The following is a 57671-nucleotide window of genomic DNA, read 5'->3' as shown; positions in this document are numbered from 1 at the left end:
AGGCTAGGAAATATCGAGGAACGCATAAAGATGAAATGGGACGACATCGGTGATCAACCTTGTTCGGTTGCTCGTATGCTATCAGTGATTGGCGATCGATGGACGATGCTAATATTACGTAATGCTTTTATGGGAATACGCCGTTTTGACGATTTTCAAAAGTCATTAGGTGTCACTCGTCATGTCCTTTCGGATCGTTTAAAGCGTTTGGTTGAATATGAAATTTTAGTCAAAGCTCCTTATTTTGATCGTCAGGAACGCTTTGAATATAAATTGACTGATAAAGGTTTTGAACTTTATCCAATTATTTTGTCTATGGCGAATTGGGCAGATAAATGGATGGATCAAGGTTTAGGCAAACCTTTAGAATATCGTCATAAAACTTGTGGTCATAAATTTGAACCAGTCATGGTATGTTCGGTTTGCCGTGAACCTTTACATGCAAAACAAGTTCAGGTTTCAGCTGGGCCGGGTTATTTTGCATATATGCAGCAAAAACAGAAACAAGCTTAATTTTCCTCTCTATAAATTACGAAGACTCTTGTTGAATCGCATCAGCTAGAGTCTTATAAATGTGGTCATGATTTGACTGTGTTACATTAAAGCGTATGAATTGACCAGCATTGGAAGCTTGGCTAAACGCGTTTCCTGGTGCAAGAATAACCTGATGATTAATACAATATTTTGCAATTTCTGAAGCTTCAATTCCCTTTGGCAAATGACACCAAACAAAAATTCCCGCTTGAGGCTTAATCCATGGTTTTATACCCAAAGGTTCTAACTGAGTAATGGTATCGTGCATTGCTTTTGCTAAACGGACCTTTAATAATTCTATATGTTTACGATAAGAACCATCTGTTAAAGCACTTAATAAAACTTCAGCTGATACACCATTGTGAGAAAAGCTTGTGGCAATTTTCAGGTCGGTGAGCTGATCAATCCATTCTGGTTTAGCAATAATATAGCCACAACGAATAGATGCTGATAACGTTTTAGAAAAACTTCCAATAAAGATTACACGAGAAAGATTATCCAAAGCAGCAAGCCGAGCAGCAGGGCTATATTCAAAGTCTGAGAAAATATCATCCTCAACAACAATCAAATTTGATTGTTCAATAAGTTTTAATAATTGATGCGCCGTAGAAAGAGAAAGTACTGCGCCAGTTGGATTATGAATTCCTGAGTTGGTGATATAAAGACGTGGATTATAAGTTTCAATTGCTTCTTTAAATGCCTCTAAGTCAGGACCTGTTGGTGTGTAGGGAACACCAATAACCTTGACTTGGTGAACCTTAAGTAATGCATGAAAGTTAAAATAACAAGGATCATCAATGAGAACGACATCATCAGGCTTTAGTAAAAATCGGCAAACCAAATCAATCGCTTGTGTTCCTGAGTCTGTTAAAAGTACCTGATTAAGATTTGCATTGATACCTTTTGCTTGAGCGCGTCTTGCCAGTAATTCACGTAGAGCTGGTAATCCTAATGGCGTTGAATAACCCATCAAACAATCATCTGGGCTTCTTGCGGCCGACCTTAATGCTTTACGGATACTGTCTAATGGCATCCAGTCATCGGGTAACCAACCGCAGCCTGGTTTAAAAACATCTGCTTTCGCCTCCAAAGATTGGCGTGAAATCCATAATGGATCGACTGAGCGATCTAATTTGGGACCTAATTCGCTTAAAGAAAGAGGGGCAAGCGGACCAACAATATAAAAACCAGACCCAGTTCTTGATTCGATTTTGCCTAGAGCAATTAATCTTTCATAGGCTTCTACGACGGTTGAAACCGAAAAGCCAAGATCATTCGCTAATTTGCGTACAGATGGTAAGCGTGCTCCAGGCATTAAAGACCGATTTTTTATTTGTTGCTCAATCTCTGAAATGACAATTTCAATTTTGGTTTTGTTCTGTTTCACTGGCTTACAATCCGAACTGTACTGGTTATTAATGCATTACAGTTCTTTTGAATTGTACTGCTTTGTATCTGGTTTATTCACCTTAGCACAGCTTAAATTCTTCGTATAGTGACGGAGAAAATTATGAATAGGTTTATGAATGGCTGGGTGAATGGTTTTATTGGCGTGGCTATTTTTGCGGGATCACTACCAGCAACACGCGTAGCCGTAATGGGGTTCGAACCGGGTTTTCTAACTGCGGCACGTGCGGCAATTGCAGGTATTTTAGGCCTTATTCTTATTTTGGTTTTAAAACAAAAAAAACCAGCCAAGCAAGATTGGTGGCCTCTTGCCATCGTCTCTTTAGGCGTGGTGATAGGTTTTCCTCTATTTACAGCGCTTGCTCTCCAATACATGAATGCGGCTCATTCAATCGTTTTTGTTAGCCTTTTACCTCTCGCAACTGCAATATTTGCTGTACTGAGAGGCGGAGAAAAACCCAATCAATTTTTCTGGATATTTGCAGTATTGGGGAGTGCGGTTGTTTTTGCCTATATGTTCTTCCTTTCTGGTGATACATCACTTGGAATAGGGGACTTTTATATGTTAATGGCAATTATTTTCTGTGGCTTTGGCTATGCAGAAGGCGGTGTACTTTCAAGAAAAATAGGTGGGTGGCAGGTCATTTGTTGGGCACTTATTTTGTCTTTACCTTTTATGTTGTTGCTTACTATTTTCTATATGCCAGCTTCATTCCAAAGTGTGTCTCCATCTGCTTTAGTTGGTCTTATTTATGTGTCTTTGTTTAGTATGCTCATTGGTTTTTTCTTTTGGTACAAAGGACTGGCACAAGGCGGTATTGCTGCCATAAGCCAACTACAACTTTTACAGCCTTTAATGGGGCTCGGTATTGCAGCGGTTTTATTACACGAACATGTGAGCTGGTCAATGTTAGTGGTCACAGCAACAACTATTTTATGTGTCGCTGCTGCCAAAAAGTTTACTTAACTTTATAAACAATTTGCTGGTTTAGGAACACCTGCCAAACGGCTTAAATGACGGGCAACTAAACCAGTATTAAATTGTTGCTGTAAAACTGCATTATTAATCTCTGGACTTACCGTTTTCATTAAAAATTTAATGAGCGGGCGAGTTGCTGGAGAATGTCCAAACTGTTGATAAAACTGACGTACAGCTGCTAAAACTTCAAAATGCCAATCGGTGAGTTCAAGATCAAGCGATTTGGCAAGTTCTTGCGCAACTTCAGGATTCCAGATTGTGTAATCAACCAAATGACCATCTTGGTCTAATTCTAAATTCATGAAACCAGCCTAAATATATTATTTAAGAGAAATACAGCGATTAAACGTTAAAACCAGATCAGCAAATTGATCGTAATCTAATACCTTCACCTGAAATAAAGTATCTGTATCAAGTAAGTCTTTTTCGATGCTTAAGCATGAAACAGATTCGAATGGTTGAATCATTTCAGCAGAAAGGTGTGCAACAGAATCACCCATAAAAACAACTTGATCACCTACCCGAAAAAGATTGCGTAATTCCTCAATAATCTTCGGCATAGAATGGTAAGAAGATTGCACAAGATAAAGTGTTGACGGATTCATTAAACTTACACCTTTATCTACCAATATAGAACATGATCAAAAGATTGAATAAATTCAGCATTCAACTGAACGAATTCAATTTCTTGTTCGGTTTTTTGTACAAGAGGATGCTGCTGATTTTTACATTCAATCAGAATAGGGCTCAAGTCGTAGAACTCAAAACTTTCGACCATATTTGAGGCCACTTTGAAAGCCTGACGAAACTGATCAAAGCTCAAATCATTTTGCAAAAGACTAAGAGCAGCATCTTTCAATAATACTTTGACTGGTGAGCCAAAGGTTGCTAAAACCATAGTAGCAGAAAGGCTTTCATTGATTTGAAGACTGGTTAAATTGGCTTGGCTTAAAATGACGAGTACAGATTTCACACAATATACCTTTTAAAAGCAACAATCTAAGCAAACAAAGTAACTTAAAATTGAATAAGACGAGATGCTGACTGTACTGCATCAGCAAGTTCACCTAACCCGACAAGTTCAAAGTCTTTGGCAAGGTTGTGATGAGTAAGGTGATGGCGACTGGCATTTTCTGCATCTGTAATACCACGAGCGAGGGCAGCACTCACACAAACAGGAAGACGAATCGCAAGCTTTTGCCATTCATGCGTTAAATTACGCTGGTCGTCAGGAACCCATTGAAAATCATTAGCAACCTGCACGCCATCTTGGTAAAAGAATACACGGAAGTCTTCATTTTTACTTTTGAGTGCCTGAGCAAGTCCTAACGCATGCCAAGCATGAATGGAAGTAGGAGCAGAGGTAATTAGTAGTAATGTACTCATTGAGAATTCACTATGGTCATACGTCTAAATGGGCGTAGATACATTAAGAGAAAGGTAAGTATACAATGATTTTAGTGACAGGTGGTTTAGGCTTTATCGGTTCACACATTGCGTTGAGTCTAATGGCTCAAGGGCAAGAGGTGGTAATCGTCGATAATTTGGCTAATTCAACCTTGCAAACTTTGGAACGGCTAGAGTTTATTTCTGGTATGTACGTTCCATTTGTCAAACTTGATGTACGCAATACACCAGCGCTGAATAAGGTGTTTGAGCAATATTCAATTGATGCAGTTATTCATACTGCCGGATTCAAATCAATTGAAGAATCTAACCTTAAACCTCTTGAATATTATAATGATAATGTTAGTTGTATCATGAGCTTGCTTCGTGCCATGCAACGTACGGGTGTTCGTCACTTCATTCATCTGTCTAGCCTTGCAGCTTATGGGAAATCTGGCTTGCAATTGAGTGAAACAGAAGAATTTAATTATGCTTATCCTAATCCCTACATTAAGTCTCAACAGATGATTGAAGAAATTATCCGTGATACTTATAAAATTGACCATGAGTGGAAAATTGCGATCTTACGATTGTCTAATATCGTAGGTGCATTTGAACATGGGGTACTCGGAGAGTATGTCGCTCAGCTCCCTAAAAATATTGTTCCGCTTGCGATGCAAGTCGCAGCAATGCAACGTGATTTAATTGAATTACAAGATCAAGCTGAAACGTCAGATCATACGACTGAACGTAGTTTTTTACATGTTTTAGATTTATGTGAAGCCGTCATTGCGAGCTTACATTGGCTGCGTGAACAAACGCATTGTTGTGAAGCATTTAATATTGCACATGACCAAGTTCATTCAATTCGTCAATTACTCGATGAAATTTCACAAATCACTCAAGCTGAGATTCCAACACAAACAGCAATTTATAAGCATGTTGAGTTGGATCAAGTTGGAGCTAATATTGAAAAAGCCAAAACATTACTGCAATGGGCACCAAAACGCCCGTTAAAACAAATGATCGAAGATGAATGGCGCTTCTATCAAAATACTTTAAATGGAAGATGAGATAATGATTCTTATTTACAATACTGGTATGCTTGAGTACGATATTCAAAATTAACTAGCCAGAGCAAACACTTGCTTCAGCCCGTGAGTTCTTTATTGAGATAACCGAGGTTTCTATGCAAACACGAATTGAACATGACACTATGGGTGAGATTGAAGTTCCAAATGAAGCATTGTGGGGGGCACAGACTCAACGCAGCTTACAGAACTTTAAAATCGGGCAGGAACGATTACCCCGTGCCATGATTCGAGCGATGGGTTTGGTAAAAAAGGCTGCTGCAATAACCAATGCTGAACTTGAACAACTACCACAAGATTTGAGTCAATATATTGTGGGTGCTGCTGAAGAGGTAATTGATGGCAAGTGGGATTCCCAATTTCCTTTAGTTGTCTGGCAGACAGGTTCTGGTACGCAAAGTAACATGAACTGCAATGAAGTGATTGCCAATATTGCAAACCAGAAATTAGGACAAGCCTTAGGTGCCCAAAAACCAGTACATCCAAATGATCACGTTAATCGTGCTCAATCAACAAACGACTCCTTTCCAACGGCCATTCACGTGGCAGCAAGTTTGCAAATTAATGAATTACTCATCCCTGCTGTAGAGCAGCTCAAAGCGACTTTGCAAAAAAAGTCAGATGAGTTTCAGGATATTGTCAAAATTGGCCGTACCCATTTGCAAGATGCTACTCCATTAACCTTAGGTCAAGAATTTAGTGGCTATGTATCACAGCTTGAGCATGGATTGGTTCGACTACAACAAGCTTTGAGTGGTTTATATGAGTTGCCATTAGGTGGCACAGCGGTAGGTACAGGATTAAATGCACATCCTGACTATGCAGTAAAAGCAGCAGCTCAGCTTGCATTACTCACAGGTTTACCTTTTGTAACCGCGCCTAATAAATTTGAAGCACTAGCAGGACGGGACGCCGCTGTTTTTGCATCAGGTGCATTAAAAACTTTGGCTGTAAGCTTAAACAAAATTGCGAATGATATTCGTTGGCTGGCAAGTGGACCTCGTTGTGGTTTTGGTGAAATCCGTATTCCAGAAAATGAGCCTGGTTCAAGCATTATGCCTGGGAAAGTAAACCCAACACAAAGTGAAGCAATGACCATGGTTGTTGCGCAAGTGCTTGGAAATGATACGACCATTAACGTAGCAGGTGCTTCAGGTAACTTTGAATTAAACGTCTTTATGCCAGTGATTGCTTATAACTTATTGCAATCTATTCAGTTACTTGGTGATGCATGTAATAGCTTTAATGATCACTGCGCGGTGGGAATTGAGCCTAATCGCGATAAGATTGATCACTTCTTGCATAATTCTCTGATGCTAGTTACAGCTTTAAATCCAGTAATCGGCTATGAAAATTCTGCAAAAGTTGCAAAGACTGCTTATAAAGAAAATAAAACGTTGAAGCAGGTCGCTGTTGAGCTTGGTTTGGTTACAGCGGAACAATTTGACGAAGTAGTTAAACCTGAAAAGATGGTTTCACCAAATAGTAAGTAATCTATGTAAAAATAACCATATTTTTAGAAACTCAATCAATAAAAAGGCACTTTTGAGCTATTTCAAAAGTGCTTTTTATTTTAGTAATTCGAAATACTTAACTCCTATGAAAACTTACTTTTTAATAATCGTATAATTCAGAATAAAATATCAATCGTTCTCATAGTGTAAAAAAATTGAGAAATATAGTGAGAGGAAGCTATGTTTAGAAATCTTTGGAACATTTTCGGCTTCTCGTATTTCTTTTGAATATTTTTTAACTCAGCTCAATTTATTACTTTTGTGTTAAAAAGTGCTTTTAATCATAAAATTTGCCTTAAAATCCATGGTTTTACTAATTACATTCTGGTTTTTCTATGGGAAATTTAACAATTTTAGGTGAGGCATTAGAAAGTGCAGAAATCTTGAAAAACGTTCAATATCATATTAAAGACAACAGATTACCTATATCATTAAAAGATGATTTGAATAAGCAAATTATTGAAGTTGAAAAATATTTTGGAGAAGATGATTTTGAAAAACTAGAAGTTAAGAAAAATAAAATCAATATATGGACAGGAGTTCTTGCGGTTCCAATATTGATTTATTGTATTGCATTATTCTTAAGTCGATATGTACATAACTTTGGTATCAATATTGATGTAGATGTCTTAAATCATATGTTGTTCGATAATATATTTAAATATATTTGGATTGTCATAATTTATGCAGTCATATTCTTTGGATTGATTGGATACTTTTATATACTTAATAACCAAAGCAAAAAATTAATTGAAAAGAATGTGAATAAACTTCTTAGCTAAATATGTTTAAAATCTTTAAGCATACAATATGCTGTGCACTCTATTATCTGTATATACAGATAAATCATTAATAAAAGTGTACGCGCTAATATTTATATAAAAGCCCTCAAATGAGGGCTCTTTTGGGGTGGAAGGATTTAGCTTGTATCTTGAAATTGGAAAATATCAAAGTAAGCCGTCTATGTATTCCCAATCATGAGATTTCATAGCTTCAAACTTCTTTTTTAGCTCTTCTTTTTCGTACTCATGTATATCGCGTGCTAAAAGAACATGATATGAGTTAGATTCTGGTTCTATAGTCACTTCAATAATCTCTACTGGTTCAATCACTCCACTCTCAGTTAAACCAGAGTCTATAAAACACATTCCTTTTACAGGAATAACAGTACAATCATATTCCTTAGAAATAAAATAATTATTTGCTGAAGCGGAATACGTACGTGATGCTCTAACTTTCATGTGTATCTCCTTCAAGCATAAAAGGGAATGTTTTAGTCTGGCGTGCTTCCACAGTTATTTCTGTTTAATTTATATAGTGATTTTATTTTTTACTTCAATATTCTAATTATAGATTTTTTATTAGCATAAAATACTGTTAGCTATAATTTACAAGTAAGGTATTAAAAAACTTATGAATCAAAAGCCAATTTCAGTTGTTTTAATTCCTGGTTATATGCTTGATGAATCTCTCTGGAATGAACTCATAGATGAAATGCCTAAAGAGTGGAATATATCTCGAGCTACTTTAAAACAAGGGCAAACAATCAAAGAAATTGCTCAAAATATTGTTGAACATGCGCCAGAAAGCTTTGTACTGATTGGATTCTCACTTGGAGGATATATCGCTAGATCTATAGTGGAGCAATTTCCTGAAAAAGTTAAGGCACTTATTTTAATAGCGTCTTCACTACGCTCAGATACAGAAGAACAGAAGAGTCAAAAGTTAACGGCGATTAAACTTAACTCTGGGAAAAATTTCCATGGGCTAAGCTCAATATCGATTGAAAAAACACTTCATCCATCAAATGTGCAGAATCGTACTCTTGTAAAAAGAATCCAAGAGATGGGGAAAGCTTTGGGTTATGAAGAATTCGTTAAACAATCTATGTTAGATAGAAGCTCTTATGATATGAGTAAAATCACATGTCTAACTTTAATCATTTCTGGTGCAGAGGACCAGCTGCGCTCTAAGGAAGAAGCTATAGAATTATTAGATCAGTTACCCCATGCAAAGCTTGAGATAATTAATAATACTGGTCATATGATTCCGATGGAACAGCCGAAAGCATTGGTTTCAGTGATTTTAACTTGGTTAAGTACTTATCTTTCATGAGGGCCTAACTTTCGTTTTCTTCGTCAGAATCTTTATAATCCTGAAAACTTGATTGTCGAGTTTGATCTTTTGATGAATAGTTGCATGATCAAGCTGATCCCATAACTCAAATGGAAAAAACTCTGAACTATGATCAAATATCCATAACCATTGGTAGCTATTGTTAAGGGTATTCTTATCAAAACGAACATCTTGAACTTTAATAATCTTAAACTGTTTATGATGTTCGTCTTGAAGAATAACTTCATGATTCTCCATTAGACATCCATACATTAAAGATAATTTTCAATTGTACTAAAATTAATAGTGTCTAATTAGCTTGTTAGGTTGGCATTAATTTACAAAAGATTTCGGGTTGTTAAAGTTTGTCATTTTCAAAAAGAAAATAATCTTTACTTTTGAAATACAAGGTTTTAAATAGCTTACATTGTAAGAAGAGAGGGTAGATGTCAGAATGGACATTAAAATCTATCTTCGAGTATCGCTATGAGTTTAATAGGCTTTATGTATGCAAGTAAAACCAATAGTGAACATAGTCAAATAAAACAAGATTTAATTGATATTCTCACCGAAGCTGTCAAATTCAATTCACATAATGATATTACAGGAGTGCTTTACTATGGTAATGGATACTTCTTGCAGTATTTGGAAGGAGAGAAAGAACAGGTCGAATCGCTATTTTATAAATTAATTTTGAAAGATTCGAGACATCAGAACTGTGAAATCATCTTTTCAGAACCATCCGAACAACGGCTATTTAAACATTGGAGTATGAAATTTGCTCCCATTAACACGAAAATAAAAGAGTTCTTTCATCATCATCATGTTGATGAATTTAATCCTTATCTGCTTAACACTACATCTATTCCGACTTTTATTGAACTGCTTGTAGATCAGCCAAATTATAAAGTTGATCAATATCAAGGTTAATCGAAACCAAGAATTACAACGGATTTTTGATGTTCTATTTAAAGTTAAGCTCTCTTCGGAGAGCTTTTTATCACAAAGGCTGAAACTTTCACTAATTAATGGCGAATTGGCGTTGAATAAGCCGTCATAATTGTTAAAATGCCCACCTTGTCCTGTTTTTATATTGTTTTTTGTTTTGCATTTATTTCGCAAAGTTAGAGATAAAATTATTAAAAACAGCTGCTTAGTTAAGGATTTTTGAATGCTCTCTATTTATTTGACAGATACCCAACAACATGTGCAATTTAATGATTATCCTAGTGATCAGCCGGTTAAGTTTCTGTTAAATCTTAAAAAGATTTTCCCAAGTACAGCGGATTTATTATTACCAGTTTTACCTGAAGATAATGATCTAGAAAACGTAACGTGGGAATCAACCTCAAAAGATTTTGAAATCTTTAAAAAGCTATTAGCGGGATGGGGTGTTATTGAGCTTCGTTTAAATGCAATTACTGCTTATAAAGATAAAAACTTTGCAAATGATCTAGTGAAACAAGCACAGCTAAAACGTAAGAAAACAGCGCAAAAAAATCATCAGCTTTCTTTAGTTACTCTAGATTATATTTTTATGCACGAAGTTCATGCATTGATTGATGCTGAACTGGTCACTATTGGTGAAAAATTCTACTTACCCACCTTGCGTGAGCAATGGAAAGGTACGGTTTCAGACCAAGTGCTCAACGGAAAACTCTAATTTAAGTGTAAAAGGTGAATTTATAAAAATTCACCTTTTTTATTTTCTAATTAAATCAGTGTCTTATAATTTTAAGATTGCTTATACAAAAGTTTACAAGAAAAGAATGCGTTTTTTTCAATGTGGCAGATACATTGCTTATATAAATACAAAATTATTGCGGGAGAGAGGTTCTTTAAGAACCCGCCGAAGGAGCAACAAGCCCGGAAACTCTCAGGCAAAAGGACTGTAATAATTAAAAAATCTGGAGAGAAGCTTAGATTTATAAGAATGGAAAACAATAACTTATAAATTATAAACTCACCGAAGGGGAAGATCTAAACGTTAAAAGGTAACGTTGGGGTCGAAACTCTCAGGTACCAATGACAGATGGGCTGTACTGATGAAATGTTTTTGCATTTCTGAGGAGTCTGTTATGCCACATGTTATTGTGATAGGTGCGGGAATCACAGGGGTTACCTCTGCTTATGAATTATCGCAACTGGGTTATCAAGTCACAGTGATTGATCGACATTTATATCCTGCAATGGAAACATCATTTGCCAATGGAGGGCAATTATCGGCTTGTAACGCCGAAGTATGGAACCAAAAAGCCACCGTCATTAAAGGCTTTAAATGGATGAGACAAAAAGATGCTCCTCTACTGTTGAACCCTTCATTTAGTTTGCATAAATATAGTTGGTTAGTTGAATTTCTATCACATATTAAAAACTATGAAGCGAATACGATTGAGACGGTTCGTTTGGCATTGCTGGCTCGTAAGCGTTTGTTTGAAGTTGCTGAAAAAGAGCAGCTTGAGTTTGATTTGGAGAAACGTGGAATCCTCCATATGTATCACAGTAAGGCTGACTACGAGATTGCTAAACAAGTTAATAACGTATTGAACAAAGGTACATTGGAACGCTATTCGGTTTCACCTGATGAAATGAAAACAATAGAACCATCTTTGACGGGTGACTATTTCGGTGGCTATTACACACCAAGTGATGCGACGGGTGATATTCATAAATATTCAACCTCTTTGGCTGAGAAGACTAAAGAATATGGCGTTCAATATAAGTTCGGCCTAGAAGTTATGGATATTAAGTGCAGCGCAGACAAAGTAGTTGTAACTTGTCAACCAAGTGCTGAGCATCCTTATCTGGTTGAGTCTGATAACATTCAGCTTGAAGGTGATGTACTTGTTGTTTGTGGTGGTGTAGGGAGCTATCAACTTGCCGATATGATTGGTGAGCGAGTAAATGTGTACCCAGTAAAAGGTTATTCAATTACCGTGCAATTAAAAGATGAGCACAGCGTAAAGAATGCTCCTTGGGTGAGTTTACTAGATGAAAGTGCAAAAATTGTGACTTCTCGTTTAGGTAAAGATCGACTGCGTGTGGCAGGGACTGCTGAGTTTAATGGCTATAACCGCGACATACGGGCTGATCGTATTCAACCATTAGTGAATTGGGTTAATCGTAACTTTGATATTTCAACTGAGCATGTGGTGCCTTGGGCAGGGTTAAGACCAATGATGCCGAATATGCTGCCTGTTGTTAAGCAATCTAAACAACCTCGTGTTTTTTATAATACAGGGCATGGGCATTTAGGTTGGACTTTGTCTGCGGCAACCGCAGTTTTAGTCGGTCAGGATATTGCTCAAAAATATCCAGCGTAGAAAGTAAAAAGCCAGTGTTCAAACACTGGCTTTTATTTTAAGCGTTAATCATATAGGCGGTAGATTCCGCTAAAACGTTCACAGCCTTTTTGCTGAGTTTTCACATTAAGTAAAGCTTTTTGAAAATTAAACTGATATTTACAGTTGTGCTCATTGTCTAAAATTTCACTTTTTTGTTCAGGTGAACTATAGGCCATCAATGAGATCGTTTGAGTTTCTTTGCGGTTATTTGGATTGCGGTATGCTATCCCTTCAATCTTAATTTTATCTTTCGCGAGCTGATGGACTTGAATGTGTACAGGCTGAGCTGCTATATGTCCATTTTCAAACTTAAGATAATGCTGGGTAAGCGTTTGCTTAAGTGAAGCATAAAAATTTAAGTCATCAGTACGTAAATCAAACTGTTGTTGAATACATGTATTACTCTTGCATTGCTGAGTATGTTTAGACCATAACTTTTGCGTATCCTGTAAAAGCTGTAAGGGGGCATCAGTAACTAAATATGCAGAAAGATATTTATTATTGAGTTGCTTTCTCGATTCACTAAATGTTTTTGAACAGATTTTAAGCTCAGCTCCAGTATTGGAGCAGTCTATTGATTCTGCAAAGACAAAAGGTGAACATAAACAACTCAGTGTCACGACAAAACTTAATCTTTTCAATTGATTCATATCAGTATTAGACAGCATGATCGTTTATACTTTCAGTCTACTTTGCTAGGTGTACTATAGCGAAACAGAACGGCTGAATACAAGATTTCTTAAGTTTTTATGGAAGGTAATAATTTATATGGTTGCTCAGATTCGTATTGGACAAGGAATGGATGTACATGCCTTTGAAGAGGGGAACTTCGTTACATTGGCGGGTATACAAATTCCACATACACATGGTTTGAAAGCGCACTCTGACGGTGACGTTGTACTTCATGCGCTATGTGATGCTTTATTAGGTGCTTTAGCGCTTGGAGATATTGGACAACATTTTCCTGATACTGACCCAGAATACAAAGGCGCAGATAGCCGAGTATTGTTAAAGCATGTTTATCAATTAATCTTAGACCGTGGTTATCAGTTAAATAATGCCGATATTACGGTGGCTTGCGAGCGCCCAAAATTAGCTAAGCATAATCTTGAAATGCGTCAAAGCATTGCTGATGTTCTAAATGTAGATATTAATCAAATTAGTATTAAAGCAACGACAACCGAAAAACTTGGGTTTACCGGTCGTCAAGAAGGTATTTTGGCTACAGCGACTGTTTTAGTCTCTCATCACACCAAGTGATCGGCCTGCTGCAAAGACTGTTGAAGTTCTAAAGTTGCCTTACGGCCTTGTAGCTGTAAGGTAATACTATGGATGAGTCCAGTCCAAGTCTCATTAGGTTCCCAAATTTCGTGTAATAAATCCTGAGAAGTCGGCATATCCATATTCATATAAAACTGTCTATAGACATACATAAGGCAACTTACGCGTTTATTTTTGGCGCAATGTATCCAAACAATTTCATTTTGCACTAAATGATCAATCAAATCTAAAACTAATAAGCACTGTTCAGCAGAAGGCATCTCCCAATCAATTGGAATATGAATATAATTTAAACCAAGGTCTAAACAAATACGGTCTTCATTCTCAAGATGATTTGAAGCATTAGTTAAAGCAAGGTTAATGACTGTGCTACAACCAAACTCTTTAATCAATTTTAGTTGTTCAGCAGAAGGCTGGGCCGAGCTAAATAAATGTTCATGAATAATCGAAAATGCGGGAATTTGAGATAATGATTGTTCAAGGGTTGTCATGATCGCACTCTACAAGAGTAGGCTTAGCTTATTGTGTAGAATGTTATACACGATTCTAGAGAATAGTTGAAATACAGCCTGCTTATATATTCGGCAACGTTATCAAATTTTTAAAAATAATTAACTGGAAAAGTACAAGTCTTATAAAATAAAAAACAGCATCATAAAGATGCTGTTTTTTTAAACTCAAAATTTAAGCTTTCTTTAAATTTTCATTTAATAAAAATTCGACTAAAGCTTTTTGAGCATGGAGACGGTTTTCTGCTTCATCCCATACGACTGCATTTTTATAATCGAGCATGGTTTCAGAAATTTCTTCGCCGCGATGAGCAGGTAAGCAGTGCATGAATAAACAATCTGGGTGAGCAAGGCTCATTAATTTTTCGTTAACTTGAAAATCAGCAAAGGCTTTTTCACGAAGTTTTTGCTCTTCTTCTTGGCCCATACTTGCCCATACATCAGTCACGATGAGGTCAGCATTTACTGCTGCATCTTCCGCATTATCATAAAGCTCAACGCAATGACCAAACTCCGCTAAAAATTCAGGTTTAGGTTCATATCCTTTTGGCGATGCAATTTTGAGTTTGAAACCCATCATGTGCGCAGCTTCAATATATGAATTACACATATTATTGCCATCACCAATCCAAGCAACGGTTTTGCCTTCAATGCTGCCGCGATGTTCAATATAAGTTTGTAAGTCAGCAAGTAACTGGCATGGATGATGATCATCAGTTAGGCCGTTAATTACAGGAACTTTTGAATAAGATGCAAAACGTTCAACAATGTCATGACCAAAAGTACGAATCATCACAATATCAAGCATACTTGAAATTACACGTGCTGAATCTTCGATTGGTTCACCACGGCCTAATTGTGTGTCACGAGGCGATAAAAAAATCGCACTACCGCCAAATTGGTTAATACCTGCTTCAAAAGAGATACGTGTACGCGTACTTGATTTCTCAAAAATCATTCCCAATACTTTACCAACAAAAGGCTGGTAGACCTTATTGTCATGTTGCATTTTTTTAAGCTCGCTTGCGCGTTCTAAAATGCGATTAAGTTCTAGAGTGGATAGATCACGTAAAGTCAGGAAATGTCTTAGAGCCATGTAGCTACTCCATAATAATTGTTTTGAAATATAACAATTATCTGTTGTTGGCTGGGTGGATGTGGGAAAAAAGAAGTCTACTATACTATAAGCATTTTAAAATGCAAAAGAATTAGACTTTATGATGGCCTTTTAAAAAAATATCTACACAATATTCAATATAATCAAAAGCTTCTTTCTCATCTGGAAGGGCTGGCATACCCATAATCATACGCCATTCAATATCTCGTAAAATCCCAAAATACATGAGTGAAGAATAATACGGAGAATTACATGTAATTTCGCCTGATTTATCCGCAAACTCTAATGCTTGAGTAAGTGTGTTTTGTAAATTATGTACCCATTTGTCATATAAGTATTGTATGAGGACAGTGTTACATTCGGTCTGTTCAATAATAAGTCTTAAAAATGCAACATGTTCGGGCTGAATAATATGAACATATACACGATTAAGTGTTTGAATCAGATATTCTCTTAAAGTGCTTTTCTCAGGTTGGAATGGAATGCAAATATCTTTAAAAAACATTTCACGTTTATGATCACAAATAGCAGTAAAAAGTCCTTCCTTATTGCCAAAATATTTATAAATAGAAGCCTTGGAGCCACCAGCATGATTAACAATATCATCGAGAGATACGGCATCATATCCTTTCTCTAGGAACAGCTCGGTCGCGCTTAACAATAGAGCTAAACGACGTTCAATACCGCGGCGTGTTTGAGGCTTCTCACATGCAAGGTGATGTGAATCCAGGACTGAATCATGCATAAAATTTAATAACAACAACTGACTTTGCTTATCTAGTATAGCAAAACTATCTTTAGTGATGGCCATAACCATTTTTTTAGATCATATGCTGAACAGTAAGTGACTAATTCAAAAAATAAACTAATACAAAATATAAGCTTAGAGTTGGTTGTAGAAGGGTTTGATGATGTAACCTTGTGTTTACATTATATTTTAAGAAAAATCTGATTTAAAAATAAAGCGGCTAAGAATGACTTAACCGCTCTGAAGTTAAATAATGAGATTTCTAGGCTTCAGTTTGAGTCACCTTGTGCTCATCTTCTTCGTCATCATCTGCAGAATCCATTCCAAGTTCTTTTAACTTGCGTGTTAAGGTATTGCGACCCCAGCCCAATAATTCCGCTGCGTGACGTTTGCGTCCACGTGTTTGTTGCAAAGCTGCGTTAATCAACGTGCGTTCAAACATTGGTGTGGCAATATCCAAAATTTTCATTTCACCATTTTTAAGCTTTTGAATAGCCCATTGATTTAGTAGTTCATCCCAATGATGTAGAGAAATACGCTCAAATGAAGGTGCCGGTTGACTAGAATCACTATTCTTTTGCAATGGAACTTGTTTGAGCTCAGAAGGTAAATCTTCTGGATAAACTTCGCGGCCAGTAATCATTACAGTTAGCCAGCGGCAAGTATTTTCAAGTTGTCGTACATTACCCGGCCATGGTAACTGTTGCATGTAGTCCGTTGTTTCAGTGCGTAGGATTTTTGGACTTACGCCAAGCTCTTTACCTGCACGCGCAAGGAAATGCTGCGCAAGCATTGGAATATCTTCACTACGGTGGGCAAGCTTAGGAATGTGAATACGAATCACATTTAAGCGGTGATATAAGTCTTCACGGAAGCGACCTTCATTTACTAGCTTTTCTAAATCCTGATGCGTTGCCGCAACAATTCGAACATCTACTTTAACGGGAATGTGTCCGCCTACACGATAGAACTCACCGTCAGCGAGTACGCGAAGCAATCGAGTCTGAGTTTCAAATGGCATATCACCAATTTCATCAAGGAACAGTGTTCCGCCATTTGCCTGTTCAAAGCGGCCTTGATGCTGAGTATTTGCCCCTGTGAAAGCGCCTTTTTCATGACCAAATAACTCGGTTTCAATCAAGTCTTTTGGTATCGCAGCCATATTTAAAGCAATAAAAGGCTTGGCACGGCGTGGGGAGTGCTTGTGTAAAGCATGAGCAACTAATTCTTTACCCGTACCCGATTCACCATTAATTAAAACAGTAATATGAGATTGCGATAAACGGCCGATAGCACGGAAAACCTCCTGCATTGCCGGAGATTCACCAATAATTTCTGTTGATTGAAGAGGTGAGGCTGTTTTTGTAGCTTCTTGCTGTTGTAGTTTATTAATATGCAGGATTGCGCGATTGACTAAAGCTAAAGCTTCATCAATATCAAAAGGCTTTGGTAAATATTCAAACGCGCCTGTTTGATAGCTTGATACGGCAGACTCTAAGTCAGAATGTGCTGTCATAATAATGACAGGTAAATCTGGATGAGTGTTTTTGACTTTAGATAAAAAAGTTAAACCATCAATTCCAGGCATGCGGATGTCAGTTAAGATGACATCGGGAGCATCATGGTGCAAACGTTCAAGCGCAGTTTGAGCTTCTTCAAAATTGGTAACATCAAAACCTTCCTCTTTAAAGGTCTTTTCCAATACCCATCGCATGGCGCGATCATCATCAATAACCCATATTTTATTTCGCGACACGGTCTGACTCCCAAGGTAAATATAAGCTAAAAATTGTTTTTCCAGGAACAGATTGGCATTCAATCATTCCGTTATGTTGATGCATAATATTCTGTGCAATACTCAGGCCAAGCCCAGTACCTTTTGCTCGTCCAGTAACCAATGGATAGAATACTGACTCCAAAATACTTTCAGGAATGCCTGGTCCATTGTCCTCTATATCGACTCGCACTGTAGATCGATTTAGTACACCGTTAATTGTGACAAGACGTTGTATACGTGTACGTAGAATTAACTCCGGTTCGTGATCTATAAAAAATGCTTTGTTTTCTGTTATAGCTTGAATTGCGTTTACACTAATGTTGAGCATGACCTGTATTAACTGATCACGATCGGCATTAACATCCGGTAAAGACAAATCATAATCTCGTATAATTTTAATTTTCTTCTTTGTCTGGTTGGCGATAAGTGAACGCACTCGCTCCAAAGGCTCGTGTACGTTAACATTTTCATAACTTGGGAGTTGTCTAGAACCCAACATGGTATCTGCCAAGTTCGTTAAGCGATCTACTTCATTAATAATGACATCTGTAAATTCAGCATAACTTTTATCATTCAAACTGCGTGCGAGTAATTGAGTTGCACCACGAATACCTGCCAGTGGGTTCTTAATTTCGTGCGCAACGCCACGCACAAGCTGCCTAGCCACCTGATGTTGTTGTACCAGATTTTCTTCTTTAGAAATCTTTAACATACGATCAATCGGATTGAGCTCAATTAAGAGTAATGGGTGATAACTTTTACCTGCATTTAATTGAGACACTGTATAATCAACATGAAGGTCTTTAAAGTTGACATTAATAACCGCTTCTCGACGAGTATAAGGTTGACCCGTTTTAATAGTGTTTAATAACGCTTCATGTGTATTAAAAGTATCATCAGGCGCATGAAGTAGATTCAAAACCGGCTGTCCTGAAGCTCGAAGCAAACTAATGTCAAATAGTGCTTCGCAGGCAGAATTTAAGTAAAAAATATTCAAGTTACTATCGATCAATAAAATCGCAGTAGTTAAGTTGTCTACCAATAGGCGATAGTCGATAGGGTTGTGTTGATCCATTAGCGAATCGTTCCTGTCTTAAAATAGCGCAATGGCATCTTCATTGGTTATCGGATTTTCACCGTTATAGAACATGAACGATGCAAAATATACGCCAACTTTGTTTATGGGTTATTTTAAAGTTTTAAAGTATTTAAAAACGCGCTGAAATCGGTCTTTATATCGGTTGATCAAAACTGATGGCTTGAATATAGATAATAACATGATCCAACTTGGTGCAAAGGTGAGTTTTGGTGCAAATGTTGGTCGTATTTTGGTGCATTACACAAAGAGTAGGCTTTCCACCTATGCTTGAGACAAGAAAAGACATACAATACGCGCATTCAAGTGGAGCGCAGATTCATGAAGACCCCCAAAGTCGGTTTTGTTTCTTTAGGTTGTCCTAAGGCATTGGTAGATTCTGAACGAATTTTAACTCAGTTAAAGACTGAAGGTTATCAAGTTGCATCAGATTATGATGGTGCTGATTTAGTTGTTGTTAATACCTGTGGTTTTATCGAATCTGCGGTACAAGAGTCGCTAGATGCAATTGGCGAGGCCATGAGTGAAAATGGTCGAGTAATCGTTACTGGATGCTTAGGTAAAGACGAAGACAAAATTCGTCAAATGCATCCAAATGTTTTAAAGGTTACTGGTGCAGCAGCTTATCAAGATGTAATGGAAGCTGTACATGAATATGTCCCAGCACCACCTAAACACAACCCGTTTGTTGATTTAGTTCCTGAACAAGGAATTCGCTTAACACCAAAACATTATGCCTATTTAAAAATATCTGAAGGATGTAACCACCGTTGTACCTTCTGTATTATCCCAAGTATGCGTGGCGATCTAGTATCGCGTCCAGTTGGAAGTGTACTCGAAGAAGCCGCTGCGCTTAAAAGAGCAGGTGTTAAAGAAATCTTGGTTATTTCCCAAGATACATCAGCTTATGGTGTAGATACCAAGTACAAACTTGATTTCTGGAATGGCCAGCCTGTTAAAACAAAATTCTTTGATATGTGTGAAGCACTAGGTCAACTTGGCATCTGGGTGCGCTTACATTATGTTTATCCATACCCACATGTTGATGCGGTTATTGATTTAATGGCACAAGGTAAAATCCTGCCATATCTTGATATTCCATTCCAACATGCAAGCCCGCGCATTCTTAAGTTAATGAAGCGTCCGGCTCACAGTGAAAATACACTCGAAAAAATTAAATTGTGGCGTGAAAAATGCCCGGATCTTGTGATTCGTTCTACATTTGTAGTGGGTTTCCCAGGCGAAACTGAAGAAGATTTTCAAATATTGCTCGATTGGTTGGTTGAAGCTGAACTTGATCGTGTTGGCTGCTTTACCTACTCACCAGTAGAAGGCGCTACGGCAAATGATTTACCCAATCATGTGCCTGAAGAAATTAAGCAAGAGCGTTACGAGCGCTTTATGCAAGTGCAGCAACAAATTTCTGCTGCTAAGTTGCAAAAACGTATTGGTCAAACGATGACTGTATTAGTCGATAGTTTGGAAGATGAATATCCTGTTGCTGTTGCACGTTCTTATGCCGATGCTCCGGAAATTGACGGTAATGTCTTTGTAGAAGATATCGATAAGAGCACGATTCAACCAGGCGATATGTTAGAAGTCGAAATCACCGATGCGGATGAATACGACTTATTTGCAAAGTTAATTAAAATTAAGTCGGTTTAATCGATAACGATTCAAAAAAGCATTCAGTTTAAGAGGTTTTGGAGCAAACTCATGGCGGAAACAATTAGCCCCCGTTATTCACGCATTTTATTAAAACTATCTGGTGAAGCATTATCAGGTAACAAAGACATGGGTATTGATGCTCAAGTCCTTGATCAAATGTCCCTTTCAATTGCTCACTTAGTTGGCTTGGGTGTGCAAGTGGGTATCGTTGTTGGTGGCGGTAACTTGTATCGTGGTAGTCAGTTGCAAAAGGATGGCTTGGTTGGTCGTGTAACAGGCGATCAAATGGGTATGCTTGCAACTGTAATGAATGGCTTGGCTATGCGTGATGCATTGGTTCGCCGTAATATCAGAACTCGCCTTATGTCTGCATTACCAATTGGTACAGTAGTAGAGTCTTATTCAAGTCGTGATGCTATCCGTCACTTGAGTCAAGGTGAAGTTTGTGTTTTTGTTGCTGGTACAGGAAATCCATTTTTTACGACTGATACGGCAGCTTGCTTACGCGGAATTGAAATTGAAGCAAATTTAATTCTAAAAGCGACCAAAGTAGATGGCGTATATAATAAAGATCCAAGTAAATACGAAGATGCGGTTAAATATGATCATTTAACCTTTGATCAGGTATTGGACGAAAAACTTGGTGTTATGGATTTGACAGCTATTTGTTTATGTCGTGACCATAATGTGCCATTACAAGTTTTTGATATGAATAAATCAGGCGCGCTATTGTCAGTAGTCATGGGCGAAAAAGAAGGTACACGCGTTACTAAATAATGTACGTGTTGACGAAAGCTCTTTATACTAGCGCTAAATTAAATTTGTTAAAACATCCTTGAATAAATAAGTAAGGTAGATCATATGATTAACGATCTGAAAAAAGACAGCGAACAGCGTATGTTGAAAACTCTTGAGTCTTTGGAACTAGGGTTTGCTAAAGTTCGTACCGGCCGTGCACACCCATCAATCTTAAATGGGGTAATGGTTCCTTACTACGGTTCTGATGTGCCTTTAAATCAAGTGGCAAACGTTGGTGTTGAAGATTCTCGTACACTTCTTGTTCAGCCATTTGAACGTACAATGGTTTCAGCTATTGATAAGGCAATTCGTGAGAGTGATCTTGGTTTAAACCCGATTACTGCGGATGCAATTCGTGTACCTTTACCTGCATTAACTGAAGAAACACGTCGTGATATGCAAAAAATTGCGCGTAGCGAAGCTGAAAATGCAAAAGTTGCAATTCGTAATATTCGTCGTGATGTATTAGGTGATATCAAAGCATTATTAAAAGAGAAAGAAATCTCTGAAGATGATGAGCGCCGTGCAGGTGACGATATCCAGAAAATCACTGACAAATATGTTGCAGAAGTAGACAAGCGTCTTGCAGCGAAAGAAGCAGAATTGATGAAGGTCTAATTTTATGACCGATTCAGAAGAGTATCATCTTCCTAAGCATGTTGCCATCATCATGGATGGCAACAACCGCTTTGCAAAAAAAAATCAAATGCAAAAAGGTGATGGACATCGAGAGGGTAAAAATGTTCTTGATCCTATCGTTGAACATTGTAAAAAAACAGGTATTCGTGCTTTAACGGTTTTTGCATTTTCAAGCGAAAACTGGAATCGACCACAATTTGAAGTCGATCTGCTTATGAAGCTTCTTGAAGAAACTATTCATGAGCAAATACCTCGCATGAAGAAATTTAATATTGCTTTGCGTTTCATAGGTGATCGTTCCAGATTACCGTCACACCTAGTTGCCTTAATGGAAGATGCAGAGCAACAGACAGCACACCATAACACTATGACCTTAACTATTGCTGTGAGCTATGGTGGGATGTGGGATATTGCAAATGCAGCAAAACAAGTTGCTGAAGCGGTTTCCCGTGGTGAATTTGGTGCTGATCAAATAAATGTTGATTTGTTCGAAAAATATGTCAGTCTAAACGATCTGCCTGCTGTGGACTTATTGATCCGTACAGGTGGAGATTATCGCATATCTAATTTCTTGTTATGGCAAGCAGCATATGCTGAACTGTATTTTACTGATACTTTATGGCCAGAATTTACAGTACAAGAATTCGATCATGCATTGAATGTTTTTTCGGGACGTGAACGTCGTTTTGGCAAAACATCTGAACAAATTCAGCAAGAGAAAATAGAGAACTTATAATGTTAGAGCGGATTGTTACCGCATTGGTACTTGTCGCAGTTGTTTTAGGCTGTATGTTTGCTACGCAATCACATTATCCAATGTTGGTTCTTATGATTGTAGCAGCAGGAGTAGCGGGGTATGAATGGTATAAATTAATGCCTCATGAAACTGTAAATGCTGTAAAGCCAAAAGCTTGGTGCTACGGTCTGCTTGTTGCATTTGTTTCAGGCGTTGCTCTATTTTTCCATGATATTGCATTACTTTTATGGTCAGCTTCAATTTTGACTTGGCTTGTAAGTGTTTATTGGGTCAAATCTTTTCCTGAATTTGATGGGTGGTATAACGCTACTCTATATGTAATTGGCATTATTTTAGTTTGTGCTGCGGTAACTTCAATTTTTGTTGTTTGGCAAAGTTCGCCATGGTGGTTAATGTATCTGTTCTTGCTCGTGTGGGGTGCAGATAGTGGTGCTTACTTTGTTGGCCGTAAATTTGGTAAAAGAAAACTAGCACCAACGGTAAGTCCGAACAAATCAGTAGAAGGTTTATATGGTGGTGTTATCACGACCATACTGGTAATGTTGGTTGTGCAATACCAGTATCTAAATTTAACTTTAATTCAGCAAATCCTGTTTCTTATATTGTCACTGATTACAGTATTCGGTTCAGTTTTAGGTGATTTATTTGAGTCGATGATTAAACGTCGTGCTGGTATTAAAGATTCTGGACGTGTACTACCTGGTCATGGTGGTGTTTTAGATCGTATTGATTCTTTACTTGCTGCAGCCCCGATCTTTGCAACGGGAATGTATATATTAAAACTTATTGGTGTAGATTTATAAATGACACAATCTGTTTGCATATTGGGTGTAACCGGTTCCATTGGGCAAAGTACCTTAAAAATTTTAAATCAACATCCTGATAAGTATTCAGTATTTGCAATTTCAGCTCATAGTCGAATTTCTGAATTGGTTGATATATGTAAACAATTTCAACCAAAAGTTGTAGTTGTTCCAAAGCAAAAAGTTGACGAATTAGCAGCTTTATTTGTAAAGAGTGAATTACAAAATATTGAAATTTTGACTGATCAGGAAGGGCTGGTAAGTATCGCATCTCACCCTGATGTTGATGTAGTTATGGCTGCAATTGTTGGAGCAGCTGGTTTATTACCAACATTAGCGGCTGTAAAAGCTGGTAAACGCGTATTGCTTGCTAATAAAGAAGCCTTGGTCATGTCTGGTGAAATCATGATGCAAGCAGCACGTGATCATCAGGCATTATTATTACCGGTAGATTCTGAACACAACGCTATTTTTCAGTCTTTACCTCATAACTATTTAGACGCTGAAAGAAATGGACAACCGCAACAGGGTGTATCAAGAATCTTATTGACCGCTTCAGGTGGACCATTTTTAAACCATTCGTTAGAACAATTAGAAAAAGTTACTCCTGCCCAGGCTTGTAAGCATCCCAACTGGTCTATGGGACAGAAAATCTCAGTTGACTCAGCTACTCTTATGAATAAAGGGTTGGAGTTGATCGAGGCGTGTCATTTGTTTTCAATATCTGAACATTTTGTTACAGTTGTTGTTCATCCACAAAGTATTATTCATTCTATGGTGCAATATGTTGACGGTTCAACATTGGCTCAAATGGGTAATCCAGACATGTGTACACCGATTGCCCATGCATTAGCATGGCCAGAACGTTTACAGACTAATGTTCCTGCTTTAGATTTATTTGAGTATTCTCAGCTTAATTTTCAAGCACCGGATATCCAGAAATTTCCAGCACTTGATTTAGCTCGTCAGGCAATGCGTGCGGGAGGGTTGGCACCTACTATTTTAAATGCTGCAAATGAGGTTGCCGTTGCTGCATTTTTAAAGGAACAGATTGGATTTACAAATATCCCACAAGTGGTAGAGCATACTTTGCAAAAATTGGAAAACTCAGTTGCTGATAATATCGAGTCTATTTTGAATAAAGACGAAGTAGCACGACATGTAGCACAGCAGTATATATCAAGTATAGGAGGCTGAAATGAGCGCATTATTTATGATTGCAGCAGCAGCTCTCTTGCTCGGTCCATTAATTGCAATTCATGAGTTCGGTCATTATTGGGTGGCACGAAAACTTGGTGTTAAGGTTCTAGTCTATTCCATCGGTTTTGGTCCGACATTACTTAAATGGACATCAAAAAAATCTGGAATTAAGTACCAACTTTCAGCTTTGCCTCTAGGTGGTTATGTAAAAATGCTCGATGAGCGTGAAGGTAATGTTGCAGAGCAAGATTTACCTTATGCATTTAACCGTCAAAAACCATGGAAGCGTATAGCAATTGTTGCGGCTGGACCTTTAATTAACTTGATTTTTGCTGTTTTACTTTTCTGGATTTTATTTTTACCAGCACAGGAACAACTAAATACAAGAGTGGGTAAAGTTATACCCAACTCGCCAGCAGCAACAGCTCAACTACAAGTAGGTGACAAGATTATTGCTGTTGACGGAAAGGAAACTCAAACTTGGGAAAAACTTAACTTTGCTTTGATTGATCGTGTAGGTGAAACTGGTAACTTGAATATCGATGTAGATCGTGCAGGTACTGAAAAAAATATTGTTTTACCAATTAAAGATTTTTTAAAAAATCAAAATGAATCAGCTTTAGATGTATTAGGTTTTTTACCTTATCGTCCCGTTATTCCCGCTGTTGTAACTGAGTTGACTGCAGATGGGGCAGCAATTCGTCAAGGAATGAAAGTCGGTGATCGTATTGTTTCAATTAATGGTCAAGTAATGAAAGACTGGTTTGATGTTGTGGAAATTGTGCAACATTCACCAGAAAAATTACTTGGTATTGATGTGTTACGTAATGGTCAGCTCGTTCATTTGCAAGTTATGCCCCAAGGAAAGCGTGACAATATGGGGCAAGTGAGTGGGGTTTTAGGCGTAAAAAGCGATGCAGGAAAAATTACAATTCCTGACGAATATAAGCAAACAATTCAATATACTCCATTACAAGCTTTCCAGATGTCGCTAGATAAGACTAGCCAAATCTCTAGCATGATATTGAGTTCAATAGTAAAAATGGTTAAAGGATTGATTGGTCTAGAGAATCTTTCTGGACCAATTACAATCGCGAAAGTAGCGGGACAAAGTGCAGAAATGGGATGGCAGACTTTTATCTCATTTATGGCTTTAATGAGTGTAAGTCTTGGAATTTTAAATTTATTACCAATTCCAATGCTTGATGGTGGGCACCTCGTTTATTACATTATTGAAGCTATTCGTGGGAAGCCTGTTTCTGAACAAATACAAATGTTTGGTCTAAAAATTGGTATGGTACTGCTCGGTAGTATGATGCTTTTAGCTTTATTTAACGATTTTATGCGTTTGTAAACGTATATGGATTTATAACTTACTGGAAAAACTGGCATGCGGCACACACATTTTTTAATGCCTTTGGCACTTGTTAGCGCTATGGCAGCGGTACAACAAGCATATGCAGCTGATGATTTCGTTGTTCGAGATATTCGTGTAGATGGTTTGGTCCGTCTTACTCCTGCAAATGTTTCTACCATGTTGCCAATCAACAGTGGCGATCGCGTTAATGAACCGATGATCGCAGAAGCAATTCGAACATTGTATGCCACTGGACTTTTTGACGATATTAAAGCATCAAGAGATAACGATACTTTAGTTTTTAATGTCGTAGAGCGCCCAATTATTTCAAAACTTGAATTTAAGGGTAACAAACTTATTCCTAAAGAGGCTTTAGAGCAAGGCCTCAAAAAAATGGGCATTGCTGAAGGCGAAGTTTTTAAGAAGTCAGCTTTACAAACAATTGAAACTGAATTAGAGCAGCAATATACTCAGCAAGGCCGTTATGATGCTGATGTAACTGTTGATACGATAGCTCGCCCAAATAACCGTGTTGAACTTAAATTAAATTTTAATGAAGGTACGGCAGCTAAAGTTTTTAATATCAATATTATTGGTAATACTGTTTTTAAAGACAGTGAAATTAAACAAGCTTTCGCAGTTAAAGAAAGTGGTTGGGCTTCAGTTGTAACTCGTAATGACCGTTATGCTAGAGAAAAAATGGCAGCGAGCCTTGAAGCTTTGCGTGCTATGTATCTGAATAAAGGTTATATCAATTTTCATATCAATAACTCACAGCTTAATATTAGTGAAGATAAAAAGAATATCTTTATTGAAGTTGCAGTAGAGGAAGGTAGTCAGTTCAAATTTGGTCAAACCAAATTTTTAGGTGACGCACTTTATAAACCTGAAGAACTGCAAGCTTTAAAAATCTATAAAGATGGCGATACCTATTCTCAAGAAAAGGTAAATGCTGTTAAGCAATTGTTATTGCGTAAATATGGTAATGCTGGTTATTACTTTGCAGATGTAAATGTTGTTCCGCAAATTAATAACGAAACGGGTGTTGTTGACTTAAACTATTATGTAAACCCAGGTCAGCAAGTAACCGTACGTCGTATTAACTTTACAGGTAATAGTAAAACTGCCGATGAAGTATTGCGTCGTGAAATGCGTCAAATGGAAGGCGCTTTAGCGAGTAATGAAAAAATTGATTTGTCTAAGGTTCGTTTAGAGCGTACTGGATTCTTCAAAACAGTTGATATTAAACCAGCTCGTATTCCAAATTCACCAGATCAGGTGGACTTAAACGTAAATGTTGAAGAACAGCATTCGGGAACTACGACGTTAGCGGTAGGTTACTCGCAAAGTGGTGGTATCACTTTCCAAGCAGGTTTGAGTCAAACTAACTTTATGGGAACGGGTAATCGTGTTTCGATCGATTTATCTCGTTCTGAAACTCAAGACTACTATAACTTAAGTGTTACCGACCCTTACTTCACGATTGATGGGGTAAGCCGCGGTTATAACGTTTATTATCGTAAAACAAAGCTAAATGATGACTACAACGTTAATAACTATGTTACCGATAGTTTTGGTGGTAGTTTAAGTTTTGGTTACCCAATTGATGAAAACCAAAGCCTAAGTGCTTCTGTCGGTGTTGATAATACTAAAGTAACAACTGGTCCTTATGTCTCTACTTATGTACGTGACTACTTAAAGGCAAATGGTGGGAAAACCACTTCAACAAGTACTTACTGCCTCGTTGACCTTGAGAAAGATCCAACAACAGGATTGTATAAGTGTCCAGATGGCAAAACTTCTGAGCCTTATGGAAGTGCATTTGAGGGTGAGTTCTTTACTTATAATTTGAATTTAGGTTGGTCATATAACACATTAAACCGTCCAATTTTCCCAACTTCAGGTATGTCTCATCGAGTAGGACTTGAAATTGGTTTGCCGGGTAGTGATGTCGATTACCAAAAAGTAACTTATGATACACAAGCATTTTTACCAATCGGTAATTCAGGTTTTGTATTGCGTGGTTATGGTAAGCTTGGTTATGGTAATGATTTGCCATTCTATAAAAACTTCTATGCGGGTGGTTATGGTTCTGTTCGTGGTTATGACAACAGTACCTTGGGGCCGAAATATTCAAGCGTGAATTTACAAGAGGAAGGTAAAAATGACTCTTCTCCAGAAGAAGTGGGTGGTAATGCTTTAGTTCAGTTTGGTACTGAATTAGCTTTACCGTTACCTTTCAAAGGGGACTGGACTCGCCAAGTACGTCCAGTTTTATTTGCTGAAGGCGGTCAGGTATTCGATACCAAGTGTGACGTTGGGTCTTATTCTATGATTATGAATGGTCAGCAAATCGCAGATGCTAAAAAATACTGTGAAGATAACTATGGCTTCGACTTAGGTAATATGCGTTATAGCGTAGGTGTTGGCTTCACATGGATCACTATGATTGGGCCATTATCTCTTAGCTATGCATTCCCTCTAAATGATAAGCCTGGTGATGAAACTAAAGAGATCCAGTTTGAAATCGGTCGTACTTTCTAAGTACGACTTGACTAAACATGCAATAAGGACACAAATTTAAATGAAAAAATTAAATATATTAATGTTAGGATTGGGCCTTACAGTTTCTGCTATGACTAATGCAGCTGGTTATGGCGTTATTGATCTTGCTAAAGTTGTTGAAAGTAGTACTTATTTAAAACAACAAAATGCAAGTTTAAATCAATCTGTTAAACCAACAACAACTCGTCTTGAGCAGTTGGGTAAAGAGTTAGAAGGTCTTCAACGTCAAGCCCAAACCCAAGGGCAAAAAATGAAAGAAGATGATATTAAAAAGCTTCAGACCCAATATCAGTCAAAATTAAATGAATTTAATTCAACTCAACAAGGCTTGCAATCTAAAGTTCAAACTAGTTTGCAAGGAATGAACTCAACTTTTGAGACACGTGTGAAGCAAGCAGCTGAACAATTACGAAAAGAAAATAATCTTGACTTCATTTTGAATAAAAATTCGACCGTTGCCTATGACGCTAAATATGATTTAACTGATAAAATGATACAAAAGGTTAATTCAATGAAATAAATTAATGAAAGTACAACATTATCGTTTAGATGAACTAGCTCACCTAGTGAATGGTGAGTTAGTCGGTGCGGGTAGTCTTCAATTTATAAACCTAGCAAGTTTAGAAAATGCTGAACCTTCTCATATTACTTTCGTAAATGGCGAAAAGTATATTGATCAAGCAAAGGCTAGCCGTGCGGGTGCGTACATTGTTACAAGCTCTATTAAAGAACAGCTTACTGATAAACAAAATTTTATTATTGTTGATAATCCATATTTAGCTTTTGCCATACTTACGCATGCTTTTGATAAAAAGATCACATCAATAGGTATTGAAAGTACTGCTCAAATTCATCCTTCAGCAATTATTTCTGAAAAAGCATATATTGGCCATTACGTTGTAATTGGTGAAAATTGTGTAGTAGGTGAGAACACGATTATTCAGTCTCATACTCGTTTGGATGATAATGTAGAAATTGGCAAGGATTGTTTTATTGATTCACATGTCACCATTACTGGCGGTTCTAAATTACTTGATCGTGTTCGAGTTCATGCAAGTACTGTAATTGGTAGTGAAGGCTTTGGCTTTGCACCATATCAGGGTAAATGGCATCGTATTGCTCAATTAGGTTCAGTTATCATTGGTAATGATGTCCGCATTGGATCAAATTGTAGTATTGATCGAGGGGCACTAGATAATACGATTTTGGAAGATGGGGTAATTATTGATAATCTTGTGCAAATCGCACATAACGTCCATATTGGTTCCAATACAGCTATTGCTGCTAAATGTGGAATTGCTGGAAGCACTAATATTGGCAAAAACTGTATTCTTGCAGGAGCCTGCGGTGTGTCTGGTCACCTTTCAATCACTGATAACGTGACTTTAACAGGAATGTCAATGGTCACAAAAAATATTTCTGAAGCTGGTACCTATTCTTCAGGAATTGGATTATTTGAAAATAGCCATTGGAAAAAGACAATTGTACGCTTGCGACAATTAGCAGATGTGCCATTGACCCAGATCACTAAACGACTTGATCATATACAAGCTCAAATAGAGTCTCTTGAATCAACTTTTAATTTGCGTAAATAGAATATTATGACCGAGTCAACTACACCTAAATTTGCCATCCCTGAATTACCAATGCAGATTCAAACGATTCGTCAATATTTGCCGCATCGTTATCCTTTCTTATTGGTTGATCGTGTGACTGAAGTTACTGACAATAGTATTGTTGGTTATAAAAATGTTTCTATCAATGAAGAGTTCCTACAAGGACATTTTCCAGAATATCCAATTATGCCGGGTGTTCTAATTGTAGAAGCATTAGCTCAAGTTTCGGGCGTTCTAGGTTTTATTATGAACAATGAGACGCCAAAACCAGGTTCTTTATTCCTCTTTGCTGGTGCAGAAAAGGTAAGATTTAAAAAACAAGTAGTTGCTGGCGACCAACTTGTATTAAAATCTGAATTAGTAATGCAAAAACGCGGTATCTACAAATATAACTGTACGGCTACCGTTGACGGTATTGTAGCAACAACCGCTGAAATTATGATTTCACACCAAAAAACAGAGCAGGCATGAGCAATCACGATTTAATTCATTCTACGGCCATTATTGATCCATCTGCAGTGATTGCCCCGGATGTCCAGATAGGACCTTATTGTATTATTGGTCCAAATGTGACGATTGGCGCTGGTACTAAATTACATTCACATGTTGTAGTTGGTGGTTTTACCAAAATTGGTCAAAATAATGAGATTTTCCAGTTTGCAAGTGTTGGTGAAGTTTGCCAAGACTTGAAATATCAAGGTGAAGAAACTTGGTTAGAGATTGGAGATCATAATTTAATTCGTGAGCATTGCAGTTTACATAGAGGAACTGTACAAGATAATGCTTTAACTAAAATAGGTAGTCATAACTTATTGATGGTTAATACGCATATTGCACATGACTGTATTGTTGGTGATCATAATATTTTCGCAAATAATGTTGGTGTTGCTGGACACGTCCATATTGGTGATCATGTCATTATTGGTGGTAATTCGGGAATTCATCAATTCTGTAAAATCGATTCTTACAGTATGGTTGGTGGAGCATCTTTAATTTTAAAAGATGTGCCAGCTTATGTTATGGCATCTGGTAATCCAGCACATGCGTTTGGTATTAATATAGAAGGTATGCGCCGAAAGGGTTGGTCTAAGGATACAATTCAAGGTCTTAGAGAAGCTTATAAATTGATTTTTAAATCAGGCCTGACTTCTGTTCAAGCTGTTGAGCAGATTAAAAATGATATTCTTCCGAATGTTCCAGAAGCTCAATTATTAATTGACTCTGTTGAGCAATCAGAACGTGGTATTGTGCGTTAAGCCGAGATATTCAAAAAAAGACACCGCAATCTGCGGTGTCTTTTTTTCTTAAAAACTTTTATTTGTTAAAAAATTTGGCTTCTTCAGATTTTGGATACTGACTTAAAATTTTAGCTTTATATTGGTTTGCTGATATAGTGTTTTTATCAACATCTTTGGCAATACTGTAGAGTTGATAAAGCGCGCGAGGAGCTTTACTAGAATTTGGGTATTGCGTAGCGACTACATTATAGTTCTTTTTAGCTTCATTATAATTTACTGGATCAGTTGCTAAATTAAACTCAGCTAACCAAAAATAGGCATTCCCTGTATAAACGCTATTAGGATGATTTTTGATAAAGTTTTGCATTGGAGCAATCGCTTTTTTCGCTCCACCTTGTTTGTAGGCATCTAAAGCGACAGTATAAGCTGCTTTTTCAAGTTCTACAGGGTTCGATTGATTTTGCGTAGCAGGCGATGAAGCTGGTTGTGTTACTTGCGTTTGTGAGGGGGAAGTAACTTGACTTGCAGCAGTTGTAGTAGTACTAGCTGCTTTATTGTCGGTAGGAGGAGCTTCTGAGCTTCCGGTAGCTGTAGCATCACTATTTGCTGTATTGTCTGGTGCTGCACTTTCTGGATCTACTTTTTGATTTAGTAATTCCAAACGCTGGTCTAAATCAGTATAGCGATTAGATAAATCTTTTTTCAGTTGTTCAATATCATTCGATTGTTCTTCTAACTGTCCGCGTAAGGTGCGTATATCATTTTCTAATTGTTGGCTTTTTTGCATCAATTCCCAATTTAAATTACTAGGGACTGAAGCGTTATTCGATGAAGTGTTAGTTGAACTACCACCACTTTGACTTAAACCGCGCGATTCAATTGGAATATTGGCATAGAGAGAAGTAGTGCTCATTAAGGCAATAAATAATAAAGAATGCTTCATTAATCGCATGAGTATAGGTCCATAATTTTATGTAAAAGCTAACTTGAGAAGGGAATATGTAAACTATTCACATTAGCTATCTAAGGTTTTAATTGATCATTGCAATTAAAACAGCTAACAATATAAATGCAAGAATAGTTTACAATCTTCAAGCATATTTTATTCAAAATAAGTATCAAGAAAGAATATAAGATAAGAGATTCTAGGAATTTATATGTTTTTGACGATGAATTAATCAATTGAAACATAAACTTGCTTAAAATTGAGAAGAAGGCTTGCAACTCTTTTAAAAATCTCTATACTCTGTTTTGCAATGGTAGCCCCGCTGGTGGCTTCGCAATTGTACTCTGTGAACCCCGCCAGGACCGGAAGGTAGCAACGGTAGCAGATCTATGATGTGCCGAAGTTTTGCTAGTGGGGTTACCACCATCTTCTAATCCGATCTTCGTTGGATTGCCTTCATAATTACATCTAAATCAAATCCTCTATATTGTAAAAACCTCATCTGTTTTGCTTTAAGTTTAGGATCTTTTTCTACTTCTTCACCAAACTTTTTCACTTTAAGTTGATAAGCCTGTTCCACCCAATCAATATTATGAATTTCATCTGCAATTAAATCATTTTCGATTTGTTTAGTTTTTAAAGCTTGTTTAATACGTTTTGGCCCTTTACCTTTACGAATTTGGCTAGCTAATGTTAGTTCTGCAACGCGTTGGTCACTTTGATAATTTTGCTCAGATAACTCTTCAACAAGTTGCTTAACCTCTTCAGGGTTTTGTGCGTAACGATTCAATTTCTCGATCAGTTCTGCTTTCGAATAATCTCGACGAGTCAATAATGCAAAAGCATATGAGCGCAAACGTTGCCCTGTTAGCAAAGCGCGTTGCTGGGGCTGTTCTTGTGTTCTTTTGAACATATTTAATATTTCCTTGTAAAAAACGCCCCGAAGGGCGTTTTAAGACTTATAAGCGGTAATTAAGACTCTAATAGAAGATCTTCTTCTTCATCTTCCACTTGTACAGCACCATTAGTACCCGTAGTTAGCAGTTGTTCACGGATAATCTTTTCAATTTCTCCAGCCATTTGAGGGTTCTCTTCAAAGTGGCGGATAACGTTGTTTTTACCTTGACCAATTTTATTGCCTTGATACGAATACCAAGCACCTGCTTTTTGCACGATATCTTGTTGTACAGCTAAATCTACAAGTTCGCCAAGCTGGTTTGTACCTTTACCATATAGGATTTGGAAAATAGCTTCTTTGAAAGGAGGAGCCATTTTGTTTTTAACAACTTTAACTCGAGTTTCAGAGCCGATGATTTCATCACCTTCTTTGACTTGACCAATACGGCGGATATCTAAACGTACAGAAGCATAGAACTTCAATGCGTTACCACCAGTCGTAGTCTCAGGGCTACCAAACATTACACCAATTTTCATACGGATCTGGTTAATGAAAATAACCATACAGTTCGAGCGTTTAGCGTTACCCGTAATTTTACGTAATGCCTGACTCATTAAGCGAGCTTGTAAGCCCATGTGAGAGTCACCCATTTCGCCTTCAATTTCTGCTTTAGGAGTAAGAGCAGCAACTGAGTCGACAACTATTAAATCAATTGCACCAGAACGAACTAGCATGTCTGCAATCTCGAGTGCTTGTTCACCGTTATCTGGTTGCGATACAAGTAGATTATCAATGTCCACGCCCAGCTTACGTGCATATTGTGGATCTAATGCGTGTTCTGCATCGATAAATGCACAAGTACCACCAGCTTTTTGACATTGTGCAATCGCTTGGAGAGTCATTGTGGTTTTACCAGAAGATTCTGGACCATAAATCTCAACGATACGACCTTTCGGTAAACCGCCAATCCCCAATGCAATATCTAAAGTCAAAGAACCTGTAGATACAGCTTCAACTGCTTGAACAGTGTTGTCACCGAGACGCATCACCGTATTTTTGCCAAATTGTTTCTCAATTTGACTTAGCGCGGCTTGTAATGCTTTGCTTTTATTCTCATCCATCTCAAAAACCTCAATACTCTAAGTTCATCACGTTTAACCCAAGTGGATGCATTGAATCTCAACTTGTTTCACAGGGCTAATAGTGACAGATTTTTTCTATAGCTTCTATGTGTTGTCTGTGTGTGTGCGACACAACTCGACGTTTTTATTCATCACCATACGACCAGTGTTGATCATTGTCCTGTTTAAACCGATTAATCTGTCTACGATCCTTTTTACTCGGTCTATGATCAGGTCGAGCAAGATTATGCAATTTTCGTTGGGATGCAATCAACTCCCGTCTAGCAATACTTACTTCTGTTTCTTCATAAAGTTGCTGGGCAACTGGTGCTGGACCACGTGTATTCGAAAGCGCTTTTACGACAACGGTTTTTTTATCAAAACCTTGTTGAATAATCAGTTCCATTCCAACACGAATTTCTTTGGAAACTTTTACACGCTCATTATTGTGATGTACTTTACCTCCTTCGATTGCTGCTTTAGCAATTGAACGAGTTTTAAAAAAACGAGCAGCCCATAGCCATTTGTCGATACGCATGGTCTCTACAGCATCGTTTTCAAGCGATTTTGACATCATTATCCTTTCTATCAATTTGATTCAATATAGACAGCAATTCTGTAAGTCGATCTAGTGCTTTATATTCTAAATCTTCATGCTTTCTTACATCCTTTAGACTTGAGGGCTGCAAGATAGTAAACAAGTGCTTGATACCAAATTTTTCAGCTGTTTTTAGTACAGGAGCTGTATCATCAATAAAAATGGTTGCTTCTGGGTCGAAATGGTGTAATTTTTGGAGCTCTTGCCAAAAATGAATATCTTCTTTTGCATAACCAATTTGTTCACTCGATACGGTTACGTCAAAGAAGTGTTCAATTGCAACATTATCGAGCTTTAACCGTAAGCTTGCACGATCGGCATTTGTAACTAACCAACAACTATATCCTTGCTTTTTCAGTTCCTGTAGAAGCTCAATACAACCAGACCGAGCTTGAATTTTTGTCTGAAATTCTTGCTGTAATTTGAGTACATCAATGCCTACAGTTTTGGTCCAATAAGCTGATGAATACCAAACAAGCGTATGTCTATGTGATTGATAAAACTGATATAGTGTTTTTTGGCTTTGGTCGAGTGGAAGTTGATGTATCTCTGCATGTCGCTTAGGAAGACATTCATTCCAGATGAAATCATCAAAAGCGAGATCTAATAGCGTACCATCCATGTCAAACATTACGATTTTAGACATATCTAAATATCTCCAAAATCATTTAAAGCAAAATTTTTAAGACACATCTACCATATATCCTTTTTAAAATCATTAATTAAAGAAACTTCGAGATATAAAATTAATTTAAAACTCCACCCATTAATTCTTTCAAAAGGTGTTTTGATTAATGTGATGGGTAGGGAGGATAAATGATTTGAAAATTATAGCGTGTAATTTTGAAAAACAAAAAACAATAATAAATGCTTTTTAATAGAAAACTTTTTCTGTGTTTAAAGTAAAAATAGGTAGTCAAAGTTTTGCAATTAAGAAATCTTAAAAGCCATCTATATTTATGGTTAATTTTGCTTACATAGGATACGTATTGACATACATTTTATAAATTGAAGGATACTTGTTTAAAGTTATATTTAAAATTAACCCTAATAAGAATTTAGAGAAAGCAATGAAAATTGGATTTATTGGCGGAGCCAATGACGGTATTGTAATCAATGCTGCTGATGGCCTTGATACTTATAAGCTTGAATGGCATTACAAAGCAGAAAAGCACTGTGAATCACAGCCAACATTAGGTCTTAATGGGCCTGAGTATGATTACTACAACCTCTTAATACTAAGAAAAAATAAAGAGGCTAAACTCTTTTATGTACTCACTACAATGGGAAAAGATGATATCGCAAGTAAAATCCATGAGTATTGGGAATACTCTACATCTGTTGGTTATGATTTCGATGATTAAGAAAATTTTTATTAATAATTTAAAATTTTGACTTTAATCAAAAATTAAATGAAGAGCTCGTAATTTCATATAATACATGTGCTTTTAGGTGGTGATGGAGAGGAACCTTGGGATGATCAAAGTTTTTAACTTTCTGCATTCCAAGTCTTTCCATGACGGCTTGAGAGGGTGTATTTATGTTAGCGGTAAATGAAACGATCTTATTTAAATTCAGTATATTAAAACCATAGTCTAAAGCCGCTTTTGCTCCTTCAGTTGCATAACCTTGTTTCCAGAAGTCTTTTGCAAGTCGCCACCCAATTTCCACACAAGGAGAAAAGTCAAATTGTTCAGGTTGGCTATGTAAACCAATAAACCCGATAAATTGATGGGTTTCTTTTAATTCTACTGCCCAGAAGCCCCAACCATTTTTATTAATGAGAGATGAAATTTTTTGAATTAAATTAAGGCTTTCTTGGGGTGTTAATAGATTTGGGAAAAATTGCATAACATGTTGATCTAAGCCCATTGTTATAAAAGGCTCAACATCACTTTCTTTCCACTGTCTTAAAATTAAACGCTGAGTTTCGATCATGAGATGGCTCTATAATTAAAAATGATGGGTCAAAGTGGCTTTTGCACAATCTTCTGTAAAATGATCTTGGAATTGATGCTCACTACACCTTTTATTTTATTTAAGGTATTAATGACGAAATGAGAAAAAGAGCTCAAATCTTTGGTCGCAACGTGTAAAACATAATTAGATTCGCCAGTAATAATATATGCATTAATGACTTCATCAAATTTTTTGATCTGACTTAAAAAGAAGTTGTGATCATTTTCTGTGAGTTGGGCAAGCTTTATTTCGACAATTGCCTCAATTTTTATACCTAGTTTTTCATAATTAACTTTCGCTTGATATTTTTCAATTACACCATTGCTTTCTAAAATTTTAACTCGCCGATGACAAGCTGAAGCCGAAAGGTTAACGAGATCGGCCAGTTCTTGGTTACTTAACCGAGCGTTATCTTGTAAATGTTTTAAAATTTTAAGATCAATTGCATCTACATTCATTTTCGAATTTCATCCATGTTTTTTAATTTTAATTCGAATTTTATACGAAAATAGCAAATTTTAATCAAATATTATCGAATAAATCGAAAGAATTGGCGTGATAAAATTCAAATACAAAGGAAATGTTGAAAATAGGTGAAATAACAAATGATTACTCACGAACAATGCTGCTATTGGGATCAGGAAGATGAACTCAAAAAGTTTAAAGATGAATTTGCACTGCCAGAAAATATCATTTATTTAGACGGGAATTCTTTAGGCGCAAGACCAAAAAAATCATTAGAGGTTGCTCAGCATATTATTGCAAAAGAGTGGGGTGAGGACCTCATTAATAGTTGGAATAAAGCCGATTGGTGGGGACTACCGACTAGACTCGGAGATAAAGTCGCGCAGCTTATCGGTGCTGAAAAAGGTGAAGTGGTTATTTCAGACTCAACGACCCTAAATCTATTCAAAGTTTTATCAGCAGCGGTAAAAATTCAAGCTGAAAAATTTCCGGAACGTAAAATTATTGTTGCAGAAAAAGATGCCTTTCCAACCGATATTTATATTATTGAAGGCTTTATCGATTTGATTCATCAGGGTTATCAAGTTGAATTGATTGATGGCACCGATGATTTATCTCGTGTTTTAGCAAAAGATGTGGCGGTTGTTGTTCTTTCTCATGTGAATTATCGGACTGGATATTTCTATGATATGGAGTCTATTAATCAACAAATTCACGCTAAAGATGCTTTGATTATTTGGGATTTATGTCACTCGGTTGGTGCAGTGCCTATGGATCTTAATCAGAGCAATAGTGATTTTGCGATTGGTTGTACTTATAAATATTTAAATGGTGGCCCAGGTTCTCCAGCGTTGTTATGGGTAAATCGAAAGCATCGTGATCAATTTTGGCAACCTCTCTCAGGCTGGTGGAGCCACAAGAAACCTTTTGATATGGCTCAGAACTATGAACCAGCTAACAGTATCCGTCGTTACTTGTGCGGAACTCAACCCATCATTTCTATGAGCCTAATTGAATGTGGTATCGATATTTTCTTACAAGCTGATATGCAACAAATACGCGAGAAATCACTCAAATTAACTGATTTGTTTATTCAACTTATTCAACAAGAATGTGCTCAGTTTGGCTTTGAACTCATTACCCCTTTAAACCATAAATATCGTGGCAGTCATGTCAGTTACAGACATGAGTTTGGCTATGAAATTATTCAGGCGCTTATTGCGCGTGGGGTAATTGGGGATTATCGAGAGCCGGAAGTATTACGTTTTGGAATTACACCTTTATATCTAGGATTTGAAGATATTTGGAATGCCGTACAACAACTTAAGCAAATTATGCTGAATAGTGAATGGAAAAATGAGCGTTATCTGGTGCGCAGTGAAGTGACCTGATCGTTAGAGATCAATATCAGAAAAATGGCTAGGAGGGCCTATGAGCAGTTTTGATGAAATACAAAATCGAGAAGCGGGTTTACATAAAAAATTATCCGCAAAACAGATGGGAATGATTGCAATTGGTGGAGCGATTGGTACAGGGCTGTTCATGGGAAGCAAGTTCGCAATTAGCTTTGCTGGCCCAGCCGTCATTGTGAGTTATGCCATTGGAGGCTTAATCGCATTTGCTATTATGGCTTGTTTGGCTGAGATGACTGTCCAGCACCCTACGTCAGGCTCATTTGGGGCATATGCTGAGCATTATATAAGTCCGCTTGCTGGGTTTTTAGTCCGTTATTGTTATTGGGCATGTATTGTATTAGCGGTCGGTACAGAAATTACAGCAGTTGCTGACTATATGAAATTATGGTTTCCTCATGTAGGTTCTTGGGTCTGGATAGCCTTTTTCTCGCTAACCTTACTTGTTGTTAATGCATATAGTGTTAAAGCTTTTGGATTGGTTGAATATTGGTTTTCGACAATAAAAGTCTTTGCAATTATTGTATTTATTCTTTTAGCAATTGGCATTCTGACTCAAAGTCATGGAGGAACAGCTCAGGTTGTCTCTAATCTAACTGATCATGGGGGCTTTTTTCCTCATGGTTTTAGTGGAGTCTGGATTGGAGTAATCATTTCAATATTTAGTTATTTAAGTATTGAAATGATCGCTGTTGCAGCAGGTGAGGCTAAAGATCCGGAAAGAGCCGTTAAGAAAGCGTTTAAAAGTACTGCAATTCGTTTAATTCTATTTTATTTACTGTCTTTATTTCTTATTGTGGCACTCGTTCCTTGGACAACTTTAATTGGAGCCGAAGCGACCAGTCCTTTTGTGATGGTGATGAAAATTGTAGGGATTCCATATGCAGACAGTATTTTAAATTTTATTGTAATTGTCGCAGCCTTATCAGCTATGAATAGTATGCTGTATATCTCAACACGTATGCTATTTAGCTTGTCACGAGCAGGAGATGCGCCAAAACTATTTGGTCGTATTAGTCATAATGGCGTACCAATTAACGCGTTGCTATTGTCAGCGGTCGGTATTGGTATTGCGAGTATTGTTTATACCATTAATCCGAACTCGGCATTCCCGATCATGATTGCTTTATCTATGTTCGGTGCACTGTTCACGTGGGGCAGTATTTTTGTTACCCATATGTTTTTTAGAAGGAATATGGCACAACAAGGCAAACAGTTAAAGTTTAAGGTTCCAGCGAGTCAGTTAATCTCCTTGTTAGGATTAATCGCAATTTTAAGTATTACGATCACAACGTGGTTTACCAATGAATTCAAGTCAACTTTACAGTTTGGAGTCCCATTAGTTGTTGTTCTTACATTTTTCTATTATTTAAAACGTTCATCAGCCAAGCTTGCTTTAAATAGTCATGAAGAATCTTTGAAGTGAGACACCTATGCGACCATATGATAATTCTAGAACCGTAGCGAATGAACATGAAATATTGGCAGAATTTAAAAGAACAAGCTTGTTGAGCTATCAAAAATTTACTCATATTGCAGATATCCAATATGGTACGCACTCACGGTCAACTTTAGATTTTTTCCCATTAGAGCAAGCCAAAAAGACTGTTATTTTTATTCATGGTGGATATTGGCAATGGTGTGATAAATCAGATTTTGCATTCATCGTACCGTATGTTCTCGCAAAAGGAGTCCAGTGCGTTCTTTTAGAATATGATCTGGCCCCACAAAGCAAGATTTCAGATATTGCTTCTCAAATTAATCAAGCTCTCGATTTTATTCGAGAGCAAGACTGGAAAACTAATGAGGTAGTTTTGGTTGGGCATTCGGCAGGGGCGCATCTGGCTGCTTTGTCATTAGGCCATCCACTCATATCTGAGATGGTTTTGTTGAGTGGAATTTATGATCTGGAACCTATACAAAGTACCCATTTAAATCATGCTCTCAATCTTTCAAGCGAAGATATCTTGAAATATAGTCCTGTTCACCAGTCAAAACGAATTACTATTCCATGTTCAATTTTATGTGGTGAACTTGAGCTAGACGAGTTGAAATGGCAAAGCCAAAATTATTTTGAAAATAAAAGAGAGCAAGATCAGGATTTTGTTTCTTTTAAGCTTATTCCTAAAGTTAATCATTATTCTATTTTAGAACACTATTTTAACTCGATATTAATTTAAGTGTTTGAAATAGAATGTAACTGAGTAAAGAAAAACAGATTAAACTTATTAGAAGATGAAATGTGAGATAAATCACAACTCAACCTAATTTTTATAAAAATTAAGTATCCTTATTGACCTGACTATAGAACTTAATTAGATTAAAAAGATAGTGCTTTCTCACTAAGCGGCAAAATGTTTAGCTGTTGTTTAGTTGAGTTTCAAGTCCGTAGCTTCCCAAGATGCGGACTTTTTTATTTGATTTTTAAAAACAATTAGATAAATCGAATTTTATTCTTGGATATGGCGATAATATCTATTTAATGATTAATGTGAGTTAATCACATAGCCCTCTGCTAAATAAGAAACAAATTAGAATTTGTTTTTCATTATTTAATTGGAATTATCATTTAATTAATGGATTATATAAAATATATTTTACCAAACTAACAAAGTGTGAGATTACACTCGGAAGTTCATGAATTTGTCATATAGGTTAGATAAATTAAAAACAGAAAAATAAAAGAGAGAAGGCTATATTACATAATTTAATAATATATATAATCTGTAAATAAATGGTTTAGTCTGCTCTTATGAGTTGGCTTTTTTATTTTTAAAGGAGTGTTAATGAAAGTACAGTATTTCGAAGGAGGCATGTATAAACATATGTGTCCTGCTTGCGGATATCTTCATTATATTCCTGTACATTATCCTTTCTCTAATGGTAACCAATGGATTTTTAATGGTAACTTGGAAAAACCGACATTTGATCCCATCATAAGTATAAATGAATATTGTAATTACTTTATTAAAAATGGCTTTATCGAATATAGCGTTAATTGTAGGCATCATTTAGCTGGTTGTAAGGTTGAGCTGCCAGAACTAAAATTAAAAAACTATAGAATATATTGATTTTGGTATTTATTAATTATGACCATTTAAAAGACTGCACATTTCCTTAATTATCACATATTTTTGCAATATATCTTTACATATTTGATACTGAACACATATAGTTTAAAAAATTGTAAATCTCTTTTAGTTGAAGGCTATATTATAATTTGCAAGAATTTTCATAACTTACTGTTTTATATTTTTATTTATGGATATCTGGAAATTTTTAAAAAGCTTTAATACAACTGGAACATATCTCATTATTTCTACATTTATATTATTTTTAATGATTATATATTTTTACATTATACATCCTACCTAAACTAGATTATAAATAAAGTAAGATAATTATTTATTCTAAAATATTTTATTTATTGGTTTATTTGAATTGGTTCTCAATTTTAATTGAAAAAAGATAATAGCATTGTATAGGTCCAAGTTTTATGAAAATATGACGTGGTCATAATATATGGAGAATATAATAAAAATTCCTTTCTAAAGATGTTAATCCCTAAATATAAAGACTGTACTGATCATAACAATGATGTCTAAAGTAAAAAATATGGAGATTTTCTATGAAGTTTTGCCAAGTTTCGACTTTTCTTTTAGCAATAGCGCTGAGCCATTTAACCTATGCTGCACCAGCTACAACAAATTCTGTACTAAGTTCGTCTGAAGCAAAAGGAATTATTAAAAATCAATATATTGTTATTCTTAATAAGGATGTGGGTTCTTCTAACGAGTTTGCACAAGGTATTGCTAAACAACATGGTGGGAAGGTATTACAGACCTATGATGCTGTACTTAAGGGATTTGCAATTTATTTACCCGATGTTGCTGGTACTGCTTTTGTTGAAGCAATGAAAAAAAATCCGAAAGTCGTTTCAGTTGAAAATGACACAATCATGAAAATTGATGCGACTACGCAAAGTAACCCAGATTGGGGACTAGATCGTATTGACCAAAGAAACTTACCTCTAGATTCAGCCTATTCGTACTTACAAACAGGTTCAGGCACAACCGCTTATATTGTTGATACAGGAATATTGTCTACACATCAACAGTTCTCTGGACGGGTATTAAGTGGCTATACCGCGATATCTGATGGAAATGGTACAAGTGACTGTCATGGTCATGGTACACATGTGGCAGGAACAGTTGGTGGTAGTACCTATGGGGTTGCTAAGAACGTAAGTTTAGTACCAATACGAATTTTAGGATGTGATGGATCTGGTGCTTCGAGTAATGTGATTGCGGGGCTAGATTGGATATTGAAAAATGGTAAAAAGCCAGCTGTAGTGAATATGTCTTTAGGTGGTGAAGCAAACACATCTTTAGATAGTGCAGTAGAAAACTTATTTAATAATGGTTATGTAATGGTTGTGGCTGCAGGAAACTCGAATACAGATGCATGTAGTTCTTCTCCTGCCAGAGTAAGTAAGGCAATTACTGTTGCTGCTACAGATAATACAGATACTCGAGCGAGTTATTCGAATTATGGAAGTTGTGTTGATATTTTTGCGCCCGGAAGCCAGATAAACTCTTCTTGGATTGGGAGTAATACAGCAACTAAAGTTTTAAATGGAACTTCAATGGCTACTCCACATGTGGCTGGTGTGGTGGCTGAAATGTTGCAAAGTACGCCCACTGCAACACCTCAGACAATCTCGACCAATCTTTTAAATCAAGCAAGTAGTAATGTTGTAAAAAATCCTTCAGGTAGCCCAAATCGGTTGCTATATAAATCTCCTCAGTAAAAGCAGTTATTTAAATTAGAAAAGGTCCCGAAGGACCTTTTTTAGATTTTTGCATGAGTACCGTATTTATCAATCATGATTGAGCTGGCTTCATTTAGACCGCGAACCGTTACCTTAGCACCGTTCTTTTGAAATTTATTCACAACTGAATCTAACATGGCAACTGAAGTCACATCCCAAATATGTGAGTGGGTAAGATCAATAATGATTTCTTTAACATCTTCTTTAAAGTTAAAACTTTGCATAAATTTTTCAGATGAACTAAAAAATATTTGACCTCTTAATTCGTATAGACGAGCTTGATCTTCGAATGAAGTTTCAATACGAATATCGTTTTCTAGTTTATTTGCTAAGAAAAGTGCTGAAAGCAATACGCCAGTTAATACACCTAGCGCTAAGTTATGGGTAGCAACTACTACAATAACGGTTGCGATCATAACGGCATTACTACTTTTAGGATTATTTTTAAATTGAGTCAGACAGCTCCACTCAAAAGTACTAATCGACACCATAATCATGACAGCAACCAGAGCAGCCATAGGGATTACTTTTAACCAATCACTTAAAAACACAACTAGAATAAGTAAGAATATTCCCGCGCAGAAAGTAGATAAACGTGTACGGCCACCAGATTTTACATTAATCATTGATTGACCAATCATGGCACAACCCGCCATACCTCCCATAAAACCTGAAGCGATATTTGCAATGCCTTGACCTTTACATTCTTGAAACTTATCACTAGATGTATCTGTCATTTCATCAACGATTGTTGCCGTCATCATTGATTCAAGTAAGCCAACTGCAGCCAGCGCTAAAGAATATGGAAGAATAATAAGGAGGGTTTCTAAATTAAAAGGAATATCCGGAATTAGAAATATAGGTAACGTATCTGGTAATGAACCCATATCACCAACAGTTCGAACATCAAACCCTAAAAAAATAGCGAGTAATGTGACTACTACAATACAAATAAGGGGCGAGGGAAAGAACTTTCCAATTTTTGGAATATAGGGGAAAAGGTAAATAATTCCTAAACCAATTGCTACTAGTAAGTAGACATGCCACGTCACATTTACCAATTCTGGTAATTGAGCCATAAAGATGAGTATGGCAAGGGCATTAACAAATCCAATTACCACCGATTTGGAAACAAAACGCATGAGTTTGGCAAGTTTAAAATATCCGGCCAAAATCTGTATAACGCCAGTTAATACTGTTGCTGCAAATAAGTATTGAAGACCATGATCCTTTACAAGCGTTGTCATAACCAAAGCCATTGCGCCTGTAGCCGCCGAAATCATAGCGGGACGACCGCCTACGAAAGAAATAATAACGGCAATACAAAAGGATGCATATAAACCGACTTTGGGGTCTACACCCGCAATAATTGAAAATGCAATTGCTTCTGGAATTAAAGCAAGACCCACAACAAGACCGGAAAGAATATCTGCGCGGACATTAGAGAACCATTGTTCTCGGACATTCGATAACATGAGAAATAGCCTAAGTTCTAAATTTTGAAAGGCTAGTGATGTGATATACCAACACAAGCGACTACACCACATCACTAAACAGTGATGAGTTATTTACAATAGATAAGGGTAAATAAACTTAAGGTGGCGTAAGTGTCATAGGTATAGAGAGTTTGAGGCATTTAAAAGTGCCCGAAGAATAGCATAAGTTTTTAAGGCTGACTAACCTAAGTCGACTAAACCGATTTAATCATAATTTTTCATTTCAGCTTTTGGCATTGAGGCAAATTCATTCGCAGGCATATCTAAGAAAAAATCTTTGGCTTCAGAATGAGTACAGTTGAGCCAATCATTTCTAAGATTATCAGGTATCACAATAACCGAACGTTTTTCATCATCAGGTTTGTGAAATTTTTTCATGAAAGGGTGATGATCAGCATTAATTGTTAATAGCGACATTGACCTAACTTTCTGTTCATCTATAAGTGTTTCTTCATAGATTGCAGCAAGGGTAAAAGGTTGCCCATCTTGACGGAAAATACCATACCAATGTGCTTTCCCATTGATATATTTAGGTTCATAAATAGCTTCAACAGGAATAAGCGCAAACTGGTCATTTAACCAAGCATGTTTAAAAGAGCGCTTTTGTTCTACTGTCTCTGTTCTGGCATTATAAGTTGCATATTTGAATGCGATTTCTTTGGCATAAGGAGGAAGCATTCCAAATTTAGCTTTTCGCCACTCAAGCTCATTTTGATGAGATAAAATAAGTGGACAATCATCACTTGGGAAAATATCCATCTTATATTCAAAAGTGGGTTCAAATAACTCTAATTGATTGGCATGTATTTTCTTAATAGGTTTAAAGTTTGCACACATAAGACACCTTCGTTGTAAAAATAGCTCTCAATTACAGCTTCTAACTTTTAGTCTTTAGTGATGTATATTTTTATAATTAGAATTGTCTCTTTGAGTATTAATTTTTAACTATCAATTACTTCGTTAATAAATATTTATTTAACTCATGGCCATTTCAAAAAAGTTTCAGATATAAAATGAATAGAATAGATAAATCGTATAGTTAAGTTGCTCATCTTAAAGAGAGTTTATTCAGTTTTAATAGCTACTTTTATGCAACAGAGCCTTTCAGAAATTTAGATTTTAATAGATTCGTTATTCATCATAATACAAATCATATAGAGAACTCGTACAAACCAGTTGCTAAAGGTTTAAAAATTCTCGGAAAATTTTGACAATTTATAAGGTGGACACATGAATAAACATTTACTGGCAAAAATTGCTTTATTAGGCGCCGCTCAGGTAGTTACACTCAATTCAGCATTTGCTGATGTTCCTCTTACTCCATCTCAATTCGCTAAAGCGAAAACAGAAAACTTTGACAAAAAAGTTATTCTGTCTAATTTAAATAAGCCGCATGCTTTGTTGTGGGGACCAGATAATCAAATTTGGTTAACTGAGCGAGCAACAGGCAAGATTTTAAGAGTGAATCCAGAGTCGGGCAGTGTAAAAACAGTTTTTCAGGTACCAGAGATTGTCAATGATGCTGATGGTCAAAACGGTTTATTAGGCTTTGCTTTTCATCCAGATTTTAAAAATAATTCTTATATTTATATTTCAGGTACATTTAAAAATCCGAAATCTACAGATAAAGAATTACCGAATCAAACGATTATTCGTCGATATACCTATAACAAGTCAACAGATACGCTCGAGAAGCCAGTCGATTTATTAGCAGGATTGCCTTCATCAAAAGACCATCAGTCAGGTCGTCTTGTCATTGGGCCAGATCAAAAGATTTATTATACGATTGGTGACCAAGGGCGTAATCAACTTGCTTATTTGTTCTTGCCAAACCAAGCACAACATACGCCAACTCAACAAGAACTGAATGGCAAAGACTATCACACCTATATGGGTAAAGTACTACGCTTAAATCTTGATGGAAGTATTCCAAAGGATAATCCAAGTTTTAATGGGGTGGTTAGCCATATTTATACGCTCGGACATCGTAATCCGCAGGGCTTAGTATTCACTCCAAATGGTAAATTGTTGCAGTCTGAACAAGGCCCAAACTCTGACGATGAAATTAATCTCATTGTCAAAGGTGGCAACTATGGTTGGCCGAATGTAGCAGGTTATAAAGATGATAGTGGCTATGCTTATGCAAACTATTCAGCAGCAGCCAATAAGTCAATTAAGGATTTAGCTCAGAATGGAGTAAAAGTAGCCGCAGGGGTTCCTGTGACGAAAGAATCTGAATGGACTGGTAAAAACTTTGTCCCACCATTAAAAACTTTATATACCGTTCAAGATACCTACAACTATAACGATCCAACTTGTGGAGAGATGACCTATATTTGTTGGCCAACAGTTGCGCCGTCATCTGCCTATGTCTATAAGGGCGGAAAAAAAGCAATTACTGGTTGGGAAAATACATTATTGGTTCCATCTTTAAAACGCGGTGTTATTTTCCGTATTAAGTTAGATCCAACTTATAGCACTACTTATGATGACGCTGTACCGATGTTTAAGAGCAACAACCGTTATCGTGATGTGATTGCAAGTCCAGATGGGAACGTTTTATATGTATTAACTGATACTGCCGGGAATGTCCAAAAAGATGATGGCTCAGTAACAAATACATTAGAAAATCCAGGATCTCTCATTAAGTTTACATATAAGGCTAAGTAATCAAGGCCATTAAAAAACCGATCTATTAAAGATCGGTTTTTTAGCTTTAGAAAACTATTCAGTTACGACTAATACCGGTAAATGAATTTCTCCTAAAAGGGCTTGAGTCACACTTCCTAAGAAGAACTTTTTAAACCCTTTTCGCCCATGCGAACCAATCACTAATAAATCTGCTTTTAGCTCATTAGCTGCTTTAATAATTTCTGTGTGGATTGTTTGACCCTCAACAATTTTTGTTTCAACAGAAATTCCATGTTGGCTAAATTGTTCTTTAGCTTGGTCTAAAATGCTCTGAATCGATGCTCTAGCTTTATTAAAATAATCCTGTGCTAATTCTGTACTATCAATGAATTCTACAGAAATGAAAGGATCTATAGTAAGCGCATATACTAGAGTCACTTTACTGCCAAAGGCTTTAGCAATTGCTGTTGCATGATTGACGGCAATAAGTGAAGTAGGAGAACCATCGACTGGAACCAAGATATGGTGATAACTCATATATTGCTCCTTATTGTCTTGTGACAATGTATGGTGCGGGAACACCGAAATTATTATCTTTATGCTTATATTATGAACAGTTTTTTTAAAATTATTGTTTATTTTTAGTATGAATAAAAACTAAAAGGTTTATTAAACATCTTATTTTCAAAGATTGTAATGACTTTCTAAGTAAGGCTGATTTTGTTTAAGTATGGAAATAACCTGAGTAGCATCTATAGCAGATTCAAACAAGAACCCTTGGCCTATACTATATCCAAATTGTCGAAGTAGCTCTTCTTGTTCTGGAGTTTCAATTCCTTCAGCGATAAGCCCGAGTGATAAATTTGGAGCGAGTAAACCAATTGCTTGGACAATCGCATAAATTGATGGGTCATGTTGCATCTTTTGGATAAAGCTGCAATCTACTTTTAAACTGTCAATCGGGTAATCGCGAATATGGGTCAGCGATGAGAAACCAGTTCCAAAGTCGTCAAGTGCAATACGTACCCCATGCTGTTTTAATTTATTAAGTGCACGGATCACATATTCCGAGCCTCGATCGCCTAGCATGTGTTCGGTGACTTCCACTTCAATATAGTGCGTCGGAATTTGAAATTGATTAATCTTTTTCAAAAGTCTCTCAGCATAATTATCTCTTAAGAACTCAACTGGTGCAGCATTTAGTGAAACAGGGAGAGGGGTAATACCAAGAGTTATCCATTTAGCGATATCACTTAAAACTTGATGTTGCATCGTTTCACCGATCTTACTCGCTAAATTATAATCTTTAAAAGCTTCCGCAATTTGTGCAGGGTAGCCTTTTTGAGCTGAGGTTGTATGCCATCTTAATAAAGCTTCAAATCCCACTACACGATGGGTATTTAGGTCTACTTTAGGTTGATAATAGGGTTGGATGGTATGATGGCGAATCAGCTGACGAGCTAAATTAAGCTGAGAAGCGACTGTTTCGGTCATTTGCATCATGCATGGATCATACATGCGAATACCACCACGACCACGGGCTTTTAGATCATGCAATGCCATATCGGCACAACTGAGCAAACCTGACTGGTCTACGGCATCTTGCGGGTAAATTGCGCACCCAATGCTCATCCCACCATTTAAGACATTACCTAAATAGGTAATCGGCTGATTTAACTGTTGAAGTAAAATGGCTGCTAACTCTCGGACATCATTTTCAGAATTGAGGTTATTAATAATAACCGCAAATTCGTCTCCGCCTAACCGCGCGACAAAGCACTTTTCATCATCTACACAATGACTAAAGCGTTTAGAGAGAACTTTTAATAGATGATCGCCTGCGCTATGCCCTAAAGTATCATTAATGTGTTTAAAGTGGTCGAGGTCAATTAAAAGTAGCCCTACACTTGTTTGAGTGTCTTTTGGATATGAGAGAGTACGCTTAAGTTGAAATTTAAATGAACGCCGATTATATAATCCGGTCAGTTCATCTCTTTCACTCATATTCCTAAGCTGGTTTTCTGCCAAATGTTGTTGAGTAACATTACGTGATACACACAGAATTTGTCCAATTTCACCATTTTCCCGATGAATCGGGGTAAGCATATTATCCCAATATTCAGGATCCTGATTTGGTAAACAGCTCATTCCTGCAAATCTAGCAACTTTACCTTGAAGAGCTTTTTTCAAAGCGACTCGACCACGTTTACGAATGTACGGCGGTAATAGTTCGAGCCATTTCATTCCAAATTCTGTTTCATCAACAGGTATACCTAAAGCGAGGCATCCTGATTTGTTCATATGAGAAAGTGTGCCGTCTACATTCAGAACTTTAATGCAATCTACACTGATATCTAACATCTGATTTTGTATTTCAATGTTCTTTTGCAAGTTTTGTTGTTCTTGAATATCGTGATCTATATCTAAAAAGCTAACATACCATTCGCTAGTTTGTGAGGAGCTGCGATACTTAGATGCTTGAATCGATAGTTTGCACCATCTATATTGATTTCCAGCTCGTAAAAGTCGACATTTTAATTCGATTCTTTTTTGTAAGCGAATTGCTTCGAGCCATCTGTTTTTGACTTCATCTAAATCGGCAGGATAAATAAAATCTAGCCATTGCGCTGGCAATGGAGAAAAAGTATCCAACCAATATTCTGTACACTCTATATTGCAATATAATATCAAGCCATTTTCATCACTTACCCAAGTTGGGAGTGGAATTTGCTCAACAATAAAATGCTTTTGGGTGTTGTTCGACATTGAAGTCATAACATGCCTAGAAAGATTGTGTTGATTAATCTATTTATTAGCCATTATTGTAATCTTTCTGTAGTAAGCAAAACAGCAAATAATAAATTTTATGTGTATTTTTTTTGAACTAAAATTGAGTTATTAAAACTAATATATACTAAAGATTTAATTTATGTTTTTGTTATTTATTAATTTTTATTTATCTTTCTTTAAAAAAAATATTTATGCTTATTTTTGTAAAAAACTTATTAAAACAGCAGCTTATAATTATCCATATATATTTGTCATATTAAAAATAAAACTAAGAAAGCAGAAGGAGTAAAGATAAAAAATAAAGAATTTAATAAATCAAATTTTATCCATCATATAAACAAAGAAGCTCTCAAAAGAGGTTAATTAAATACAATAATTGCTATTAAGTTTACAAAAGTAATATAAAATAATAGCTTGTATTATCGTAAAATTCTTTTTGTCAAAAAGGATATATATTTCCTTTTTGTGCATTTTATAGCCTACATTTTCCCCAAGATGTAGGTTTTTTTTATGCATAATTTTTATAGATTTTAATTATAAAAATAAAAAAAGCCAAAATGGCTTTTTATACAGTTTCTGGCTTGTTCAACTGTTGTTGTATGTACAGATTCATATAGTACTGTTCGATATAATCATCAGCATAGTTGTTTGCTAAGGTTTTTGTTGCCACTTGCTCATGTTTTAAATAGCAGTTTGATTCAAGGTCTTTTTCAAGTACCCACCAGCTACGGTTAATACGACGTACCTGAAATTTGTCACTTTTGTATTTTCTTTTAGCCATTTTCCGAAATTTGCTATTCAGTTATTGAAAGAGAATTTCTACTGGAGTTAAGAGCTCAAGTCAACAGATAGAAGGTTAATTGATTATTTTATGTGGGATGCCATTTCTCTCAATATTAAAGTAGAGACATTAAAATAGTTAAGCTCTCATAATGAGAGCTTAACTATTGGGTATAAATAGATTCTTATTTCATCTTAGCGAGAAAGGTTTTTTAAAAGTAATTTTAAACTTTCCATCATTTTTTCTAGCTGTAAGGGAGTAATACCTTCAAAAGACTGCTCAAGTACTACACTTGTAAGATCATTGATCTTGTTGATCATTTCAGTCCCTTTTTCTGTAAGTACTACACGAGTGATACGACCATCAGTTTGGCAAGAGTAAGTTTCAACCAAACCTTCATCTTTCAAACGATAAACAATTTTTGTGGTAGTCGACATTTTTGAAATAATCATATCTGAGAGTTCAGAAACACTTGCATGGGGCTTGCTGCTTAAAGCCAACATGATGCGTCGACGTGAGTTATCTAAACCATATTTTTTTAAAGCATTATCAATGTTTTGTACATATTGAGCATGTACTTGAGTAATCCAATAATATGGAAAATCTTCAAGAGTAAAAGATTCTGTTGTAGGTAAAAAACGCGCATACTTCTTTGTCATTGACTTTTCCCCATACCTTGGTGGATCGCATTCCTGGTGAACTATCTTTAATAGTTGAAAAATATAGTTTCATCAAGCAAGTTATAGCAGGACTTTACTTGATGAGCAAAAGTTATATAGCTTCATTTAACAATGACATGGTTTAATTGTCCTTAACTTTATAAAGCGTTCCTATAACTTTACGAACTTTAAATACTCTTCAGCTATAATCAAAGATTATTAAAGGTAAAAACTGTTTAACAAAGCCGTACCTGAAACTCTTTGAGTGGATATGTAAGATTGCATCTAAGCTTGCTTGATCGTTAATTGAACGATATTGCTTGCAAGGGCATCGTAGAAAAAAAATTATGATTTGAACGTGGCATTGAACGAGAAAGTTTTTGTCTCTAAAGTCATAACTATGAAAAATCAAGATATTTAAATAAAAAATATTTATATATATCATGACATTATATTATTTTGGTGTGAGAGAAATTTACCATACATTTAACATGAAACATCTATTATTTAGTAAAATAAAATTCGATTTCTATATTAAATAACTGATTTTTATTAATAAATTTCAAACATTATTTTAAATACTAAGCTTTTGAAATAGAGGTATTTTTGTCTATAAATTATAATTTCAATAAATTTTATCCATTAAATTTCAAAAGAGCCAACTCTAACCGTAATGCTCGCAGAAGAAGTACCAACACAGATTATGGCAAGAGCTATTCAGATTAAATGATTTAAGTCTCAAAGAAAGTGAATTAAATAGTTTTCAGTTTAAATTTTTATGAGATCAGGCATATATAATTTATAAAAAAGGGAGAATATAAATTCTCCCTTTTTTAATTATGCAGTGGTCACAGCTTTTTCTTCTATTTTTTTCTTAACAATCGCATAGCTTATCCCTGTAACGATACTACCAGCAGCAATTGCAGCAAGATATAACCAAGCATGATTAATAGCATTGGGAATTAAAAGAACAAATACACCGCCGTGAGGAGTAACCAACTCACAATGGAATAGGGCAACGAGTGCTCCAGTCACAGCTCCACCTAAAATACATGTTGGGATTACACGCATTGGGTCTTTTGCTGCAAACGGAATAGCACCTTCAGAAATAAAACATAAACCTAATACGAAAGCAGCTTTTCCAGCATCTCGCTCCCCTGTACTAAATTTATTTTTAGCAATGAAAGTTGCAATTGCCATACCAATAGCGGGAACCATGCCGCCTGCCATCGTGGCTGCCATAGGCATATAAGTATTTGTTGTCAGCAGTCCAACAGTAAAAGCGTAGGCTGCTTTATTGATTGGTCCACCTAAATCAATACACATCATGCTTGCTAATATAATTCCCATTAACACAGCATTTGTTGTACCCATGTTATTTAAGAAATCTTTCATTAGCTCAAAAATATGTGCTACTGGCTGTCCAACCACATAAAACATAATTAGACCAACAAATAATGTGCCTAATAACGGAATAATTAGAATGGGTTTAAGTGCTTCTAAACTAGTTGGAAGTTTAAGTTTTTTAGCGATAAATAGTGCGATATAACCTGCAAGAAAACCTGAGACAATACCTCCTAAAAAACCTGCTTGTAACTGAGAAGCAAGTAAGCCGCCAATTAAACCAGGTGCGAGGCCAGGGCGATCAGCAATCGAGTAGGCGATATAACCAGATAACATTGGAACCATAAGCATAAATGCAGCGGCACCAATTTGTTTTAATATAGCCGGTAAGCTGCCTGCTTGTTCAGCTGCATTAAGGCCAAAGCATAAAGACAGAGCAATTAAAAGACCTCCCGCCACCACCATAGGTAACATATAAGAGACACCCGTTAAGAGATGTTTATATACGCCAACTTTTTCGGTTTTATCTTTGTTTTCTGCAGAAGTTTGTTGCTTACCTTGTTCTAAAACTTGCGCATTGCTGATTGCCTCAGCAAAAGCTTTATCTGTTTGCTTTAGAGCAAAACCTGTACTACATCTATAAACACGTTTACCTACAAAACGGTCTGTATTAACTTCAATGTCAGTCGCAAGAATGACGATGTCCGCATCAGCAATAGCTTGAGGTGATAAGATATTTTTTGCGCCAACGGAACCTTGAGTTTCTACTTCAATCTCATAACCGAGCTTTTCTGCGCCTTGCTGTAAAGCTTCGGCTGCCATAAAAGTATGCGCGACACCCGTAGGACACGCAGTGATCGCAAGAAATTTTTTAGCTGTAGTTGCTGATAAGCTATTATCATTTTGCCAGTCTTGAGCAGATTTAAAATGATCTAAAGCAGTTTGAAGAGCTGAATCAGTATCACTTTTGATCTCTTCAATGTTAATGAAAGATAAAGGGTGTGTACCAAAAATATTAAGATTTTTCGGGCGTTGTCCAACAACGATAATTTGGTCAAAGCTTTCATTCACCTCGAATTCATCAAGCGAAATAATGCTGTTTTGATAACCCTGTTGAGACGCGACTTGTGCAAGCTTACGAGCTAAAATCAAAGCATTGACTTGCTGTTGCGGACTATTAATAACAAATAATAAACGTTTAGCAGTTGGCATCAGATTCACTCAATGAATTGATTGTTGTTTGGGCTTTTAATTGGTTTAGCTTTTCAGCATTAGGAATACGAAAGCCTATTTGTGTTACAGCGTGGCTTGCAATTGCTGTAGCAATTTTTAATGTTTCTTCGGCAGAGAAGCCACTTAATAAGCCATGAATCATACCTGCTAAAAGAGAGTCACCCGCACCAACTGTACTTTTAACTATCACTTTAGGTGCTGTGGCATGAAGTGGGTGAGTGTCATGTAACCAGTTTACACCGTCTTCACCCATCGAAATAACCACATGTTCAATTTTAGCTAAGTTTGCAAAAAGTTTTTTTTGTTCAGCATAGGTTGTAGCAGGAAGCTGATAACTTTCTACTAACTCATCTGTATTTGGTTTAATCATCCAAGGTTGACATTCAATTGCAGCAACCAACGCTTTACCACTTGTATCAAGTGCAACATTTTTACCTTGCTCTTGAATAAGTTTAATAAGTTGTTGTAACTCATCAGCACTAAAACCTTGTGGTAGGCTTCCAGCAATAGCAACCACATCTACCTGAGGCAAAATCATCTCGATTTTTTGAAAGAGGTTTTTCTTATCTAGTTCAGATATGAAAAAACCTTTTCCATTCAAATCAGTCATACGTCCCGAATGTTCAGCAATTTTTATATTTTGGCGAGTTTCACCTTCAATATAAATAAATTCAGGTTGAAATTGAGCTTCTTTAAAATGGTCATCGAAAATCTGTCTGTTTGTTGCTCCTAGAAAACCAGAAACAACAACCTCATGCCCCAAATCTTTTAAAACTTGTGCAATATTTAAACCTTTGCCTGCCGCATGTATTTCTACAGATTCTTGGCGGTTTACTTGACCTATCTGTAACTCTTTGAGTTGTATAGTCACATCAATTGCAGGATTTAAAGTAATTGTTAAAACTTTAGCCATTACCATTCCTAATCTTTACATTTCTTGTTCGGATAACTGACGTACAGCAGTAGCGCTATCACATTCAAGTGCACGCTTTGCAAGCACTTGAGCTTGACTGTAGTTAAGTGTACGAATTTGGGCTTTAACCAAAGGAATACTATTCGGTGACATACTAAGCTCATCCACTCCTAAGCCCATCAGAATAGGTACAGCTTTTGGATCGGCTGCGAGTTCACCACATATACCAACCCATTTGCCATACTTATGTGCAGCTTTTACAGTTTGATCAATCAATTGCAAAATACTTGGGTGGAGGCCATCTGCTTCAGCCGAGAGGATAGGGTGACCACGGTCAATAGCTAAAGTATATTGAGTTAAGTCATTTGTTCCGATACTGAAAAAGTCCACTTCTTTCGCGAGAATAGGTGCAAGTAAAGCAGCAGAAGGAACTTCAATCATGATACCAACTTGTAAGTTGGTGCATGGATGTACAGCTTTAACTTCATCAAGAATAGTTTTTGCAGCACGCCATTCTTCCACACGGCCAATCATTGGAAACATGATTCTTAGAGGGCGGTCATCTGCAGCTTTAAGCAAAGCAATAAGTTGTTGACGCAACAATTCAGGCTGTCTTAGCGTTAAACGGATACCTCTTAGACCTAAAAAAGGATTTTCTTCTTCAGCAATTGGAAGGTAAGGAAGCGGTTTGTCACCACCTACATCTAGCGTACGTACTACGAGAGGGCGGCCCGCTAGAGCATCTAAAACAATACGATAATCTGCTTCTTGGGTAGCTTCACTCGGAGCGCTACTATGCGCCATAAAAACAAGCTCAGTCCTGAGTAGGCCAATTGCTTCAGCGCCACATTCTACCGCATGGGCTGTTGCTTGAACTTTTCCTAAATTGGCAGCAATTTCGATTTGATGTTGATCTAAAGTAATTGCAGGTTCTTGGCTATGACGTTCAGCTTCTTCACGAATTTTTTTCTGAAGGTCTCGTTCTTGTTTTGCTTGTTCGATTTGTTGAGCATTAGGATTTAAGATAAAAGCTCCGGTGTCTCCATTAATTAAAAGAGAACTTTTTTGCTCAATATCTAGTACTTGATCACCAGCGCCAACAATTGCAGGGATACCTAGAGCACGAGCAACAATAGCACTATGAGCGCTTGCACCACCTACAGCTGTCAAAATACCTGCTACACGATCTTTATTAAGTCGGGCTACATCACTTGGTCCTACGTCATACATGATTAGTATATAAGGTTCTTTAGGTTCTTCGATGATGACCTCACCGCAAAGTTGAGCCAAAACGCGATCACCAATATCACGTAAATCTGTAGCACGCTCAGCCAGTAATCGATCTGGTAAAGCTGCTTGCTCTTTGGCTGCTGTCTCAATATGTTCATGCCATGCAGCAGGGGCAGAAAGATTTAAGTTAATTTTTTGATAAACACCATTAATCAGATCTGGGTCGTCAAGCATTTCCAAATGTGCTTGGAAGATTTGCTTAATCTCAGCCACTTCAGATTTTGCAATAACTTGGTGAATATTGTTTTTAACAGCATGAAGCGCAATATCAAGTTTTTCTTTTTCTATTTTGACACTTAAGCCCATACGTTCATATTGGTAAACCTTTGGCTTAATTACATGTACAGGTCCGAAAGCTAAACCGCTTGAAGCAGCAATTCCTGTATTTGAGCTAAGTGGTTTTGAATGGCTTGGGATTTCACTAGATTGCTCAATTTTAATGTCTGAAGATTGTATAGGTTCAACTTCTTCACCTAAGCCTTGTTGCACTGCCAAAATAACTTTATCTAAAGCTTCAACTGCATCCGTTTCTGGTTCGGCAATGAAACGTAAAGTTTGGCCACGTTTACAACCTAAAGCCAAGAGGCGTGTCAAACTTTTAGCAGAAACAAAATTTCCGTCATCTACTGCGACTTGGATATCACCTTGAAAACTTTTAGTTAAGTTCACTAAATGAGTTGCTGGTCGAGCATGTAATCCATGGGCATTGGCTAATACAACCGAACGGTGAGGCCAATCTGGAATAACATCTGCACCAATGATTTT

58 protein-coding genes, 1 other RNA gene and 1 riboswitch (1 of these 60 only partly in view) are annotated in these 57671 nt (G+C 36.6%); of the genes, 30 read left to right on the top strand and 29 right to left on the bottom strand.

The genetic code is table 11. The annotated features are described in order from the left end of the window. The first annotated feature begins 30 nt into the window (after positions 1-30). Positions 31-513, top strand: coding sequence for a winged helix-turn-helix transcriptional regulator (locus MKL33_RS03065; protein WP_005068860.1), 483 nt, complete (start codon positions 31-33; stop codon positions 511-513). A gap of 16 nt (positions 514-529) precedes the next feature. Here the strand turns inward: MKL33_RS03065 and MKL33_RS03060 are convergent, their stop codons facing one another. Next, positions 530-1921, bottom strand: coding sequence for an aminotransferase-like domain-containing protein (locus tag MKL33_RS03060; protein WP_270906427.1), 1392 nt, complete (start codon positions 1919-1921; stop codon positions 530-532). Between the two features lie 123 nt (positions 1922-2044). Here MKL33_RS03060 and MKL33_RS03055 point away from each other — a divergent pair, with 123 nt between their 5' ends. Further along, positions 2045-2908, top strand: a complete 864-nt coding sequence (locus MKL33_RS03055) for a DMT family transporter (RefSeq protein WP_213074434.1) — start codon at positions 2045-2047, stop codon at positions 2906-2908. 2 nt (positions 2909-2910) lie between these two features. Here the strand turns inward: MKL33_RS03055 and MKL33_RS03050 are convergent, their stop codons facing one another. From MKL33_RS03050 to tusD, 4 genes are read right to left on the bottom strand one after another with little or no spacing between them, the layout of a single operon-like run. After that, the gene (locus MKL33_RS03050; RefSeq protein WP_056480649.1) at positions 2911-3222 is read right to left on the bottom strand and encodes a TusE/DsrC/DsvC family sulfur relay protein; all 312 of its coding nucleotides are present in this window, start codon (positions 3220-3222) and stop codon (positions 2911-2913) included. An 18-nt stretch (positions 3223-3240) separates the two neighbouring features. After that, positions 3241-3525: a hypothetical protein gene (locus MKL33_RS03045; protein ID WP_064784887.1), complete on the bottom strand. Its 285-nt coding sequence runs from the start codon at positions 3523-3525 to the stop codon at positions 3241-3243. Between the two features lie 17 nt (positions 3526-3542). Further along, on the bottom strand, positions 3543-3893 hold the full coding sequence (locus MKL33_RS03040) for a hypothetical protein (protein ID WP_002115699.1): 351 nt from the start codon (positions 3891-3893) through the stop codon (positions 3543-3545). A gap of 44 nt (positions 3894-3937) precedes the next feature. Continuing rightward, entirely contained in the window at positions 3938-4306 is a 369-nt protein-coding gene (gene tusD / locus MKL33_RS03035) for a sulfurtransferase complex subunit TusD (RefSeq protein ID WP_002115623.1), read from the bottom strand. 65 nt (positions 4307-4371) lie between these two features. On the opposite strand from tusD, the gene galE reads away from it, so the two are divergent. The 3 genes from galE to MKL33_RS03020 all read left to right on the top strand — a co-directional run bounded on the left by galE (position 4372) and on the right by MKL33_RS03020 (position 7693). After that, the gene (gene galE / locus MKL33_RS03030; RefSeq protein ID WP_270906426.1) at positions 4372-5379 is read left to right on the top strand and encodes a UDP-glucose 4-epimerase GalE; all 1008 of its coding nucleotides are present in this window, start codon (positions 4372-4374) and stop codon (positions 5377-5379) included. A gap of 116 nt (positions 5380-5495) precedes the next feature. After that, positions 5496-6890, top strand: coding sequence for a class II fumarate hydratase (gene fumC, locus MKL33_RS03025; protein ID WP_005068873.1), 1395 nt, complete (start codon positions 5496-5498; stop codon positions 6888-6890). A 356-nt stretch (positions 6891-7246) separates the two neighbouring features. Beyond that, positions 7247-7693 carry a DUF6097 family protein gene (locus MKL33_RS03020; protein ID WP_017385987.1) on the top strand — a complete coding sequence of 149 codons (447 nt, stop codon included), beginning with the start codon at positions 7247-7249 and terminating at the stop codon, positions 7691-7693. A 165-nt stretch (positions 7694-7858) separates the two neighbouring features. Here the strand turns inward: MKL33_RS03020 and MKL33_RS03015 are convergent, their stop codons facing one another. Further along, positions 7859-8152, bottom strand: coding sequence for a hypothetical protein (locus MKL33_RS03015; RefSeq protein WP_064784886.1), 294 nt, complete (start codon positions 8150-8152; stop codon positions 7859-7861). A gap of 172 nt (positions 8153-8324) precedes the next feature. Here MKL33_RS03015 and MKL33_RS03010 point away from each other — a divergent pair, with 172 nt between their 5' ends. Next, positions 8325-9026 (top strand): alpha/beta fold hydrolase, encoded by a 702-nt coding sequence (locus MKL33_RS03010; protein WP_270906425.1) that lies wholly within the window; start codon positions 8325-8327, stop codon positions 9024-9026. On the opposite strand, the gene MKL33_RS03005 is transcribed toward MKL33_RS03010, so the two are convergent. Next, positions 9021-9284 (bottom strand): hypothetical protein, encoded by a 264-nt coding sequence (locus MKL33_RS03005; protein WP_032036537.1) that lies wholly within the window; start codon positions 9282-9284, stop codon positions 9021-9023. The genes MKL33_RS03010 and MKL33_RS03005 overlap by 6 nt on opposite strands. A 228-nt stretch (positions 9285-9512) precedes the next feature. Between MKL33_RS03005 and MKL33_RS03000 the strand changes: the two genes are divergently transcribed. From MKL33_RS03000 to MKL33_RS02990, 3 genes are all read left to right on the top strand, one after another. Next, positions 9513-9956, top strand: coding sequence for a BLUF domain-containing protein (locus MKL33_RS03000; RefSeq protein ID WP_017398952.1), 444 nt, complete (start codon positions 9513-9515; stop codon positions 9954-9956). Between the two features lie 241 nt (positions 9957-10197). Next, complete coding sequence (locus MKL33_RS02995) at positions 10198-10689, top strand: hypothetical protein (RefSeq protein ID WP_270906424.1); 492 nt, start codon at positions 10198-10200, stop codon at positions 10687-10689. A gap of 150 nt (positions 10690-10839) precedes the next feature. Further along, positions 10840-10928, top strand: a riboswitch (glycine riboswitch). A 176-nt stretch (positions 10929-11104) separates the two neighbouring features. Next, on the top strand, positions 11105-12349 hold the full coding sequence (locus tag MKL33_RS02990; RefSeq protein WP_005068883.1) for a D-amino acid dehydrogenase: 1245 nt from the start codon (positions 11105-11107) through the stop codon (positions 12347-12349). 44 nt (positions 12350-12393) lie between these two features. On the opposite strand, the gene MKL33_RS02985 is transcribed toward MKL33_RS02990, so the two are convergent. Beyond that, positions 12394-13038, bottom strand: a complete 645-nt coding sequence (locus tag MKL33_RS02985; protein ID WP_270906423.1) for an A1S_1983 family putative colistin resistance protein — start codon at positions 13036-13038, stop codon at positions 12394-12396. Between the two features lie 100 nt (positions 13039-13138). On the opposite strand from MKL33_RS02985, the gene ispF reads away from it, so the two are divergent. Further along, positions 13139-13630, top strand: coding sequence for a 2-C-methyl-D-erythritol 2,4-cyclodiphosphate synthase (ispF, locus tag MKL33_RS02980; protein WP_002115651.1), 492 nt, complete (start codon positions 13139-13141; stop codon positions 13628-13630). Here ispF and MKL33_RS02975 read toward each other — a convergent pair. The 5 genes from MKL33_RS02975 to glnL form a co-directional block, all read right to left on the bottom strand. After that, positions 13618-14142 carry a protein tyrosine phosphatase family protein gene (locus tag MKL33_RS02975; RefSeq protein WP_064784882.1) on the bottom strand — a complete coding sequence of 175 codons (525 nt, stop codon included), beginning with the start codon at positions 14140-14142 and terminating at the stop codon, positions 13618-13620. The two genes, ispF and MKL33_RS02975, sit on opposite strands and share 13 nt — an antisense overlap. Positions 14143-14335: 193 nt before the next feature. Then, positions 14336-15256 carry an ornithine carbamoyltransferase gene (gene argF / locus MKL33_RS02970; protein ID WP_005068890.1) on the bottom strand — a complete coding sequence of 307 codons (921 nt, stop codon included), beginning with the start codon at positions 15254-15256 and terminating at the stop codon, positions 14336-14338. 112 nt (positions 15257-15368) lie between these two features. Continuing rightward, on the bottom strand, positions 15369-16022 hold the full coding sequence (locus MKL33_RS02965) for a TetR/AcrR family transcriptional regulator (RefSeq protein WP_202732906.1): 654 nt from the start codon (positions 16020-16022) through the stop codon (positions 15369-15371). 265 nt (positions 16023-16287) lie between these two features. After that, complete coding sequence (glnG, locus tag MKL33_RS02960; protein WP_002115702.1) at positions 16288-17781, bottom strand: nitrogen regulation protein NR(I); 1494 nt, start codon at positions 17779-17781, stop codon at positions 16288-16290. Then, complete coding sequence (gene glnL / locus MKL33_RS02955) at positions 17768-18877, bottom strand: nitrogen regulation protein NR(II) (RefSeq protein WP_002115631.1); 1110 nt, start codon at positions 18875-18877, stop codon at positions 17768-17770. Before glnL ends, glnG begins: the two co-directional genes overlap by 14 nt. Before the next feature lie 342 nt (positions 18878-19219). Here glnL and rimO point away from each other — a divergent pair, with 342 nt between their 5' ends. The 12 genes from rimO (at position 19220) to lpxA (ending at position 31557) form a co-directional block, all read left to right on the top strand. Beyond that, the gene (gene rimO / locus MKL33_RS02945) at positions 19220-20563 is read left to right on the top strand and encodes a 30S ribosomal protein S12 methylthiotransferase RimO (protein ID WP_227063398.1); all 1344 of its coding nucleotides are present in this window, start codon (positions 19220-19222) and stop codon (positions 20561-20563) included. 51 nt (positions 20564-20614) lie between these two features. Then, complete coding sequence (pyrH, locus tag MKL33_RS02940) at positions 20615-21343, top strand: UMP kinase (RefSeq protein WP_000852257.1); 729 nt, start codon at positions 20615-20617, stop codon at positions 21341-21343. A gap of 84 nt (positions 21344-21427) precedes the next feature. After that, positions 21428-21982 (top strand): ribosome recycling factor, encoded by a 555-nt coding sequence (frr, locus tag MKL33_RS02935; RefSeq protein ID WP_002115638.1) that lies wholly within the window; start codon positions 21428-21430, stop codon positions 21980-21982. Positions 21983-21986: 4 nt separating this feature from the next. Beyond that, complete coding sequence (uppS, locus tag MKL33_RS02930) at positions 21987-22739, top strand: polyprenyl diphosphate synthase (protein ID WP_002115643.1); 753 nt, start codon at positions 21987-21989, stop codon at positions 22737-22739. Beyond that, on the top strand, positions 22739-23563 hold the full coding sequence (locus tag MKL33_RS02925) for a phosphatidate cytidylyltransferase (protein WP_014206990.1): 825 nt from the start codon (positions 22739-22741) through the stop codon (positions 23561-23563). The genes uppS and MKL33_RS02925 overlap by 1 nt, the downstream gene beginning before the upstream one ends. Next, a complete protein-coding gene (gene ispC / locus MKL33_RS02920) occupies positions 23564-24760 on the top strand; it encodes a 1-deoxy-D-xylulose-5-phosphate reductoisomerase (RefSeq protein WP_032003819.1) in 1197 nt (398 codons plus the stop codon). Between the two features lies 1 nt (position 24761). Continuing rightward, positions 24762-26117, top strand: a complete 1356-nt coding sequence (rseP, locus tag MKL33_RS02915) for an RIP metalloprotease RseP (RefSeq protein ID WP_069036928.1) — start codon at positions 24762-24764, stop codon at positions 26115-26117. Between the two features lie 36 nt (positions 26118-26153). Next, a complete protein-coding gene (gene bamA / locus MKL33_RS02910) occupies positions 26154-28664 on the top strand; it encodes an outer membrane protein assembly factor BamA (RefSeq protein WP_069036929.1) in 2511 nt (836 codons plus the stop codon). A gap of 40 nt (positions 28665-28704) precedes the next feature. Continuing rightward, on the top strand, positions 28705-29205 hold the full coding sequence (locus MKL33_RS02905; protein ID WP_016145644.1) for an OmpH family outer membrane protein: 501 nt from the start codon (positions 28705-28707) through the stop codon (positions 29203-29205). Positions 29206-29209: 4 nt separating this feature from the next. Beyond that, positions 29210-30280, top strand: coding sequence for a UDP-3-O-(3-hydroxymyristoyl)glucosamine N-acyltransferase (gene lpxD / locus MKL33_RS02900; protein ID WP_069036930.1), 1071 nt, complete (start codon positions 29210-29212; stop codon positions 30278-30280). Positions 30281-30286: 6 nt separating this feature from the next. Next, on the top strand, positions 30287-30772 hold the full coding sequence (gene fabZ, locus MKL33_RS02895) for a 3-hydroxyacyl-ACP dehydratase FabZ (RefSeq protein ID WP_002115603.1): 486 nt from the start codon (positions 30287-30289) through the stop codon (positions 30770-30772). Further along, positions 30769-31557 carry an acyl-ACP--UDP-N-acetylglucosamine O-acyltransferase gene (gene lpxA, locus MKL33_RS02890; RefSeq protein ID WP_017385998.1) on the top strand — a complete coding sequence of 263 codons (789 nt, stop codon included), beginning with the start codon at positions 30769-30771 and terminating at the stop codon, positions 31555-31557. Before fabZ ends, lpxA begins: the two co-directional genes overlap by 4 nt. A 58-nt stretch (positions 31558-31615) precedes the next feature. Here the strand turns inward: lpxA and MKL33_RS02885 are convergent, their stop codons facing one another. Beyond that, complete coding sequence (locus MKL33_RS02885; RefSeq protein ID WP_161282308.1) at positions 31616-32491, bottom strand: YbgF trimerization domain-containing protein; 876 nt, start codon at positions 32489-32491, stop codon at positions 31616-31618. A 314-nt stretch (positions 32492-32805) separates the two neighbouring features. On the opposite strand from MKL33_RS02885, the gene ffs reads away from it, so the two are divergent. Next, positions 32806-32902: signal recognition particle sRNA small type (ffs, locus tag MKL33_RS02880), an RNA gene on the top strand. A 13-nt stretch (positions 32903-32915) separates the two neighbouring features. Here ffs and MKL33_RS02875 read toward each other — a convergent pair. From MKL33_RS02875 to MKL33_RS02860, 4 genes are all read right to left on the bottom strand, one after another. Continuing rightward, positions 32916-33398 (bottom strand): regulatory protein RecX, encoded by a 483-nt coding sequence (locus tag MKL33_RS02875; protein ID WP_069036932.1) that lies wholly within the window; start codon positions 33396-33398, stop codon positions 32916-32918. Between the two features lie 59 nt (positions 33399-33457). Beyond that, positions 33458-34504 carry a recombinase RecA gene (recA, locus tag MKL33_RS02870; protein WP_002115680.1) on the bottom strand — a complete coding sequence of 349 codons (1047 nt, stop codon included), beginning with the start codon at positions 34502-34504 and terminating at the stop codon, positions 33458-33460. Positions 34505-34649: 145 nt separating this feature from the next. Continuing rightward, positions 34650-35078, bottom strand: a complete 429-nt coding sequence (locus MKL33_RS02865; protein WP_005068915.1) for an RNA-binding S4 domain-containing protein — start codon at positions 35076-35078, stop codon at positions 34650-34652. Next, complete coding sequence (locus MKL33_RS02860; RefSeq protein WP_069036933.1) at positions 35062-35748, bottom strand: HAD-IA family hydrolase; 687 nt, start codon at positions 35746-35748, stop codon at positions 35062-35064. Before MKL33_RS02860 ends, MKL33_RS02865 begins: the two co-directional genes overlap by 17 nt. A 424-nt stretch (positions 35749-36172) precedes the next feature. Here MKL33_RS02860 and MKL33_RS02855 point away from each other — a divergent pair, with 424 nt between their 5' ends. Continuing rightward, positions 36173-36466 (top strand): hypothetical protein, encoded by a 294-nt coding sequence (locus MKL33_RS02855; RefSeq protein ID WP_044102185.1) that lies wholly within the window; start codon positions 36173-36175, stop codon positions 36464-36466. Positions 36467-36503: 37 nt separating this feature from the next. Here MKL33_RS02855 and MKL33_RS02850 read toward each other — a convergent pair whose 3' ends face one another. Continuing rightward, positions 36504-37040, bottom strand: a complete 537-nt coding sequence (locus MKL33_RS02850; protein ID WP_270906422.1) for a GNAT family N-acetyltransferase — start codon at positions 37038-37040, stop codon at positions 36504-36506. A 29-nt stretch (positions 37041-37069) separates the two neighbouring features. Then, the gene (gene gigD / locus MKL33_RS02845) at positions 37070-37519 is read right to left on the bottom strand and encodes an Lrp/AsnC family transcriptional regulator GigD (RefSeq protein ID WP_247145224.1); all 450 of its coding nucleotides are present in this window, start codon (positions 37517-37519) and stop codon (positions 37070-37072) included. Positions 37520-37666: 147 nt separating this feature from the next. Here gigD and kynU point away from each other — a divergent pair, with 147 nt between their 5' ends. The 5 genes from kynU to MKL33_RS02820 all read left to right on the top strand — a co-directional run bounded on the left by kynU (position 37667) and on the right by MKL33_RS02820 (position 43748). Continuing rightward, positions 37667-38917 carry a kynureninase gene (gene kynU / locus MKL33_RS02840; RefSeq protein ID WP_270906421.1) on the top strand — a complete coding sequence of 417 codons (1251 nt, stop codon included), beginning with the start codon at positions 37667-37669 and terminating at the stop codon, positions 38915-38917. Between the two features lie 40 nt (positions 38918-38957). Beyond that, positions 38958-40364, top strand: coding sequence for an amino acid permease (locus MKL33_RS02835; protein WP_270906420.1), 1407 nt, complete (start codon positions 38958-38960; stop codon positions 40362-40364). Between the two features lie 7 nt (positions 40365-40371). After that, a complete protein-coding gene (locus tag MKL33_RS02830) occupies positions 40372-41118 on the top strand; it encodes an alpha/beta hydrolase (protein WP_270906419.1) in 747 nt (248 codons plus the stop codon). A gap of 606 nt (positions 41119-41724) precedes the next feature. Further along, a complete protein-coding gene (locus tag MKL33_RS02825; RefSeq protein WP_068531289.1) occupies positions 41725-42009 on the top strand; it encodes a DUF6527 family protein in 285 nt (94 codons plus the stop codon). Positions 42010-42566: 557 nt separating this feature from the next. Then, the gene (locus MKL33_RS02820; RefSeq protein WP_161282306.1) at positions 42567-43748 is read left to right on the top strand and encodes a S8 family peptidase; all 1182 of its coding nucleotides are present in this window, start codon (positions 42567-42569) and stop codon (positions 43746-43748) included. A gap of 41 nt (positions 43749-43789) precedes the next feature. On the opposite strand, the gene MKL33_RS02815 is transcribed toward MKL33_RS02820, so the two are convergent. Continuing rightward, positions 43790-45244, bottom strand: a complete 1455-nt coding sequence (locus tag MKL33_RS02815; RefSeq protein WP_161282305.1) for a SulP family inorganic anion transporter — start codon at positions 45242-45244, stop codon at positions 43790-43792. 225 nt (positions 45245-45469) lie between these two features. Then, on the bottom strand, positions 45470-46102 hold the full coding sequence (locus MKL33_RS02810) for an SOS response-associated peptidase family protein (RefSeq protein ID WP_161282304.1): 633 nt from the start codon (positions 46100-46102) through the stop codon (positions 45470-45472). 393 nt (positions 46103-46495) lie between these two features. Here MKL33_RS02810 and MKL33_RS02805 point away from each other — a divergent pair, with 393 nt between their 5' ends. Then, on the top strand, positions 46496-47935 hold the full coding sequence (locus MKL33_RS02805) for a glucose/sorbosone family PQQ-dependent dehydrogenase (RefSeq protein ID WP_032036379.1): 1440 nt from the start codon (positions 46496-46498) through the stop codon (positions 47933-47935). 54 nt (positions 47936-47989) lie between these two features. On the opposite strand, the gene MKL33_RS02800 is transcribed toward MKL33_RS02805, so the two are convergent. The 7 genes from MKL33_RS02800 to ptsP form a co-directional block, all read right to left on the bottom strand. Next, on the bottom strand, positions 47990-48433 hold the full coding sequence (locus MKL33_RS02800) for a universal stress protein (protein ID WP_002120966.1): 444 nt from the start codon (positions 48431-48433) through the stop codon (positions 47990-47992). A gap of 147 nt (positions 48434-48580) precedes the next feature. Then, entirely contained in the window at positions 48581-50671 is a 2091-nt protein-coding gene (locus MKL33_RS02795) for a putative bifunctional diguanylate cyclase/phosphodiesterase (protein ID WP_270906418.1), read from the bottom strand. Positions 50672-51251: 580 nt separating this feature from the next. Beyond that, positions 51252-51467: a hypothetical protein gene (locus MKL33_RS02790; RefSeq protein WP_002120955.1), complete on the bottom strand. Its 216-nt coding sequence runs from the start codon at positions 51465-51467 to the stop codon at positions 51252-51254. A 194-nt stretch (positions 51468-51661) separates the two neighbouring features. Beyond that, complete coding sequence (locus MKL33_RS02785; RefSeq protein ID WP_002121027.1) at positions 51662-52126, bottom strand: MarR family winged helix-turn-helix transcriptional regulator; 465 nt, start codon at positions 52124-52126, stop codon at positions 51662-51664. Positions 52127-52963: 837 nt separating this feature from the next. Further along, on the bottom strand, positions 52964-54682 hold the full coding sequence (locus MKL33_RS02780) for a fructose-specific PTS transporter subunit EIIC (protein ID WP_270906417.1): 1719 nt from the start codon (positions 54680-54682) through the stop codon (positions 52964-52966). Further along, the gene (gene pfkB / locus MKL33_RS02775; RefSeq protein ID WP_016145539.1) at positions 54669-55616 is read right to left on the bottom strand and encodes a 1-phosphofructokinase; all 948 of its coding nucleotides are present in this window, start codon (positions 55614-55616) and stop codon (positions 54669-54671) included. Before pfkB ends, MKL33_RS02780 begins: the two co-directional genes overlap by 14 nt. A 15-nt stretch (positions 55617-55631) precedes the next feature. Beyond that, positions 55632-57671, bottom strand: the 3' portion of a protein-coding gene (gene ptsP, locus MKL33_RS02770) for a phosphoenolpyruvate--protein phosphotransferase (RefSeq protein WP_270906416.1). 813 nt of this gene lie beyond the right edge of the window; the window shows 2040 of its 2853 coding nt (coding positions 814-2853); its start codon lies off the right edge, out of view — the gene reads right to left on this strand; it ends in the stop codon at positions 55632-55634.

This window comes from Acinetobacter sp. AOR43_HL (genome assembly GCF_027854635.1).
Taxonomy (GTDB): Bacteria; Pseudomonadota; Gammaproteobacteria; order Pseudomonadales; family Moraxellaceae; genus Acinetobacter; species Acinetobacter pittii.
This window is presented reverse-complemented; position numbering and strand designations above follow the sequence as displayed.

Coding starts and splice junctions, on each gene's coding strand:
- argF (WP_005068890.1), bottom strand. CDS start 15,256: ATGGCTCTAAGACATTTCCTGACTTTACGTGATCTATCCACTCTAGAA.
- glnL (WP_002115631.1), bottom strand. CDS start 18,877: ATGGATCAACACAACCCTATCGACTATCGCCTATTGGTAGACAACTTA.
- MKL33_RS02855 (WP_044102185.1), top strand. CDS start 36,173: ATGAAAATTGGATTTATTGGCGGAGCCAATGACGGTATTGTAATCAAT.
- MKL33_RS02965 (WP_202732906.1), bottom strand. CDS start 16,022: ATGCATGATTCAGTCCTGGATTCACATCACCTTGCATGTGAGAAGCCT.
- MKL33_RS02865 (WP_005068915.1), bottom strand. CDS start 35,078: ATGTCAAAATCGCTTGAAAACGATGCTGTAGAGACCATGCGTATCGAC.
- MKL33_RS03055 (WP_213074434.1), top strand. CDS start 2,045: ATGAATAGGTTTATGAATGGCTGGGTGAATGGTTTTATTGGCGTGGCT.
- tusD (WP_002115623.1), bottom strand. CDS start 4,306: ATGAGTACATTACTACTAATTACCTCTGCTCCTACTTCCATTCATGCT.
- MKL33_RS02805 (WP_032036379.1), top strand. CDS start 46,496: ATGAATAAACATTTACTGGCAAAAATTGCTTTATTAGGCGCCGCTCAG.
- bamA (WP_069036929.1), top strand. CDS start 26,154: ATGCGGCACACACATTTTTTAATGCCTTTGGCACTTGTTAGCGCTATG.
- MKL33_RS02975 (WP_064784882.1), bottom strand. CDS start 14,142: ATGACAACCCTTGAACAATCATTATCTCAAATTCCCGCATTTTCGATT.
- MKL33_RS02985 (WP_270906423.1), bottom strand. CDS start 13,038: ATGCTGTCTAATACTGATATGAATCAATTGAAAAGATTAAGTTTTGTC.
- MKL33_RS02790 (WP_002120955.1), bottom strand. CDS start 51,467: ATGGCTAAAAGAAAATACAAAAGTGACAAATTTCAGGTACGTCGTATT.
- MKL33_RS02925 (WP_014206990.1), top strand. CDS start 22,739: ATGTTAGAGCGGATTGTTACCGCATTGGTACTTGTCGCAGTTGTTTTA.
- MKL33_RS03020 (WP_017385987.1), top strand. CDS start 7,247: ATGGGAAATTTAACAATTTTAGGTGAGGCATTAGAAAGTGCAGAAATC.
- MKL33_RS03065 (WP_005068860.1), top strand. CDS start 31: ATGAAATGGGACGACATCGGTGATCAACCTTGTTCGGTTGCTCGTATG.
- MKL33_RS02990 (WP_005068883.1), top strand. CDS start 11,105: ATGCCACATGTTATTGTGATAGGTGCGGGAATCACAGGGGTTACCTCT.
- MKL33_RS02800 (WP_002120966.1), bottom strand. CDS start 48,433: ATGAGTTATCACCATATCTTGGTTCCAGTCGATGGTTCTCCTACTTCA.
- pfkB (WP_016145539.1), bottom strand. CDS start 55,616: ATGGCTAAAGTTTTAACAATTACTTTAAATCCTGCAATTGATGTGACT.
- rseP (WP_069036928.1), top strand. CDS start 24,762: ATGAGCGCATTATTTATGATTGCAGCAGCAGCTCTCTTGCTCGGTCCA.
- recA (WP_002115680.1), bottom strand. CDS start 34,504: ATGGATGAGAATAAAAGCAAAGCATTACAAGCCGCGCTAAGTCAAATT.
- galE (WP_270906426.1), top strand. CDS start 4,372: ATGATTTTAGTGACAGGTGGTTTAGGCTTTATCGGTTCACACATTGCG.
- MKL33_RS02905 (WP_016145644.1), top strand. CDS start 28,705: ATGAAAAAATTAAATATATTAATGTTAGGATTGGGCCTTACAGTTTCT.
- MKL33_RS02885 (WP_161282308.1), bottom strand. CDS start 32,491: ATGCGATTAATGAAGCATTCTTTATTATTTATTGCCTTAATGAGCACT.
- lpxA (WP_017385998.1), top strand. CDS start 30,769: ATGAGCAATCACGATTTAATTCATTCTACGGCCATTATTGATCCATCT.
- lpxD (WP_069036930.1), top strand. CDS start 29,210: ATGAAAGTACAACATTATCGTTTAGATGAACTAGCTCACCTAGTGAAT.
- MKL33_RS03045 (WP_064784887.1), bottom strand. CDS start 3,525: ATGAATCCGTCAACACTTTATCTTGTGCAATCTTCTTACCATTCTATG.
- pyrH (WP_000852257.1), top strand. CDS start 20,615: ATGGCGGAAACAATTAGCCCCCGTTATTCACGCATTTTATTAAAACTA.
- MKL33_RS02875 (WP_069036932.1), bottom strand. CDS start 33,398: ATGTTCAAAAGAACACAAGAACAGCCCCAGCAACGCGCTTTGCTAACA.
- MKL33_RS02830 (WP_270906419.1), top strand. CDS start 40,372: ATGCGACCATATGATAATTCTAGAACCGTAGCGAATGAACATGAAATA.
- ispF (WP_002115651.1), top strand. CDS start 13,139: ATGGTTGCTCAGATTCGTATTGGACAAGGAATGGATGTACATGCCTTT.
- MKL33_RS02825 (WP_068531289.1), top strand. CDS start 41,725: ATGAAAGTACAGTATTTCGAAGGAGGCATGTATAAACATATGTGTCCT.
- frr (WP_002115638.1), top strand. CDS start 21,428: ATGATTAACGATCTGAAAAAAGACAGCGAACAGCGTATGTTGAAAACT.
- MKL33_RS02780 (WP_270906417.1), bottom strand. CDS start 54,682: ATGCCAACTGCTAAACGTTTATTATTTGTTATTAATAGTCCGCAACAG.
- MKL33_RS02795 (WP_270906418.1), bottom strand. CDS start 50,671: ATGACTTCAATGTCGAACAACACCCAAAAGCATTTTATTGTTGAGCAA.
- MKL33_RS03005 (WP_032036537.1), bottom strand. CDS start 9,284: ATGGAGAATCATGAAGTTATTCTTCAAGACGAACATCATAAACAGTTT.
- fabZ (WP_002115603.1), top strand. CDS start 30,287: ATGACCGAGTCAACTACACCTAAATTTGCCATCCCTGAATTACCAATG.
- MKL33_RS02850 (WP_270906422.1), bottom strand. CDS start 37,040: ATGATCGAAACTCAGCGTTTAATTTTAAGACAGTGGAAAGAAAGTGAT.
- MKL33_RS02995 (WP_270906424.1), top strand. CDS start 10,198: ATGCTCTCTATTTATTTGACAGATACCCAACAACATGTGCAATTTAAT.
- fumC (WP_005068873.1), top strand. CDS start 5,496: ATGCAAACACGAATTGAACATGACACTATGGGTGAGATTGAAGTTCCA.
- MKL33_RS03000 (WP_017398952.1), top strand. CDS start 9,513: ATGAGTTTAATAGGCTTTATGTATGCAAGTAAAACCAATAGTGAACAT.
- kynU (WP_270906421.1), top strand. CDS start 37,667: ATGATTACTCACGAACAATGCTGCTATTGGGATCAGGAAGATGAACTC.
- MKL33_RS02820 (WP_161282306.1), top strand. CDS start 42,567: ATGAAGTTTTGCCAAGTTTCGACTTTTCTTTTAGCAATAGCGCTGAGC.
- uppS (WP_002115643.1), top strand. CDS start 21,987: ATGACCGATTCAGAAGAGTATCATCTTCCTAAGCATGTTGCCATCATC.
- MKL33_RS03010 (WP_270906425.1), top strand. CDS start 8,325: ATGAATCAAAAGCCAATTTCAGTTGTTTTAATTCCTGGTTATATGCTT.
- MKL33_RS02785 (WP_002121027.1), bottom strand. CDS start 52,126: ATGACAAAGAAGTATGCGCGTTTTTTACCTACAACAGAATCTTTTACT.
- MKL33_RS02860 (WP_069036933.1), bottom strand. CDS start 35,748: ATGTCTAAAATCGTAATGTTTGACATGGATGGTACGCTATTAGATCTC.
- ispC (WP_032003819.1), top strand. CDS start 23,564: ATGACACAATCTGTTTGCATATTGGGTGTAACCGGTTCCATTGGGCAA.
- MKL33_RS02810 (WP_161282304.1), bottom strand. CDS start 46,102: ATGTGTGCAAACTTTAAACCTATTAAGAAAATACATGCCAATCAATTA.
- rimO (WP_227063398.1), top strand. CDS start 19,220: ATGAAGACCCCCAAAGTCGGTTTTGTTTCTTTAGGTTGTCCTAAGGCA.
- MKL33_RS02835 (WP_270906420.1), top strand. CDS start 38,958: ATGAGCAGTTTTGATGAAATACAAAATCGAGAAGCGGGTTTACATAAA.
- gigD (WP_247145224.1), bottom strand. CDS start 37,519: ATGAATGTAGATGCAATTGATCTTAAAATTTTAAAACATTTACAAGAT.
- MKL33_RS02815 (WP_161282305.1), bottom strand. CDS start 45,244: ATGTTATCGAATGTCCGAGAACAATGGTTCTCTAATGTCCGCGCAGAT.
- MKL33_RS03015 (WP_064784886.1), bottom strand. CDS start 8,152: ATGAAAGTTAGAGCATCACGTACGTATTCCGCTTCAGCAAATAATTAT.
- MKL33_RS03050 (WP_056480649.1), bottom strand. CDS start 3,222: ATGAATTTAGAATTAGACCAAGATGGTCATTTGGTTGATTACACAATC.